The organism is Microbacterium album, from assembly GCF_014643695.1.
Classification (GTDB): Bacteria; Actinomycetota; Actinomycetes; order Actinomycetales; family Microbacteriaceae; genus Microbacterium; species Microbacterium album.
Genome location: NZ_BMJY01000013.1, coordinates 1 through 56,549, shown reverse-complemented (window position 1 = coordinate 56,549; position 56,549 = coordinate 1). Strand labels below are relative to the sequence as shown.

The 56,549-nt window shown below is 71.9% G+C and carries 54 protein-coding genes (1 of these 54 running past the window's edge); 14 read left to right on the top strand and 40 right to left on the bottom strand.

Annotated features, from left to right (window positions below):
• The 11 genes from IEX37_RS12865 to hrcA all read right to left on the bottom strand — a co-directional run.
• Positions 1-51, bottom strand: partial view of an isoprenyl transferase gene (locus IEX37_RS12865; protein ID WP_188756678.1) — the 5' end (the start) only. It extends 750 nt beyond the left edge of the window; only the first 51 of its 801 coding nucleotides appear in the window; it begins with the start codon at positions 49-51; the stop codon falls past the left edge of the window.
• Positions 48-791, bottom strand: a complete 744-nt coding sequence (recO, locus tag IEX37_RS12860) for a DNA repair protein RecO (protein ID WP_188756677.1) — start codon at positions 789-791, stop codon at positions 48-50. The genes IEX37_RS12865 and recO overlap by 4 nt, the downstream gene beginning before the upstream one ends.
• 78 nt (positions 792-869) lie before the next feature.
• Positions 870-2,627 carry a 2-isopropylmalate synthase gene (gene leuA / locus IEX37_RS12855; RefSeq protein ID WP_188756676.1) on the bottom strand — a complete coding sequence of 586 codons (1,758 nt, stop codon included), beginning with the start codon at positions 2,625-2,627 and terminating at the stop codon, positions 870-872.
• 219 nt (positions 2,628-2,846) lie between these two features.
• A complete protein-coding gene (era, locus tag IEX37_RS12850; RefSeq protein WP_188756675.1) occupies positions 2,847-3,743 on the bottom strand; it encodes a GTPase Era in 897 nt (298 codons plus the stop codon).
• A complete protein-coding gene (locus IEX37_RS12845; protein ID WP_188756674.1) occupies positions 3,736-5,121 on the bottom strand; it encodes a hemolysin family protein in 1,386 nt (461 codons plus the stop codon). Before IEX37_RS12845 ends, era begins: the two co-directional genes overlap by 8 nt.
• The gene (gene ybeY / locus IEX37_RS12840; protein ID WP_188756699.1) at positions 5,118-5,588 is read right to left on the bottom strand and encodes an rRNA maturation RNase YbeY; all 471 of its coding nucleotides are present in this window, start codon (positions 5,586-5,588) and stop codon (positions 5,118-5,120) included. The genes IEX37_RS12845 and ybeY overlap by 4 nt, the downstream gene beginning before the upstream one ends.
• The gene (locus tag IEX37_RS12835) at positions 5,582-6,610 is read right to left on the bottom strand and encodes a PhoH family protein (protein WP_229663259.1); all 1,029 of its coding nucleotides are present in this window, start codon (positions 6,608-6,610) and stop codon (positions 5,582-5,584) included. The genes ybeY and IEX37_RS12835 overlap by 7 nt, the downstream gene beginning before the upstream one ends.
• Positions 6,611-6,668: 58 nt before the next feature.
• On the bottom strand, positions 6,669-7,016 hold the full coding sequence (locus IEX37_RS12830; protein ID WP_188756672.1) for an HIT domain-containing protein: 348 nt from the start codon (positions 7,014-7,016) through the stop codon (positions 6,669-6,671).
• Between the two features lie 73 nt (positions 7,017-7,089).
• Positions 7,090-7,821 (bottom strand): 16S rRNA (uracil(1498)-N(3))-methyltransferase, encoded by a 732-nt coding sequence (locus tag IEX37_RS12825; RefSeq protein ID WP_188756671.1) that lies wholly within the window; start codon positions 7,819-7,821, stop codon positions 7,090-7,092.
• Positions 7,822-7,829: 8 nt separating this feature from the next.
• The gene (dnaJ, locus tag IEX37_RS12820; RefSeq protein WP_188756670.1) at positions 7,830-8,945 is read right to left on the bottom strand and encodes a molecular chaperone DnaJ; all 1,116 of its coding nucleotides are present in this window, start codon (positions 8,943-8,945) and stop codon (positions 7,830-7,832) included.
• A gap of 85 nt (positions 8,946-9,030) precedes the next feature.
• Entirely contained in the window at positions 9,031-10,071 is a 1,041-nt protein-coding gene (gene hrcA / locus IEX37_RS12815) for a heat-inducible transcriptional repressor HrcA (protein ID WP_188756669.1), read from the bottom strand.
• 194 nt (positions 10,072-10,265) lie between these two features.
• Here hrcA and IEX37_RS12810 point away from each other — a divergent pair, with 194 nt between their 5' ends.
• Entirely contained in the window at positions 10,266-10,883 is a 618-nt protein-coding gene (locus IEX37_RS12810; RefSeq protein WP_188756668.1) for a GyrI-like domain-containing protein, read from the top strand.
• Here the strand turns inward: IEX37_RS12810 and hemW are convergent.
• From hemW to lepA, 3 genes are read right to left on the bottom strand one after another with little or no spacing between them, the layout of a single operon-like run.
• Positions 10,873-12,090, bottom strand: a complete 1,218-nt coding sequence (gene hemW, locus IEX37_RS12805) for a radical SAM family heme chaperone HemW (protein ID WP_188756698.1) — start codon at positions 12,088-12,090, stop codon at positions 10,873-10,875. The genes IEX37_RS12810 and hemW overlap by 11 nt on opposite strands.
• Positions 12,090-12,743 (bottom strand): DUF1990 domain-containing protein, encoded by a 654-nt coding sequence (locus IEX37_RS12800; RefSeq protein WP_188756667.1) that lies wholly within the window; start codon positions 12,741-12,743, stop codon positions 12,090-12,092. Before IEX37_RS12800 ends, hemW begins: the two co-directional genes overlap by 1 nt.
• Before the next feature lie 41 nt (positions 12,744-12,784).
• Complete coding sequence (lepA, locus tag IEX37_RS12795; RefSeq protein ID WP_188756666.1) at positions 12,785-14,632, bottom strand: translation elongation factor 4; 1,848 nt, start codon at positions 14,630-14,632, stop codon at positions 12,785-12,787.
• A gap of 172 nt (positions 14,633-14,804) precedes the next feature.
• Here lepA and IEX37_RS12790 point away from each other — a divergent pair, with 172 nt between their 5' ends.
• Both IEX37_RS12790 and rpsT read left to right on the top strand, forming a co-directional pair.
• Positions 14,805-15,572 (top strand): alpha/beta fold hydrolase, encoded by a 768-nt coding sequence (locus IEX37_RS12790; protein WP_188756665.1) that lies wholly within the window; start codon positions 14,805-14,807, stop codon positions 15,570-15,572.
• A 140-nt stretch (positions 15,573-15,712) separates the two neighbouring features.
• Complete coding sequence (rpsT, locus tag IEX37_RS12785) at positions 15,713-15,973, top strand: 30S ribosomal protein S20 (protein WP_188756664.1); 261 nt, start codon at positions 15,713-15,715, stop codon at positions 15,971-15,973.
• Between the two features lie 84 nt (positions 15,974-16,057).
• On the opposite strand, the gene holA is transcribed toward rpsT, so the two are convergent.
• From holA to leuS, 5 genes are all read right to left on the bottom strand, one after another.
• A complete protein-coding gene (gene holA / locus IEX37_RS12780; RefSeq protein WP_188756663.1) occupies positions 16,058-17,101 on the bottom strand; it encodes a DNA polymerase III subunit delta in 1,044 nt (347 codons plus the stop codon).
• 51 nt (positions 17,102-17,152) lie between these two features.
• Positions 17,153-19,498 carry a ComEC/Rec2 family competence protein gene (locus IEX37_RS12775; protein WP_229663258.1) on the bottom strand — a complete coding sequence of 782 codons (2,346 nt, stop codon included), beginning with the start codon at positions 19,496-19,498 and terminating at the stop codon, positions 17,153-17,155.
• Between the two features lie 4 nt (positions 19,499-19,502).
• Positions 19,503-20,138, bottom strand: a complete 636-nt coding sequence (locus IEX37_RS12770; protein WP_229663257.1) for a ComEA family DNA-binding protein — start codon at positions 20,136-20,138, stop codon at positions 19,503-19,505.
• 249 nt (positions 20,139-20,387) lie between these two features.
• On the bottom strand, positions 20,388-20,606 hold the full coding sequence (locus IEX37_RS12765; protein ID WP_188756662.1) for a hypothetical protein: 219 nt from the start codon (positions 20,604-20,606) through the stop codon (positions 20,388-20,390).
• A gap of 15 nt (positions 20,607-20,621) precedes the next feature.
• Entirely contained in the window at positions 20,622-23,192 is a 2,571-nt protein-coding gene (leuS, locus tag IEX37_RS12760) for a leucine--tRNA ligase (RefSeq protein WP_188756695.1), read from the bottom strand.
• A gap of 149 nt (positions 23,193-23,341) precedes the next feature.
• On the opposite strand from leuS, the gene IEX37_RS12755 reads away from it, so the two are divergent.
• From IEX37_RS12755 to IEX37_RS12735, 5 genes are all read left to right on the top strand, one after another.
• Entirely contained in the window at positions 23,342-23,980 is a 639-nt protein-coding gene (locus IEX37_RS12755; protein ID WP_188756694.1) for a DedA family protein, read from the top strand.
• Between the two features lie 5 nt (positions 23,981-23,985).
• Positions 23,986-25,020, top strand: a complete 1,035-nt coding sequence (locus IEX37_RS12750) for an App1 family protein phosphatidate phosphatase (RefSeq protein WP_188756661.1) — start codon at positions 23,986-23,988, stop codon at positions 25,018-25,020.
• A 58-nt stretch (positions 25,021-25,078) separates the two neighbouring features.
• Positions 25,079-25,792, top strand: coding sequence for an SOS response-associated peptidase (locus IEX37_RS12745; RefSeq protein ID WP_188756660.1), 714 nt, complete (start codon positions 25,079-25,081; stop codon positions 25,790-25,792).
• Positions 25,793-25,889: 97 nt separating this feature from the next.
• Complete coding sequence (locus tag IEX37_RS12740) at positions 25,890-27,179, top strand: M18 family aminopeptidase (RefSeq protein ID WP_188756659.1); 1,290 nt, start codon at positions 25,890-25,892, stop codon at positions 27,177-27,179.
• A gap of 1 nt (position 27,180) precedes the next feature.
• Positions 27,181-28,065, top strand: a complete 885-nt coding sequence (locus IEX37_RS12735; RefSeq protein ID WP_188756658.1) for a 3-methyladenine DNA glycosylase — start codon at positions 27,181-27,183, stop codon at positions 28,063-28,065.
• Here the strand turns inward: IEX37_RS12735 and IEX37_RS12730 are convergent.
• Entirely contained in the window at positions 28,054-28,467 is a 414-nt protein-coding gene (locus tag IEX37_RS12730; RefSeq protein WP_229663256.1) for a ribosomal maturation YjgA family protein, read from the bottom strand. The genes IEX37_RS12735 and IEX37_RS12730 overlap by 12 nt on opposite strands.
• Before the next feature lie 66 nt (positions 28,468-28,533).
• Here IEX37_RS12730 and IEX37_RS12725 point away from each other — a divergent pair, with 66 nt between their 5' ends.
• Both IEX37_RS12725 and IEX37_RS12720 read left to right on the top strand, forming a co-directional pair.
• Positions 28,534-29,367, top strand: a complete 834-nt coding sequence (locus IEX37_RS12725; RefSeq protein WP_188756657.1) for a hypothetical protein — start codon at positions 28,534-28,536, stop codon at positions 29,365-29,367.
• On the top strand, positions 29,364-30,467 hold the full coding sequence (locus tag IEX37_RS12720) for an aromatic acid exporter family protein (RefSeq protein ID WP_229663255.1): 1,104 nt from the start codon (positions 29,364-29,366) through the stop codon (positions 30,465-30,467). Before IEX37_RS12725 ends, IEX37_RS12720 begins: the two co-directional genes overlap by 4 nt.
• Positions 30,468-30,494: 27 nt before the next feature.
• On the opposite strand, the gene fdhD is transcribed toward IEX37_RS12720, so the two are convergent.
• From fdhD to IEX37_RS12655, 13 genes are read right to left on the bottom strand one after another with little or no spacing between them, the layout of a single operon-like run.
• Positions 30,495-31,349: a formate dehydrogenase accessory sulfurtransferase FdhD gene (gene fdhD / locus IEX37_RS12715; protein WP_188756656.1), complete on the bottom strand. Its 855-nt coding sequence runs from the start codon at positions 31,347-31,349 to the stop codon at positions 30,495-30,497.
• 8 nt (positions 31,350-31,357) lie between these two features.
• On the bottom strand, positions 31,358-33,664 hold the full coding sequence (locus IEX37_RS12710; RefSeq protein WP_188756655.1) for an FdhF/YdeP family oxidoreductase: 2,307 nt from the start codon (positions 33,662-33,664) through the stop codon (positions 31,358-31,360).
• 59 nt (positions 33,665-33,723) lie between these two features.
• The gene (locus IEX37_RS12705; protein ID WP_188756654.1) at positions 33,724-34,998 is read right to left on the bottom strand and encodes a cytochrome c-type biogenesis protein CcmH; all 1,275 of its coding nucleotides are present in this window, start codon (positions 34,996-34,998) and stop codon (positions 33,724-33,726) included.
• Complete coding sequence (locus IEX37_RS12700) at positions 34,995-35,486, bottom strand: TlpA family protein disulfide reductase (protein WP_188756653.1); 492 nt, start codon at positions 35,484-35,486, stop codon at positions 34,995-34,997. Before IEX37_RS12700 ends, IEX37_RS12705 begins: the two co-directional genes overlap by 4 nt.
• Positions 35,483-37,390 (bottom strand): cytochrome c biogenesis protein CcsA, encoded by a 1,908-nt coding sequence (gene ccsA / locus IEX37_RS12695; RefSeq protein ID WP_188756652.1) that lies wholly within the window; start codon positions 37,388-37,390, stop codon positions 35,483-35,485. The genes IEX37_RS12700 and ccsA (IEX37_RS12695) overlap by 4 nt, the downstream gene beginning before the upstream one ends.
• Complete coding sequence (locus IEX37_RS12690) at positions 37,387-37,797, bottom strand: cytochrome c maturation protein CcmE (RefSeq protein WP_188756651.1); 411 nt, start codon at positions 37,795-37,797, stop codon at positions 37,387-37,389. Before IEX37_RS12690 ends, ccsA (IEX37_RS12695) begins: the two co-directional genes overlap by 4 nt.
• A complete protein-coding gene (gene ccsA / locus IEX37_RS12685) occupies positions 37,794-38,564 on the bottom strand; it encodes a cytochrome c biogenesis protein CcsA (RefSeq protein WP_188756650.1) in 771 nt (256 codons plus the stop codon). Before ccsA (IEX37_RS12685) ends, IEX37_RS12690 begins: the two co-directional genes overlap by 4 nt.
• Positions 38,565-38,604: 40 nt before the next feature.
• Complete coding sequence (locus IEX37_RS12680) at positions 38,605-39,012, bottom strand: hypothetical protein (protein WP_188756649.1); 408 nt, start codon at positions 39,010-39,012, stop codon at positions 38,605-38,607.
• A 1-nt stretch (position 39,013) separates the two neighbouring features.
• Positions 39,014-41,560, bottom strand: a complete 2,547-nt coding sequence (gene ctaD / locus IEX37_RS12675; RefSeq protein ID WP_188756648.1) for a cytochrome c oxidase subunit I — start codon at positions 41,558-41,560, stop codon at positions 39,014-39,016.
• Between the two features lie 5 nt (positions 41,561-41,565).
• Positions 41,566-42,627: a cytochrome c oxidase subunit II gene (coxB, locus tag IEX37_RS12670; protein WP_188756647.1), complete on the bottom strand. Its 1,062-nt coding sequence runs from the start codon at positions 42,625-42,627 to the stop codon at positions 41,566-41,568.
• Positions 42,624-43,025: a cupredoxin domain-containing protein gene (locus tag IEX37_RS12665; RefSeq protein ID WP_188756646.1), complete on the bottom strand. Its 402-nt coding sequence runs from the start codon at positions 43,023-43,025 to the stop codon at positions 42,624-42,626. The genes coxB and IEX37_RS12665 overlap by 4 nt, the downstream gene beginning before the upstream one ends.
• Positions 43,022-44,791: a GMC family oxidoreductase gene (locus IEX37_RS12660; RefSeq protein WP_188756645.1), complete on the bottom strand. Its 1,770-nt coding sequence runs from the start codon at positions 44,789-44,791 to the stop codon at positions 43,022-43,024. The genes IEX37_RS12665 and IEX37_RS12660 overlap by 4 nt, the downstream gene beginning before the upstream one ends.
• Entirely contained in the window at positions 44,788-45,678 is an 891-nt protein-coding gene (locus tag IEX37_RS12655; protein ID WP_188756644.1) for a gluconate 2-dehydrogenase subunit 3 family protein, read from the bottom strand. The genes IEX37_RS12660 and IEX37_RS12655 overlap by 4 nt, the downstream gene beginning before the upstream one ends.
• Positions 45,679-45,849: 171 nt before the next feature.
• Here IEX37_RS12655 and IEX37_RS12650 point away from each other — a divergent pair, with 171 nt between their 5' ends.
• Complete coding sequence (locus tag IEX37_RS12650; RefSeq protein WP_188756643.1) at positions 45,850-47,676, top strand: cytochrome c oxidase assembly protein; 1,827 nt, start codon at positions 45,850-45,852, stop codon at positions 47,674-47,676.
• Positions 47,677-47,693: 17 nt separating this feature from the next.
• Here the strand turns inward: IEX37_RS12650 and IEX37_RS12645 are convergent, their stop codons facing one another.
• The 5 genes from IEX37_RS12645 to IEX37_RS12625 all read right to left on the bottom strand — a co-directional run bounded on the left by IEX37_RS12645 (position 47,694) and on the right by IEX37_RS12625 (position 52,183).
• Positions 47,694-49,103 carry an MFS transporter gene (locus IEX37_RS12645; RefSeq protein WP_188756642.1) on the bottom strand — a complete coding sequence of 470 codons (1,410 nt, stop codon included), beginning with the start codon at positions 49,101-49,103 and terminating at the stop codon, positions 47,694-47,696.
• Positions 49,104-49,156: 53 nt separating this feature from the next.
• Positions 49,157-49,405: a hypothetical protein gene (locus tag IEX37_RS12640; RefSeq protein WP_188756641.1), complete on the bottom strand. Its 249-nt coding sequence runs from the start codon at positions 49,403-49,405 to the stop codon at positions 49,157-49,159.
• Positions 49,406-49,495: 90 nt separating this feature from the next.
• Positions 49,496-50,581, bottom strand: a complete 1,086-nt coding sequence (locus IEX37_RS12635; RefSeq protein ID WP_188756640.1) for an FUSC family protein — start codon at positions 50,579-50,581, stop codon at positions 49,496-49,498.
• 16 nt (positions 50,582-50,597) lie between these two features.
• Entirely contained in the window at positions 50,598-50,975 is a 378-nt protein-coding gene (locus tag IEX37_RS12630; RefSeq protein WP_188756639.1) for a sensory rhodopsin transducer, read from the bottom strand.
• Positions 50,972-52,183 carry a D-arabinono-1,4-lactone oxidase gene (locus IEX37_RS12625; RefSeq protein ID WP_188756638.1) on the bottom strand — a complete coding sequence of 404 codons (1,212 nt, stop codon included), beginning with the start codon at positions 52,181-52,183 and terminating at the stop codon, positions 50,972-50,974. Before IEX37_RS12625 ends, IEX37_RS12630 begins: the two co-directional genes overlap by 4 nt.
• A gap of 373 nt (positions 52,184-52,556) precedes the next feature.
• On the opposite strand from IEX37_RS12625, the gene IEX37_RS12620 reads away from it, so the two are divergent.
• Entirely contained in the window at positions 52,557-52,886 is a 330-nt protein-coding gene (locus tag IEX37_RS12620) for a hypothetical protein (RefSeq protein ID WP_188756637.1), read from the top strand.
• Between the two features lie 14 nt (positions 52,887-52,900).
• On the opposite strand, the gene IEX37_RS12615 is transcribed toward IEX37_RS12620, so the two are convergent.
• A complete protein-coding gene (locus tag IEX37_RS12615) occupies positions 52,901-54,232 on the bottom strand; it encodes an NtaA/DmoA family FMN-dependent monooxygenase (protein ID WP_188756636.1) in 1,332 nt (443 codons plus the stop codon).
• A gap of 247 nt (positions 54,233-54,479) precedes the next feature.
• Here IEX37_RS12615 and IEX37_RS12610 point away from each other — a divergent pair, with 247 nt between their 5' ends.
• Positions 54,480-54,650, top strand: coding sequence for a CsbD family protein (locus IEX37_RS12610; RefSeq protein WP_188756635.1), 171 nt, complete (start codon positions 54,480-54,482; stop codon positions 54,648-54,650).
• Positions 54,651-54,715: 65 nt separating this feature from the next.
• Here IEX37_RS12610 and IEX37_RS12605 read toward each other — a convergent pair whose 3' ends face one another.
• The gene (locus IEX37_RS12605) at positions 54,716-54,931 is read right to left on the bottom strand and encodes a hypothetical protein (RefSeq protein ID WP_188756634.1); all 216 of its coding nucleotides are present in this window, start codon (positions 54,929-54,931) and stop codon (positions 54,716-54,718) included.
• Between the two features lie 754 nt (positions 54,932-55,685).
• Between IEX37_RS12605 and IEX37_RS12600 the strand changes: the two genes are divergently transcribed.
• Positions 55,686-56,549, top strand: an 864-nt coding sequence (locus IEX37_RS12600) for a DUF222 domain-containing protein (RefSeq protein WP_188756633.1), incomplete at its 3' end; no start/stop codon positions are given.

Below are 56,549 nucleotides of genomic sequence, written 5' to 3'. Positions count from 1 at the left end.
CAGCGGGCGGTAGGGCACGGCATCGCGATGGGTGTACGGCTTCGGGGTCATCGGGCTCCTCTGGACTGTCGGGAGGACTGGGCCGAGAGCGCGCGGATGCCCCGCTCCATCGTCCACTGCACGTAGGCGGCGACGAAGCCGGATGCCTGCGCGGCGTCGCGGGGCCCGGAGCCGTCGACGATCTCCCAATCGCCGGCGAGCAGCGCGCGCAGCAGCGCGAGGACGGAGGCTCCCGCGGATGCGCTCCCGGCGGGAGCGCACGCCGCGCAGACGACGCCGCCCAGCTGGGCCAGGAGGGCATCGTGCGGCCCCGGCGCGCCGCAGCGCGCGCAGGCGTCGAAAGCCGGCGCCCAGCCCGCGACGGTCAGCGCCCGCAGCAGATACGAATCCATCGTGGCGCGCGCGTCGTGCTCCCCGCGGGAGAGCGAGCGCAACGCGCCGACCAACAGGAAGTACTGGTCGGGCATCGGCTCGTCGTGGGTGAGCCGGTCGGCGGTCTCCACCATCGCGCTCGCAGCCGTGTAGCGGTCGTAGTCCGCGGCGATCGCGGCGCCGTAGGCGCCCAGCGACTCGGCCTGCTGCACGATGTCGAGACTGCGACCCTGATAGAGCTGCACGTCCGCCACCATGAACGGCTCCAGCCGCGCGCCGAACTTCGACGAGGTCCGCCGCACGCCCTTCGCGACCGCCCGCACCTTGCCGTGCCGCCTACTGAGCATCGTGACGATGCGATCGGCCTCGCCCAGCTTGTGGGTGCGCAGCACGACGGCTTCGTCTCGATAGGTGGGCACACTCCAGTATCCGCCCGCGACCGGACGGCGGCGGCCTCGACGCGCTCGTGACGCGCCGAGGCCGCCGCCCGGTCGGGATCAGCGAGCCGCGAGCAGCTCGCCCGCCCGGGCCCGGATGGAGCGGTTCACGCCCGAGACGATCGCCTTGAGCGACGCGGTCGAGATGTCGCCGTCGATGCCGACGCCCCACAGCCGGTCCCCGTCGACCTGCAGCTCGACGTAGGCCGCGGCCTCCGCGTCGCCCGATGCGCTCAACGTGTGCTCGACGTAGTCGTACAGCGTGACGTCGATCCCCTGCTCGCGCAGCACCGAGAGGAACGCCGCGATCGGCCCGTTGCCGCGCCCCGACAGCGTGACCCGCTCGTCGCCGTCGCGCAGCGCGACCTCCAGCGAGACATCACCGTCGAGGCTGCTGCGCGTACTGGTCGCGAGCAGCTCGAAACGGCCCCAGCGGCGCTCGTCGGCGGCCGAGGGCAGGTACTCGTCCTGGAAGATCGCCCAGATCTCGTCGCTGGTGACCTCGCCGCCCTCCGCGTCGGTCTTCGCCTGCACGACGCCGGAGAACTCGATCTGCAGCTTGCGAGGCAGGTCGAGCGCGTGATCCGTCTTCAGCAGGTAGGAGACCCCGCCCTTGCCGGACTGCGAGTTGACGCGGATGACCGCCTCGTACGACCGGCCCAGGTCCTTCGGGTCGATGGGCAGGTACGGCACGGCCCACTCGATCTCGTCGACCGACACGCCCTGCTCCGCGGCCCGCGCGGCCATGGCCTCGAAGCCCTTCTTGATCGCGTCCTGGTGCGAGCCGCTGAACGCCGTGAACACGAGGTCGCCGGCCCACGGGCTGCGCTCGGGCACCGGCAGCTGATTGCAGTACTCGACCGTGCGCTTGACGTGATCGATGTCGCTGAAGTCGATCTGCGGGTCGATCCCCTGCGTGAACAGGTTGATCCCCAGGGCCACGAGGTCGACGTTCCCGGTGCGCTCGCCGTTGCCGAACAGGCACCCCTCGATGCGGTCGGCGCCCGCCAGATAGCCGAGCTCGGCTGCCGCCACGGCCGTGCCGCGGTCATTGTGCGGGTGCAGCGACAGGATCACGTTCTCGCGATGGGCGAGGTGACGGCCCATCCACTCGATCGAGTCCGCGTACACGTTCGGGGTCGCCATCTCGACGGTCGCAGGAAGGTTGATGATCACCTTGCGCTCGGGCGTCGGCTCGAACACCTCGAGCACCTGGTTGCAGACGTCGACCGCGAACTCGAGCTCCGTTCCCGTGTAGCTCTCGGGCGAGTACTCGTAGTACACGTTCGTGCCCGGCACGGTCTCCTCGTACTTCTTGCAGAGGCGGGCGCCCTCCAGCGCGATGTCGATGATGCCCTGCCGGTCGGTGCGGAAGACGACCTCGCGCTGCAGCACGCTGGTCGAGTTGTACAGGTGGACGATGGCCTGCTTGGCGCCGCGGATCGCCTCGTACGTGCGAGCGATCAGGTGCTCGCGCGCCTGCGTGAGCACCTGGATCGTGACGTCGTGCGGGATCAGGTCCTCTTCGATGAGCTGGCGCACGAAGTCGAAGTCGGTCTGGCTCGCCGAGGGGAAACCGACCTCGATCTCCTTGTAGCCCATCTTGACGAGCAGCTCGAACATGACACGCTTGCGCTCGGGGCTCATGGGGTCGATGAGCGCCTGGTTGCCGTCGCGCAGGTCGACCGCGCACCAGCGCGGCGCCTTCTCGATGCGCTTCGAGGGCCAGGTGCGATCGGGCAGGTCGACGCGGATCTGCTCGTGGAACGGCCGGTACTTGTGCACCGGCATGCCGCTGGGCTTCTGGGTGTTCTCCATGGGTGTCGCTTCTTCTCCGCCGAATGGCAGTCGTTTCTGAAGAGGGCCGACGACGAGCTCCGCGACGAGGAGGCCCTAGATCGAGGTCTCGTCGCGGCGGCTAAGAAGAAGGAGCCCACCGAAGCGCATGGAGCCAGGGTAACACGCACATTGCACGGCGCGGAGGCGCCCGGAGGCTCGCCATTGCGCAGGATGCGCAGCCTCGGACCCGGGCTGGGGTCAGAAGCCGAGCCGACCGAGCTGCTTGGGATCCCGCTGCCACTCCTTGGCCACGCGCACGTGCAGCTTCAGGAACACGCGCGTGCCGACGAGGGGCTCGATGCCGGCACGGGCTCGAGAGCCGACGTCGCGCAGCCGGGAGCCCTTGCGGCCGATGATGATCGCCTTCTGGCTGTCGCGTTCGACGACGATGCTCGCGTGCACGTCGGTGAGCTCACCGTCCTCGCGCGGGGCGATCTCGTCGATCGTCACCGCGATCGAGTGGGGCAACTCGTCGCGCACGCCCTCGAGCGCGGCCTCGCGGATGATCTCCGCGACACGGTCCTCGACGGTCTCGTCGGTCACGACGCCCTCGGGATAGAGCGCGGGACCCTCCGGCATGAGCTTCAGCAGCTCATCGCTCAGGACGTCGAGCTGGTCACCCGTGAGCGAGGACAGCGGGATCACGGCGTCCCAGTCCTCCCGCAGCGCGGTGACCTCGAGCAGCCGCTCCATGATCTGCTCCTTGCCCGCGGCGTCCGTCTTGGTCACGATCGCGACCTTGCGCGCGCGTGAATAGCCGTCCAGCGACTCCGCGATGCGGCGGTCACCGGGTCCGACCTTCTCCGTCGCGGGGGCGCAGAACGCGATGACGTCGACGTCGCCGAGCACCTGCTCGACCAGGTCGTTGAGCCGCTGCCCGAGCAGCGTGCGGGGCCGGTGGATGCCCGGTGTGTCCACGACGACGAGCTGCCCGCCGGGCCGGTTCAGGATGCCCCGGATCGCCCGTCGCGTGGTCTGCGGCTTCTCGCTGGTGATCGCGACCTTCTCTCCCACCAGCGCGTTCATGAGCGTCGACTTGCCGACATTGGGTCGCCCGACGAACGTCACGAAACCCGAACGCGCGTTCTCACTCATCCCGCCCCTCCCCTCGCGGCCGTGACCGCTGTCCGTCGTCCCGTGAACGCCGCTCGCCGGTCGGCGCATGCGGCACCTCGCCCGTGCGCACGCGAGCCTCCTCGAAGGCCTCGTCCACGGCCCGCAGGCCGGCCCCGCGCTCGACGAACACCGTGGCGATTCCGCGCCCTCGTCCACGCGAGGTGCCGCCCGTGAGCACGATGCCGGCGACCTCGGCGGTCTCGCCCGGCTGAGGCACGCGTCCCAGCGTCTTGCCCAGCAGACCGCCGATGGAGTCGACGTCGTCGTCCTCGAGCTCCACGCCGAACAGGTCCCCGACCTCGTCGAGCGGCAATCGCGCGCTCACCCGGTAGCGCCCCGGGGCGACCTCGACGATCTCCTTCGCCCGCGGATCGTACTCGTCGGAGATCTCGCCGACGAGCTCCTCGATCAGATCCTCGAGCGTGACCAGGCCTGCGATGCCGCCGTACTCGTCCACCACCAGGCACACGTGCACGGCGTCCCGCTTCATCTGCTGCAGCAGCTTTTCCGCGCGCATCTGCTCGGGCACGAACACGGCGGGGCGCGCGATGGCTCGGATGTCGGCGTCGCGCCAGCCCGGTGTGTCACGGAAGCCGAACTGCACGACATCCTTGAGGTAGAGCACCCCCACCACGTCGTCGACCTCGCCGTCCACGACGGGCATGCGCGAGATGCCGCGGTCCAGGAATCGCTGCAGGGCCTCGCGCAGCGTCGCCTCCGCCTCGATCGTCACCATCTCGGTCCGCGGCACCATGATGGCGCGCACGACCTGATCCGTGAAATCGAAGACGGAGTGGATGAGCTCGCGGTCGTCGTCGGCGATGAGCGAGTGGGACGCGGCCTCGTCGACGATGCTGAGCAACTGCTCCTCCGACTCGAAGCTGCGCCGGCCCGCGCCGGGCGTGACGCGGCTCCCGAAAGCCGCGAGGCCGCCGGCGAAGGGGCCGAGCAGCAGCCGCACCCCGCGCACGAGCGGCGCGGTGAGCGGCAGCAGGCGCGTGGCGTTGCGGCGACCGAACGAGGCAGGGCTCGACGAGATCGCCACGAACGAGACACCCGTCATCAGCAGCGCTGCCGTCAGCACGGCCCACCAGATGCTGTCGAGCAGCAGCGTGAACGCGGCGGTCACGAGCACCGCGGCCGCCATCTCGGCGAACACGCGCGCGAACGTCGCGGCACCGGCGTGGCGATCGGGGTCCACCGCGATGCGCGCGAGTGCGCGGGCATTGCGCCCCTCGCCGGCCATCGCCGTGAGATCGCCGCGCGACGTCACCGCGAGCGCGGCATCGATCGCGGACATCAGGCCCGCCAAGAGCACGAGCAGCAGCGCCGCGACGAACAGCAGGATCTCGATCATGCGGTGGAGCGGCGACGCTCAGAGGCCGCGAACGCGGCGATGAGCTCCCGCTGAAGCGCGAACATCTCCCGCTCCTCGTCCGGCTCGGCGTGGTCGTAGCCGAGCAGATGGAGCAGTCCGTGGGTCGTCAGCAGGATGAGCTCGTCCATCGTGGAGTGACCGGCGACCTCGGCCTGAGCCTCCGCCACCTGGGGGCACAGCACGATGTCGCCCAGCAGTCCCGGCGGTGTCGGCTGGTCCTCGGTGCCCGGGCGCAGCTCGTCCATCGGGAAGCTGAGCACGTCGGTCGGGCCCGGCTCGTCCATCCACTGCAGGTGAAGCTGCTCCATCGCGCCCTCGTCGACGAGCACGATCGCCACGTCCGCGTCCGGCGATACGTGCAGGGCGGCGAGGTTCTCCTGCGTCAATCGCAGCAGCACCGACTCGTCGATCTCCGCGTCCGACTCGTTGTTGATGTCGATCACGATCGTCCTCGCTTCGGCATGCGGTCGCGCGGCCCCGGCGGGGGCGTTCCGGCTCGTCTCTCCGCCCGATTCGCGAACTCCGCGGCCTCGTCGCGCTCCTGACGGGCGGCGAGCCGGCGCTCGTCATACTCGCTGTACGCGTCGACGATGCGGCCGACGAGCGAGTGGCGCACGACGTCGTCGCTCGTGAGACGGGCGAAGTGGATGTCGTCGATGCCGTCGAGGACGCGCGTCACGAGCCGAAGACCCGAAGCTCCCTGCGGCAGGTCGACCTGCGTGATGTCGCCCGTGACGACCATCTTCGTCCCGAAGCCCAGCCGCGTGAGGAACATCTTCATCTGCTCGGGCGTCGTGTTCTGCGCCTCGTCGAGCACGACGAAGGAGTTGTTCAGGGTACGGCCGCGCATGTACGCCAGGGGCGCGACCTCGATCGTGCCGGTGGCCATCAGCTTCGGGACGAGCTCGGGATCCATCATCTCGTTGAGCGCGTCGTACAGCGGTCGCAGGTAGGGGTCGATCTTGTCGGTGAGCGTGCCCGGCAGGAACCCGAGGCGCTCTCCCGCCTCGACCGCGGGACGCGTCAGGATGATGCGCTCGACCTCGCGTCGCTGCAGCGCCTGCACCGCCTTCGCCATCGCGAGATAGGTCTTTCCGGTGCCCGCGGGGCCGATGCCGAACACGACCGTGTTCTGATCGATCGCGTCGATGTACGCCTTCTGTCCCACCGTCTTCGGGCGGATGACCCTGCCGCGCGAGGACAGGATCGCCTCGCCCATGACCTCGCTCGGGCGGGGACCCGACTCGTCCCGCAGCATGCGCGCCGAGCTCGCGACGTCCGCCGGGCCGAGGGCGTGACCCGCCTTGGCCATCTGCAGCAGCTCGTCGACCAGGGTGCGGGCGGCGCGGACGTCCCGGGCCGCGCCGCGCAGCGTGATCTCGTTGCCGCGCACCAGCACGTCGACGTCGGGGTGTGCGCCCTCGACCATGCGGAGCAAGCGGTCCTGCGGTCCGAGGAGCTGCACCATCGCCACGCCGTCGGCCGTCACCGTCTCGGTGACGGCGTCGTCGCGGCCGCGATCCGCGTCACTCACCGACGAGGCTCGTCTCGCCCAGCGGGCCGCACAGGACGTGCGCATGTACGTGGAAGACGGTCTGACCGGCGCCCGCACCGTTGTTGAACAGCAGTCGGAAGTCGCCGTCGGCATGCTCCTCGGCGAGACGCTTCGCCATGGCGACGACCTCCGCCAGCAGGGCGGGGTCCGCCGCGGCGAGTTCCGTCACGTCGACGTAGGGGGTCTTCGGGATCACCAGCAGGTGCACCGGCGCCTGCGGCGCGATGTCACGGATGGCGAAGACGCGCTCGGTCTCGGCCAGAATCTCGCCGGGGACGTCACCCTGCAGGATGCGCGTGAAGATCGAGGGCTCGCTCATGCCCTCAGTCTATCCGCGCGCCGCGGGGAGAGATCGAGGCCGCCACGTGCCGGCGATGCGTTGCGGGATGCCCTCACCAGCGGCCCAGCCGCGCGTTCACCAGGGTGAGCGCGGCCGGGCCGGCGGTCGACGTGCGCAGGACCGTGTCGCCGAGCCGCACCGCCGTGGCGCCCGCGTCCGCGAGGCGGCCGAGCTCTTCCGGCGCGATCCCGCCCTCGGGCCCGACGAGCAGCAGGATCGACCTCTCGCCCGCGAGCTCGAGGGAGGTCAGGGGCGTGGGCGCGTCGGGGTCGAGCACCAGCACGAGCTCCTCCTGCGCGCGAGCAGCCAGCGCGGCCGTGGTGGCGACCGGCGACACCCGGGGCAGCCAGGCGCGATGGGCCTGCTTCGCAGCCTCGCGCACGATCGCGGCCCATCGCGCGCGCCCCTTCTCGGCTTTCGCGCCCTCCCAGCGCGACACGCTGCGCGCCGCCTGCCACGGCACGACCTCGTCGACGCCGAGCTCGGTGGCCGCCTGCACGGCGAGCTCGTCGCGGTCGCCCTTCGCCAGGGCCTGTGCGAGAGCGACACGGCGGCGCGGGGCGGCCACGTCGCGCCGCGCGGTCACGCGCACGCGCACCTCGCGGGGCGCGACGCTCTCGCACTCGCCGTCGAGCCACGTCCCGTGACCGTCCGTGACGCTCACGGCCTCACCCACACGCACCCTCCGCACGGCGGAGGCGTGGTGCGCCTCCCCGCCGGTCAGCGCGATGGTGTCCCCGACCCGCGCCTCGCCGGCCCGTTCTTCGATGAAGTGCAGAGCCATCCGGGCGCCTACCCGTGCCGGAACCGGTCGCGCAGCTTCGAGAACAGGCCCTGCTGGAACTCCGCCAGCCGCGGCCGGGGAGCCTTCGTGCGCCGGGCGAGCTCCTCGACGAGCGCGCGCTGCCTGCCGTCCAGCCGCGTGGGCGTGACGACGTGCACGGCCACGCGGAGGTCGCCGCGCCGCGAGGTGCGCAGGCCGGTGATGCCGCGCTCGCGCACGGTCAGGACCTCGCCGCTCTGCACGCCGGGGCGCAGCTCCAGGTCGACGGGACCGTCGAGCGCCTCGATCGTCGTCGTGGTGCCGAGGATGGCGTCCGTCATCGCGACCTCGAGGGTCGCGACCAGGTCGTCGCCGTCGCGACTGAACACGGGGTGCGGCTCCACCTGCACCTCGATGTAGAGGTCGCCGTTGGGGCCGCCCGCGGGCCCCACCTCGCCGGAGCCGGGCAGCTGCAGCCGCAGACCGCTCTCGACGCCCGCCGGGATGTCGACCGAGACCGTGCGCCGCGAGCGCACACGGCCCTGGCCGTGGCACGTCGGGCACGGGTGCGGAATCGTCGTCCCGTATCCCTGGCACGCCCCGCACGGCTGCTGCGTGACGACGTTGCCGAGCAGGCTGCGCACCTGTCGCTGGAGGAACCCCGCGCCGCCGCAGATATCGCACCGCTCGGGCCCCGTCCCGGGCTGGCAGCACGACCCGTTGCACGTCTCGCACAGCACGGCCGTGTCGACCTCCAGGTCGCGATGCGTGCCGAACACGACGTCTCCGAGCTCGAGGGTCACGCGCACGAGCGCGTCCTGCCCCCGTTCCCGGCGCGAGCGCGGGCGCCCGGCACGCCCTCCGCCGGCGCCTCCCCCGAAGAAGGTCTCGAAGATGTCGCTGAAACCGCCGAAGCCCGCCGCGCCCCCGAAGACGCCCTCGTCGCCCCCGAGGTCGTAGCGCTGGCGCTTCTCCTGGTCGCTCAGCACCTCGTACGCGTGCGTGACGAGCTTGAACTGCTCCGCGGCGTCGGCGCTCGGGTTCACGTCGGGGTGGAGCTGACGCGCCAGCCGACGGTACGCCTTCTTGATCTCCTCCGGCGTCGCCTCACGCGACACCCCGAGCACCTCGTAGTGGTCAGCCACACTCGTCCTTCACTGTTCCGGCCTCTCGGCCGCGTCGCTCCCGGCGGCGCTCCACCGCCGAGACGTGTCTCGTTCGTTCTGGGGCCTAGCGGCGACCCTCGTCCTCGTCCAGCAACCGGCTCAGGTATCGCGCCACGGCCCGCGCGGCGGACAGATTGCTGGGATAGTCCATGCGGGTCGGTCCCATGAGGCCCACCCGCGCGCGTCCGATCGCGGCGTCGTACTCACTCGCGATGATCGACGCCTCGGTGAGGCCGAACGCCTCGTTCTCGCGTCCGATGCTCGCGGCGAGCCCCTGGTCGTCCGCCGCCATCTCCGACATGAGCCGGAGGAGCGTCACCTGCTCCTCGATCGCCTCCAGGAGCGGGTGGATGCTGCCCCGGAAGTCCTGCTCCCGCTTGGCGAGGGTCGCCGCGCCCGCCATGACGAGGCGATCCTGCCGGAACTCGTCCAGCTCCTCGCCCACGACGTCCGCGAGGGCGAGCAGCGCGTGATCGAGCGGTCCGCGCTCGGCCGGCGCGGACGCGCGCAGCGCCTCGACGCGTTCGGAGCCGGCCCGCACCGAGCGCCCCGTCACGAGCTCCGCGAGCTGTGCGCGCAGCACCGGCACGTCACGTTCGTCGATGTGCTCGGGCATGCTCGTGAGGCGCTGCGAGACGCGCCCCGTGTCGGTGACGATGATGACGAGCATGCGGACCGGATCGAGCGCCACGAGCTCGACGTGCGTGACGTTCGCGGCCGCGAACGAGGGGTACTGGACGAGCGCGACCTGACCTGTGAGCTGCGTGAGCAACCGCACGGTGCGCGCCAGCAGATCGTCGAGGTCGGCGGGGTCCGCGAGGAACGTCGAGATGGCGGAGCGCTGCGCCGACGACAGCGGCCGCAGCTCGGCGAGGTGGTCGACGAAGACCCGATAGCCCTTGTCCGTCGGGACACGCCCGGATGACGTGTGAGGAGCGGTGATGAGCTCCTCGTCTTCCAGCATCGCCATGTCGTTGCGGATCGTCGCGGCCGACACCCCGAAGGCGTGACGCTCGACGATGGACTTGCTGCCCACCGGCTCGTGCGTGTCGACGTAGTCCTGCACGATGGCGCGGAGCACCTGCAGACCGCGTTCCGTGACCATCCGCACCTCCCCGGCGCCGTCCCGTCCTGCGGGCGCGCCCCGTCGGTTCTCGGGGCCCCGCTTGGCACTCGGTCGCTCTGAGTGCCAGCTTCCAGTTTACCGCGCAGCGACGCAAGTGCGCCGGTGTGCCGTCGCACCTGCGCGTCGCCGACGTGGACGCCGCACCGGCACCGGCGCTAGCGTGTGATGCGCCCATGACGGACAAGGTCGACTTCACCAAGGCGCTCGATGCGTACCGCGCTCCTCGCGGCGCGTTCCGCGTCGTGGAGGTACCCGAGCTGCGCTATCTCATGGTCGACGGGCGCGGCGACCCGAACACGGCGCCCGCGTTCGTCGGGGCCATCGAGGCGCTCTATCCCGTGGCGTACCGGCTCAAGTTCGCCAGCAAGCGCGAGCTGGGCCGCGACTACGTCGTGCCTCCGCTCGAGGGACTGTGGTGGTCCGAATCCATGGACGCCTTCACGACCGCGCGCGACAAGTCGCGATGGGAGTGGACGCTCATGATCCTCGTGCCGGACTGGATCGATCCCGAGCTCATCGCCCGCGCGATCGCCGCCGCCGGCGAGAAGCGACCCCCCGCTCGGCTCGGCGACGTCCGAGTCGACGCGCTCTCCGAGGGGACCTGCCTCCAATCCCTCCACGTCGGGTCCTTCGACGACGAGGGCGGCGTGCTGGAGCGCCTGCACCGGGAGGCGACGGAGACGCGGGGCATGAGGCTGGCCGGCAAGCACCATGAGATCTACCTGAGCGACTTCCGCCGGGTGACTCCCGAACGACAGCGGACGATCCTGCGGCAGCCCGTCACGCCGTGAGGGCGCGCACGACCGCGTCGGCGAGCAGCCGCCCGCGCAGCGTCAGCACGACCCGGCCGTGAACGGCCGCGGCCCCATCCACCAGGCCGTCGGCGACCAGTCCCGCCACCGCACGGCGCGCGTCGGGTGCCAGCGCGTCGACGGCGAGCCCGTCACGGATCCGGCTCTCGAGCAGGACGCGCTCGAGCATGCGCGCCTCCGCGTCGGGCGTCTCCCGCCCCGCCGCCGGAGAGGTGCCCGCCGCCAGCCGCTGCGCGTACGCCGCCGGGTGCTTGACGTTCCACCAGCGCAGCCCGCCGACGTGGCTGTGGGCGCCCGGCCCGAAGCCCCACCAGTCGTATCCCCGCCAGTACGCGAGGTTGTGGCGCGAGCGATGCTCGGCGCCACGCGACCAGTTGCTCACCTCGTACCAGTCGAACCCGGCGGCCGCCAGCCTGGCGTCGGCCAGCTCGTACATGTCGGCCTGCAGGTCGTCGTCCGGCGCCGGAACCTCCCCCCGGCGGATCTGCCGCGCGAGCTTCGTGCCGTCCTCGATGATGAGTGCGTACGCGGAGACATGGTCGGGCCCGAGCGCGAGCGCGGCGTCCAGCGACGCCTCCCAGTCGCCGAGCGTCTCCCCCGGCGCTCCATAGATCAGGTCGATGCTCACATCGAGCCCGGCGGCGCGGCCGGCCTCGACCGCGAGCCGCACGTTCTCGGGCGAGTGCGTCCGGTCCAGCGCGGCGAGAACGTGCGGGACGGCCGACTGCATCCCGATGGACATGCGCGTGACGCCGGCGGCCGCGAGCTGTCGGGTGGCCTCGGGCGTGACCGTGTCGGGGTTGGCCTCCACCGTGACTTCCACGTCCGCTGCGACGCCGAACGCGTCCGTGACCCCGTCCAGCATCCGGGCGAGGTCGCCGGGTGGCAGCAGCGTGGGCGTGCCGCCCCCGAAGAAGACGGTGCGCGCGGGGCGCAGGCCGCCCGCGTCACGCAGCACGTCGCGCGCGAGCGCCACCTCCTGCAGCAGCGTGTCGGCGTACTGGTCCTGGCGCGCGCCGCGCAACTCCCCCGCGGTGTAGGTGTTGAAGTCGCAGTAGCCGCAGCGGACCCGGCAGAACGGCACGTGCAGATACACGCCGAAATCGACGTCCGGGTCGGCCCGGGCATCGGCGGGGAGTCGCCCGTCGGCCGGCGCGGAATCCCCGAGCGGCAGAGGCCCGGCCATCACGCCCCGGGCGTGGCGAACAGGGGCGAGATCGCGCGCAGATAGCCGTCGAACAGGACCCTCCGGCGCCGACGCACGCAGCCGCGGAAGGCGCGATACAGCAGCGACACGGGGCGGTCGAACGCCTTGACCGTGAACCAGACCTCGTCGTTGTCCCGCCACTCGATCATGAACGACTCCTCGCCGCTCACGACGGATCCGCCGACCGTGCCGAGGGCGAAGCCGACGCGACGTGCCTCCTCGATCACGAAGATCACGCGCAGCTCGGCGTCCGCCCGCATGCCGCTGAGCCTGCCCTGCACGCGCAGCGTGGTGCCCGGGCCCGCATACGGAGTGCCCTCGGCGTCGTAGCGCTGGTCCGCCTCCAGCCGCGACGGGGCGATCGCATTGCCCTCGGCGTCGAAGCTCACGCCCGAGTACATCGGACCCGGAGCGGGGCGGACGTCCGTCACCTTGAGGCCGGCTCCCTTGAGCGCTCCCCACGCGAGCAGCGCGTCACCCGCGGTGCGGAAGCGCTCCTCGCCGCTGCCGATCCGCCACGCCTCCGCGGCCGGGATGCTGCGCTCGGGCGGGTACTGCAGCAGGTCGTTCGCCTGCGTGGCTCCGACCGCCGCGTAGTCGACCGTCTCGTCCCGGAAGGTTCCACGGCGCATACGTGTCAGCCTACTTCCTTCGCCTGAAGGGCCCGTGGGACTTACTTGTCCTTGGTCTCGACGTCGCCCGAGAGCGCGGCGATGAACGCCTCCTGGGGCACCTCCACGCGGCCGACCATCTTCATGCGCTTCTTGCCCTCCTTCTGCTTCTCGAGCAGCTTGCGCTTGCGGCTGATGTCGCCGCCGTAGCACTTGGCGAGGACGTCCTTGCGCATCGCGCGGATGTTCTCGCGCGCGATGATGCGGGCGCCGATGGCGGCCTGGATGGGCACCTCGAACTGCTGGCGCGGAATGAGCTTGCGCAGGCGCTCGGTCATGGTCGTGCCGTACGCGTACGCCTTCTCTCGGTGCACGATCGCGCTGAACGCGTCGACGCGGTCGCCCTGGAGGAGGATGTCGACCTTGACGAGGTCGGCCTCCTGGCGGCCGGCGGGCTCGTAGTCGAAGCTCGCGTACCCCTGCGTGCGGCTCTTGAGCTGGTCGAAGAAGTCGAACACGATCTCGCCGAGCGGCATCGTGTACTTCAGCTCGACGCGCTCCTCCGACAGATACTCCATGCCGAGCATGGTGCCGCGCCGCGTCTGGCACAGGTCCATGACCGTGCCGACGTAGTCCTTCGGGGTGAGGATCGAGGCGCGCACGATCGGCTCGGACACGGCGCCGATCTTGCCTTCGGGGTACTCCGAGGGGTTGGTCACGACCACGGTCTCGCCCGTCTCCGTCGTGACCTCGTAGATCACGCTGGGGGCGGTGGTGATGAGGTCGAGCCCGAACTCGCGCGAGAGTCGCTCCGTGACGATCTCGAGGTGCAGCAGGCCGAGGAAACCGCAGCGGAACCCGAAGCCCAGGGCGACGGAGGTCTCCGGCTCGTAGGCGAGCGCCGCATCCGACAGCTTGAGCTTGTCGAGCGCGTCGCGCAGATCCGGGTAGTCGCTCGCGTCGATCGGGTAGAGCCCCGAGAACACCATGGGCTTGGGATCGACGTAACCGGGAAGGGCCTGCGTCGCAGAGGTGCGGGCGTTCGTGATCGTGTCGCCGACCTTCGACTGGCGCACGTCCTTCACACCCGTGATGAGGTACCCGACCTCGCCGACGCCGAGTCCCTGGGACGGGACGGGCTCGGGGGCCGAGACGCCGATCTCGAGCAGCTCGTGCGTCGCGCGCGTCGACATCATCTGGATCCGCTCGCGCGGCGACAGCCGCCCGTCGACCATCCGCACGTACGTGACCACGCCGCGGTAGGCGTCGTACACGGAGTCGAAGATCATGGCGCGCGCCGGCGCCTCGGCATCGCCCTGGGGTGCGGGGATCTCCCCCACGAGGCGGTCGAGCAGTTCCTCGACGCCCTGCCCGGTCTTGCCGGAGACGCGCAGCACATCCTCCGGACGCCCGCCGATCAGGTCCGCGAGCTCCTTCGCGAATCGCTCGGGATCGGCCGCGGGCAGGTCGATCTTGTTGAGCACGGGGATGATCGTGAGGTCGTTCTCGAGCGCGAGGTACAGGTTCGCGAGGGTCTGCGCCTCGATCCCCTGCGCCGCGTCGACCAGCAGGATCGCGCCCTCGCAGGCCGCGAGCGAGCGCGAGACCTCATAGGTGAAGTCGACGTGCCCGGGGGTGTCGATCATGTTGAGCGCGTAGGTCTCGCCGCCCTGCTCCCACGGCATGCGCACGGCCTGGCTCTTGATCGTGATGCCGCGCTCGCGCTCGATGTCCATGCGGTCGAGGTACTGCGCGCGCATGTCCCGGTCCGCGACCACGCCCGTGATCTGCAGCATGCGGTCGGCCAGGGTGGACTTGCCGTGGTCGATGTGGGCGATGATGCAGAAGTTGCGGATGCGCTCGGGGGGCGTGGCGGCAGGCTCGAGCGGCGAGGAGGCACGTGGTGACATGTCCACTCGATTGTATGGGTCGCCGCTGACCGCCACCCGCCTGCCCTTCTCACCCACCCCCGTCCCACCCACTCCCGGCGTTGACTAGCGCTTGTGCCGTTTACTAGCGCAGGGGACGCTAGTGAACGGCACAACGGCTAGTGAACACCCCGCTGGCGCTACCGTGGACAGCATGTCGGTGCAGGTCGTCCTGGTCCACGGGATCCGCACGTCCGCGACCATGTGGAGGGCGCAGGTCCGGCACCTGGAGGCGCGGGGCGCGGGGGTGCACGCGCTCGATCTGCCGGGCCACGGCACCCGGATCGACGAGACCTTCACGCTCGAGGGAGCCTTCGCGACGATCGACCGCACGGTGCGGGAAGCCGCCCGGCACGGCCCCGTGCTGCTGGTCGGGCACTCGATGGGGGGCCTGATCGCCACCGAGTACGCCGGGAGCGAGCGGCCCCCGCCCATCGCGGCGTTCGTCGGGTGCGGCTGCACGGCGCTCCCCCGCGGATTCGGACTGCGCGCGTACCGGCTCCTGATGGCGGGCTTCAACTCGCTGCCCGGGCGCGGCCGGCTGATCACCGACGCGCTGCTGTGGTCCACCCTGCCCGCCGAGACGCGCGGCGACTTCGCGGCCGGCGGGTACGCGTTCGGCGCACAGGACGACGCGCTGCGCAGCCTCTCCTCGCTCGACGTCATGGCCGCGCTGCGCAGGATCCGGGTGCCCGTCTGGTTCGTCAACGGACGGTGGGACCAGCTCCGGATGCACGAGCGACTGTTCGGCGAGCTGGCGCCGCACGCCGAGCTCATCGTCGTGCCGCGCACGACCCACCTCGTCACGACGATGAGGCCCGAGGTGTTCAACGCCGTCCTGGACCTGGCGATCGCGACCATCGAGACGGACGCCACCACGCGCGCATCGGGCTCCGACGAGGGCGATCCGCTCCCGACCTGATAGAATCGGTCCTTGGCTTGCGTGTGGGGCCACCCACACTCGCCGCACGGCGCCCCTCTCTCGCCACGCGGCACCGTCCATACCGGCACCGAGCCTCACGGCACCGGCCGAACCACTCCTGAACGAAAGTCCTCCGACACGTGGCAAACATCAAGTCGCAGATCAAGCGCAACAAGACCAACGAGAAGGCGCGCGAGCGCAACAAGGCCGTCAAGAGCGAGCTGCGCTCCGTCGTCCGTCGCACCCGCGAGGCGATCGCCGCCGGCGACAAGGCCGCGGCCGAGGCCGCTCTCGTGAAGGCGTCCAAGAAGCTCGACAAGGCCGTGAGCAAGGGCGTCATCCACAAGAACCAGGCGGCGAACCGCAAGTCGAAGATCGCCAAGAAGGTCGCCTCGCTCTAAGGCACCGCGCACGAGCCCGGTCCCCTCAGGGGCCGGGCTCTTTCGTGTCCGCGTGCGGACACACGGCGCGAACGGCGCAGCGGATCACTCCCCGAAGGGGCGCCTGGTCGCGATGACCGCGATCATGCGCTCGAGCGCGAACACCGGATCGCGCGAGGCGCCCTTGACCTCGGCGTCCGCACGCGCGGCGGCCTGGATCGCGAGGCCGAGCGTGGCCTGCGTCCACCCCGTCTGCAGGTCGCGCCGGGCGCGCTCCACCTGCCAGTCCTTCATTCCGAGGCGGGCGGCCACCGTGCGTGCCGGCTCGCGGGAGCCCGCGACGCGCGCCATCGTGCGCAGCTTCATGGCGAACGCCGCGACGATCGGAACGGGATCCGCGCCGGACGCCAGCGCGTGCCGGAGCCCGACGAGAGCCTCGCCGTAGCGACCCGCGATGGCCGTGTCCGCCACCGCGAACGCGTTGGTCTCCACGCGGCCGCCGTAGTACCGGGCCACGACGTCCTCGGTCACGTCGCCCTCGACGTCCGAGATGAGCTGCTGGCACGCTGCGGCCAGTTCGGTCAGGTCGTCCGCGAACGCCGAGGTCAGAGCCTGCAGCGCGCGCGGCGCGATGCGTCGGCCGGCCGCCTTGAACTCGCCCGCCGCGAAGTCGTGCCGGTCCGCATCGCGCTTGACCGCGGGGCAGGGGATCTCCACTCCCCCGCCGACGCCGGAACGGATCGCGTCGAGCAGCTTCTTCCCCCGCACGCTCGCGCCCGTGTGGCGCAGCACCACCGTCGCGCCTTCCTGCGGATGCTCGATGTACGCGAGCGCCTCGGCGAGGAACGCGTCCGAGCAGCGCTCCACGCCCGAGACCCGGACGAGACGGGGCTCACCGAACAGCGACGGAGCCGACACGGCGAGCAGCGTTCCCGCCGTGTAGTCGTCGGCGCGGATGTCGGAGATCTCCAGCGACGGATCCTCGGCCTTGAGGTAGTCGCGGACCCCGGCGATCGCACGCTCGGCACAGATTTCCTCCGGGCCGGACACGAGCACCACCGGCGCGGGTCGCGGCGCACGCCACGACACCTGCGGGATCGATGTCTTGGTCGCCCGCGGCTTCGACTTCGATGCGGGTGCGGCGGCCATGCCTTCAGCCTACCGGCGGCCTGCGACACGCCGCCGGGCACGCGCGCACGCTCAGGGCGGGCGCTCCCTCCAGAGCCGGAGCCCGTCCGGCCCGTCCGCGACCAGCAGGAGGCCCGACAGATCCGTGCGAGCGGTCGTCGCCCCGAGGCGGGCGAGCGTGTCGAGGATCTCTCGCCGCGGATGCCCGTAGTCGTTGTCGGCGCCCACCGTGACGAGCGCCAACGACGCGGCGATCTCGGCATAGAGGGGCTCATGCTGGTCGGCACTCCCGTGATGCGCGACCTTGACGACGGCGTAGGGGCCCGCCACCCTGCCCGTCCCCAGCAGCGACAGCTGCGCCGCCGCCGACAGATCGCCCAGGAGGATGGACCGCGGCAGTCCGCCACCGGCGATCTCGAGGATGACGCTGGCGTCGTTCCCGGACGCGAAGGCCACCCCCTCCGCACGCGGCCAGAGGACGCGCCACCGGGCATCCCCCAGCGTGCCCGTCGTTCCCGCGCTCGCGGACAGGAGCCGCGCCCCTTCCAGCCGCTCGAGCACGCGCTCGTCCGCGGGTCGCCCGGTCGGGCCGTGCAGCACGGCGTCGACGCGGCCCTCGACCGCCGCGACCCCGCCGACATGGTCGAGGTCGAAATGCGTCAGCACCAGGAGGTCGACGCGCGAGATGCCGAGTCGGGTCAGGCACGATCCGAGCGCGTCGGGATCGGGGCCGGTGTCGATGACCCCCACCGCGCCCGCCGAACGCACGACGAGGGCGTCGCCCTGCCCGACGTCGCAGGCCGCGATCGCCCAGTCGGCGGGCATCGCCAGGCGGCCGACGGGACCGTTCGTGAGCGCGGCGCCGCCCCCGGCGACGCCGACGATCACTGCGAGCACCGCGGCGATCGCCCTTCGCGTCACCCGGTCCGCGACGCCCGCCCGGTCGCTGCGCGCGATGAGGAGCGCGGCCGCCCCGCCCACGGCCGCGAGCAGCACCGCGCCTCCGAGACCGGGCGGCCACGCCAGGCTGGCGCCCGGCAGCGCCGCCGTCGTCAGAGCGGTCGCGGCGATCCATGCCGACGGCAGCCAGGCCAGCGCGGCGAGGCCGTCCGCGAGCACAGGCAGCGGAGCGGCCAGGCAGGCGGCCAGGCCGATCACGGTCGCCGCCGGGGCCGCCGGACCCGCCAGGAGATTCGCGACCACGCCATAGGTCGGCACTTCGGGCGCCAGGAGGATGAGCACGGGCCCGCACGCGAGCTGCGCGGACAGGGGCACGCTGATGGCCAGGGCGAGCGGCGCGGGCATCCACCGCGACGCTCCCCGCGCGAGCGGTCGGGCCAGCAGCAGCAGTGCTCCCGTGGCCGCGACGGAGAGCACGAACCCGTAGGATCCCGCGAGCCACGGGTCGGCGATCAGCAGCACCGCCACGGCGAGGGACAGCACGGCGACGCCCGCGGCCACGCGTCCGAGCACGAGCGCGAGCAGCGCGATCGCCGCCATCGTGGCCGCCCGCACGACGCTCCCCTCGGGGGTGACGAGCAGGACGAAGCCCGCCAGCGCGACGAGAGAGACGACGATGCGGACCGCGCGCCCCGCACCGGCCAGGGCCGTCGCGCCGAACGCGATGCCCACCACGATCGCGCAGTTCGCCCCGGAGACGGCCGTGAGGTGGCTGAGGGAGGTGACCTTCATCGCCGTGTCCAGCTCGTCGCTCACGGCACGCGTGTCGCCCACCGACAGCCCCGCGAGCAGCTGCGACCCGGGACCGGGCAGCGACGACGCGCGCTCGACGAACGCGTCGCGGAGCGAGGAGACCGCCCCGAGCACATGCGCGGGGGACGCCGTGACCTCGGCGGCGCGCGCGAACACCACGAGCGCGGCCCGGTCGCCCGGGTCGGCCGCCATCGCCGTGCCCCGCACGGCCGCGGAAGAGCCGAGGTCCAGCCTTGCTCCCGTCACGTCCGCCGCGGGAACGCGCACGCGCACGGGCACACCGATCGCGAGCCGCTCCTCGCCCCGCGCGATCGCGCTCGTCCGCCCGTCGAACCACACCGCGTCACCGCGCAGATCGACCTTCGACACGACGGTCAGCTCGATCTCGAGCGCCCGTCCCCCGCCCCCGGCGAACTCCACCGCGACGTCGCGGGTCGGCTGCGCCATCGCGACGTGGGCGCCCACCGCCCCGGCCGCGGCGCACGTGAGCACCGCGATCCCGCACGCGACGCGACGCGCCGCGGGCAGGCGCCGCCAGAGCAGCAGCCCGGCACCGGCGAGCGTCCAGGCGCCGATCGACAGCCACCCGGCCGACGAGGGATGCCACGTCCCGGCGAACGCCGCGAGCCAGGCGACGACCGCCACGGGCAGCATCCGCAGGTGCGCCCCGCCCTCCTCCCCCTCAAGTGCCGAGCGCTCCGTCACCGGATCACCCCACCCGCACCAGCGGCCGCAGCGACTCGAGCACGCGCTCCCCGATGCCCGACACGGCCAGCAGATCGTCGACGCTCGTGAAGCGGCCGTTCTGCTCGCGCCACTCGAGGATCCGCTGCGCCAGAGCCGGCCCGATCCGCGGCAGGGACTCCAGCTCGGCCGCGCTGGCGCTGTTCAGATCGATCGTCGGGCTGCCGTTCGCCGCGCCCGACGACGCCCCCGCCCCGCCGGTGCTGCCCGGCGCGACGTGTTCCCCCTCGGCGCCGGGCGCCGGCACGTGCAGCTGCTCGCCGTCGCTCACGACCCGCGCGAGGTTGACCGCCCCGCGCTCGGCCTCCTCCGCAAAGCCGCCGGCCGCGGCGATCGCGTCCACCACGCGCGCGCCCGCCGGAAGCACGTACAGTCCCGGTGCGTTGACCTCCCCGTCCACGTGGACGTAGATCCGTCCCGCCGCGACGCTGACCTCGGGCGACGGCAGCGCATCGGGCACGACCTCCACGGGCGCGGTCGCGCCGCGCCACAGGCCGATCCCGATCGTGACGGCCAGCGCCGCGAGGACGAGCACGATGACCGCGCTCACCCCGAAACCGCCGCGCCGTGGCGGCGCGCTGATCCCCTCGATCTCGGACACGGACGCCACGCTAGGTCGCCCACGGCGCCCGCGGTCGCCCGGCGGTGCCCAGCGGGGACAGCCATGTCGCCTCCGGCGCTGGGGACGAGAAGCGACCGCGAAGCGCTACCTCAGCGCTCGGAGAGCGAAACGGACGTCCGCTTCCCGATCAGCGATGGGGTGGCTGTACCGGCGCGAAGCATCCTCCGCTGCTGGTCGATCGAGGACGGCGCGAGCACGCCGACCACCGGCTGCGCTTCCCCGGGAAGGTCACTCCGGGCGTCGCGCGGCGCGATACCGCTTCATCATGTACGAGTACCAGGCGATGGCGACGAAGGCGGTACCGACGAACAGCCACGAGCCCGCTGCGGGAAACATGATCGACAGAGACGTAGCCGCGACGATCAGCAGAGCCAGCGCGATCGTGAGCACCAGGTGCCTCCCGGGCGCGGTGATCACCCCGAACCACGTCGGCGGAGTTTCATTCATCGGCAAGCGCCCGACCTACTTCGTGGAGAAGCTGACGACCTTCGGCGCGCGCACGATCGCGCGCACGATCTGCCGGTCCCCCAGCGCGCGCAGCACGCGTTCGTCGCCGCGCGCCATCGTCTCCAGCGCGTCGGTGTCGATCTTCGCGGGCACCTCGAGCGTCGCGCGCACCTTGCCGTCGATCTGCACGACCGCCGTGACCGACTCCTCGACCAGGAGCGCCGGGTCGGCGTTCCGCCACACGACGTGGCCGATCGAGGGCTCATAGCCGAGGATCTCCCACATCTCCTCGGCCGTGTGCGGCGCGAAGAGGTCGAGGATCATCGCGGTGGCCTCCACGGCCTCGCGCACGGCGGGATCGGCCGGGCCGGCCGCGCCGTCCACGGCCTTGCGGATGGCGTTGACCAGCTCCATCAGGCGCGCCACGACCACGTTGAACTTCGTCTGCTCGACCAGGACGGGCGCGTCGGCGAGCAGACGATGGGTCACGCGGCGGAGCGAGACGTCGCCCTCGGCCCAGACCACGTCCTTGTCGCTCGTGACCTCCTGGGCGAGCCGGAGCGCACGCGCGAGGAACTTCTGCGCCCCCGTGGTCGAGACGTCCTTCCAGTCCTTGTCGTCTTCGACGGGGCCCGCGAACGCCAGCGCGACGCGCAGGGCATCGGCGCCGTGGCGCTCGAGCTCCTCCTTGAAGAGCACGAGGTTGCCCTTCGACTTCGACATCTTCGCGCCGTCGAGGATCACCATGCCCTGGTTGATCAGGCTGGAGAACGGCTCCGTGAACTCGACCAATCCCATGTCGAACAGGACCTTCGTGATGAAGCGCGCATACAGCAGGTGCAGGATGGCGTGCTCGACCCCGCCGATGTACGCATCCACCGGAGCCCACCGATCGGCGTCGCGCGGATCGAACGCCTTGCCGTCGTTGCCGGGCGACAGGAACCGCAGGTAGTACCACGAGCTGTCGACGAACGTGTCCATCGTGTCGGGGTCCCGCAGCGCCGGCTCGCCGGTGCGCGGATCGGTCGTCTCGACCCAGCCCGTCGCCGCACCCAGCGGAGACTTGCCCTTCGGCTTCAGATCCAGCCCTGCGGCATCCGGCAGGCGGACGGGCAGCTCGTCCGCGGGGACCGGCACGATGTCCCCGTCCTGCGTGTGGACCATCGGGATCGGCGTGCCCCAGAAGCGCTGGCGCGAGATGAGCCAGTCGCGCAGCCGGTACTGCTTCGCTCGGCGGCCGGTGCCCGCAGCCTCCAGCTGTTCGATGACGCGCGTGATCGCGTTCCGCTTGGACAGGCCGTCGAGACTGCCGGAGTTGATCATCCGGCCCTCCCCCGTGAGCGCCTCGCCCGTCACGCGCGGGTCGATCTCGCTCAGCTGCGGGTCGATCGGCACGCCGTCCTCGTCGAGCTCGATGACCGGGATCGCACCCGTGATGGGGGCCGTGGTGTCGACCACGACCCGGACCGGAAGGTCGAAGGCGCGCGCGAAGTCGAGGTCGCGCTGATCGTGCGCGGGCACGGCCATCACGGCGCCGTGGCCGTAGTCGGCCAGCACGTAGTCGGCGGCCCAGATCGGCAGACGCTCGCCGTTGATCGGGTTGATCGCGAAGCGTTCGAGGAAGACGCCCGTCTTGGGGCGATCCGCCGACTGGCGCTCGATCTCCGTCTGCTGCTGCGTCTGCAGGAGGTAGTCCTGGAAGCGCGTCCGCGCCTCGGGCGAGGCACCCGCGACCAGCTCGACGGCCAGGTCGCTGTCGGGCGCGACCACCATGAACGTGGCGCCGTGCAGCGTGTCGGGGCGCGTGGAGAACACGGTCACGGGCTCGTCGCGTCCCTCGATGCGGAAGTCGATGTCAGCGCCGACCGACCGGCCGATCCAGTTGCGCTGCATCTGCAGCACCTTCTGCGGCCAGAAGCCCTCGAGCTGGTTCAGGTCGTCGAGCAGGCGATCGGCGTACTCCGTGATCTTGAAGTACCACTGCGTGAGCTTCTTCTTCTCGACCGTGGCACCGCAGCGCTCGCACGCGCTGTCGACGACCTGCTCGTTCGCGAGCACGGTCTGGTCGTTCGGACACCAGTTGACCGGGCTCTCCTTGCGGTACGCGAGCCCCCGCTCGTGCAGCTGCTGGAACAGCCACTGGTTCCAGCGGTAGTAGTCGTCGTCGCTCGTGTGCAGCACGCGGCTCCAGTCGAACGAGACGCCGTACGCCTTCAGGCTCTCACGCTGCTGGGCGATGTTGGCGTACGTCCACTCGCGCGGGTCCGCGCCGCGCTGGATCGCCGCGTTCTCCGCGGGAAGGCCGAACGAGTCCCAGCCGATCGGGTGCAGCACGTTGTAGCCGCGGTGCCGCCAGAACCGCGCGACGATGTCGCTGTAGAGGTAGTTCTCGGCGTGCCCCATGTGCAGGTCGCCCGACGGGTACGGGAACATCGCCAGCACGTACTTGCGGGGCCGCGTGTCCTTGTCACCGCCCGCGAGGAACGTGCCGCGCTCCTCCCAGAGCCGCTGCCACTTGGCGTGCAGGGCATGGACGTCGATGGCGCCGTCACCGGGGGCGGTGGAGACCGAGGAGTCGGGCGACACGTTCTGTGACTCGTTCTGCGACACGGGGTGGTACTGCCAATCGATCGTGGGCACGCCGAAACGGGGCGCGCGTGGGGGGCGAGGTTCCAGGTTAGCGCGGAGCACCGCCGCATATGCTCGTGGGGATGAGCGGGGCGATTGCGGGCGCGGTGAACGAGGCCCTCACCTGGCTACTCGACGCTGTGCAGGCGGTCGATCCCGTGCTGCGGACCGTGCTGGCGGGGATCGCGATCATGCTCGAGACGAGCGTGCTCATCGGGCTGATCGTGCCGGGTGACACCATCGTCATCGTGGCCGCGACCGGCGTCGCGTCCCCGGCCGAGGGCGTCGTGCTGGGTGCCGTCGTCGTGGTGGGCGCGATCGCGGGAGAATCGATCGGCTTCTGGCTGGGCCGCTGGCTGGGGCCCCGCCTCCGGCACTCCTGGGTGGGCCGGAGGATCGGCGAGAAGAACTGGATGCGCTCCGAGCGCTACCTGCGCCGCCGCGGCGGACCGGCGATCTTCCTGTCCCGTTTCCTGCCCGTCCTGCACTCCCTGGTGCCGCTGACCGTCGGTATGAGCGGATACTCCTACCGGCGCTTCCTCGCCTGGACGCTGCCGGCCTGCATCCTGTGGTCCGCGATCTACGTGTCGATCGCGGCCGGCGCGGCGCACTCCTACCGGGAGCTCGCGGGCAGCGCGCACTACGCTGGCTACGTCTTCGTCGGGATCATCGTCCTGTTCATCCTCGTCGTCTACGTCGTGAAGAAGGTCATCGCGCGGCTGGAGCAGCGACACATGAAAGACTGAGGACGATGTCCTCCCCCACGCCCCGCGACAGGATCCACTGGATCGCCCGGCTCGAGCGTCGCATCCATGCGTGGCGCGAGCGGCACGCGCGGCGGCGGGGCCGCCGGCCCACGGTCCTCGTGTTCCCCGGCTACGGCGGCGACGGGTGGGTCCGCGTCCTGGGCCGCGTGCTCATCGTGCCGCCCGGCAAGCGGACCGCGACCGGAGAACTCGCGAGCGTGCGCGGCTGGCGCAGCTTCATCGGCATCCCGATCGGCTACGCGACCGTCACGATCGAGCTGGGCGGCCGCACGCACGAGGTCGTCGCCGATCGCGGCGGCGTGATCGACGCCCGCATCGAGGCGGAGCTCGAACCGGGGTGGCAGACCGTGAGCATGTCGGTCGAGGGCAGCGAGCCCGCCCAGGCGCGCGTGCAGATCGTGTCGCCCGAGGTGGACTTCGGCGTGGTGTGCGACGTCGACGACACCGTGATGGTCACCGCACTGCCGCGCCCCCTCCTGGCCGCCTGGAACTCCTTCGTGCTCGACGAGCACGCACGCCAGCCCGTGCCGGGCATGGCGGTGCTGCTGGACCGGCTCACCCGCAGCCGGCCGGGCACCCCGATGATCTACCTGTCGACCGGCGCGTGGAACGTCGCGCCGACCCTGACCCGCTTCCTGAGCCGCCACCTCTTCCCCGCCGGATCGCTCCTGCTGACCGACTGGGGTCCGACGCACGACCGCTGGTTCCGCAGCGGCACGGAGCACAAGCTCACGAACCTGCGGCGGCTCGCCGAGGAGTTCCCCGGCGTGGAGTGGCTGCTCATCGGCGACGACGGACAGCACGACGACGACATCTACACGCGCTTCACGAGCGAGTACCCGAACTCGGTGGCCGGGGTCGCCATCCGGCGCCTCTCCCCCGCCGAGGCCGTCCTGGCGGGTGGCCGGACGGCCGTGAACGACCACTCGGCGGCCGGCGTGCCGTGGGTCAGCGCCGACGACGGTGCCGGGATCGCCGAGCGCCTCGAACAGGTGGGTCTGCTCGAAGCCGAGGCCTGACCCGCCCTCGCTCGACCACGAGAGCGCGAGGAGTGTCCGCGGGCATACGCTGGCTGGCATGTGCGGGCGATTCGTCGTGGCGAGGGTGGGCAGCGAGCTCGTGGGCGAGCTGAGGGTCGATCTCGTATCGGACGCGCTGCCGCCGCCGTCGTACAACGTCGCGCCCACCGACCGTGCGGCGATCGTGCTCGACTCCGCCAAGACGGAGCCGCCCACTCGCCGCGTGGAGGCGGCGCGCTGGGGCCTCGTGCCGTCGTGGGCGAAGGACACGACCATCGGGGCCCGCGCTTTCAACGCCCGGTCGGAGGAGCTCGAGGACAAGCGGATGTTCCAGAACGCCCTCGCGAAGCGCCGCGCGATCGTGCCGGTCACGGGGTACTACGAGTGGCAGCTCGTCGGCGGTGAGAAGGTGCCGAACTTCATCCATCCCGCGGGCGGCGAACCGCTGCTGTTCGCGGGACTGTACGAGTGGTGGAAGGACCCCGCCAAAGAGGAGGACGATCCGGATCGCTGGCTCCTCAGCTTCACGATCCTCACCCGGGAGGCCCTGGGACCGCTCGGCTCCATCCACCGGCGGATGCCCGTGTTCGTGGACTCGGACCACGCGGACGCATGGCTCGATCCGACGATCGACCACCCGCGCGACGTGCTCGACGCGGCCGTCGACGCGGCCCCGCGCGTCGCATCGACCCTCGCCTTCCATCCCGTGGGCAAGGAGGTCGGGAACGTCCGCAACGACACTCCCGATCTCATCCGTCCCATCGGCGACTGACGCGCGGCATCCCGGGCCGCCGTAGCACCGGCGCCGTATGCCGGCACGGTCTCCCCACGCCGGCCGTGATCCCGGTTCCCGGCGCGATAATGGGCAGATGACTCCCGATCGCATCCCGGGCGACGCCCACGTCCACATCGAGGACCTCGCCGACTTCGTCATCGCCTCGCCGTCGTCGTACCACGCCGCGGCGGAGGCGGCGCACCGCGCCGTCGAGGCCGGATACAGGCGGCTTGCCGAGACGGACGCCTGGGCGCTCGAGCCGGGCGGACGCTACGTCGTCACGCGCGACGGATCCGTCCTCGCCTTCGCCCTCCCGGACTCGGTCGAGGCCACCACGCCGTTCACGATCCTCGGCGCCCACACCGACTCCCCCGGCTTCAAGCTCAAGCCGAACCCGGACACGCAGGGCGCGGGCGGCTGGTGGCAGCTCGGGCTCGAGGTGTACGGCGGCCCGCTGCTGAACTCCTGGCTCGATCGCGAGCTCGAGCTGGCGGGGCGGCTCGTGACGCTCGACGGCCACGAGCATCTGGTGCGCACGGGGTCGCTCCTGCGCATCCCGCAGCTCGCGGTGCACCTCGATCGCTCGGTGAACGAGGGCCTGACGCTCGACAAGCAGCGGCACACGCAGCCGGTGTGGGGCGTGGGCGCCCCGGAGGGCGCGGACATCCTGCGGCGCCTCGCGGCGCGTGCCGGCATCGACCCGGAAGCGATCGGCGGGTACGACGTCGTCGTGGCGGACACGCAGGAGCCGCGCACCTTCGGCGCGACGCAGGAGCTGTTCGCGTCGGGGCGGCTCGACAACCTGCTCTCCACGCACGCCGCGCTCACGGCGCTACTGCAGGCAGAGCCTGCCGGATCGATCGCGGTGTTCGCGGCGTTCGATCACGAGGAGGTCGGCAGCGAGTCCCGCTCCGGCGCCGCCGGCCCCTTCCTCGAGGAGACCCTGCTGCGCATCTCCTCCGCGCTCGAGGCGACCGCGGAGGAGCGCGCGCGGGCGTTCGCCGGCTCCCTGCACGTCTCGAGCGACGTCGGCCACGCCGTCCACCCGAACTATCCGGAGCGCCACGACCCCGCGAACCACCCGGTCGCGGGCGGCGGCCCCATCCTCAAGATCAACGCGAAGCAGCGCTACGCCACCGATGCCCACGGCGCGGCGAGCTGGGCGGCGGCGTGCCGCGCGGCGGGCGTGCCGATGCAGGAGTTCGTCTCCAACAACGCGATCCCCTGCGGTTCGACGATCGGGCCCATCGCCGCGACGCGCCTCGGCATCCGCACGGTCGACGTGGGCGTGCCGATCCTCTCGATGCACTCGGCGCGCGAACTCACCGCGGTCGTCGACCCCTGGTACCTCACGCGCGCGATGAGCGCGGTGCTCGCGCGCTGACATGCCCGCCGGCGTCGCCGCTCCCCTCGTGCGCCTCACGGGCGACGAGTGGCGCGCCCGCGAGGCGGCCCACGTACGCAGAGCGGACAGCCTGACGGCCGACCACCGTCGGCGCGCGTCGCACGGTGAGAAGCACCCCGTCTGGGACTTCCTGTTCACGTACTACTCGTACAAGCCCGCCGTCCTGCGGCGCTGGCACCCCGGCGCGCGCGTCGAACTGGAGGACGCCGCCGGCGAGGCGCGCGCGGGATGGCGCTGGTACGTCCCCGGGAGCACGCCGGGCTCGCTCCTGATCGACCACGAGGCCTTCGAGCGGCAGATGGCCTCACTGGCGCGCCTGGTCGAGCTGATGCTGCGCCGCACGGCCGCCCGTCCCGCCCAGTTCGACTGCTTCGGCCTGCACGAGTGGGCGATGGTGTATCGGCAGCGGGAGCATCGCCACCCCGTCCCGCTTCGTCTCGGCGCGCGCGGCACCGACGCGGTCGTCGAGACGCACGACCTGCGCTGCACGCACTTCGACGCGTTCCGCTTCTTCACGCCCGACGCCGTGCCGCGAAACCGGCACAGCCCCACCCGCGACCTGCAGCCGTCGCTCGAGCAGCCGGGCTGCCTGCACGCCGGCATGGACGTCTACAAGTGGGCCATCAAGCTCGGCCCGCTCGTTCCGGGCGACCTGCTGCTGGACGCGTTCGAGCTGGCGCGCGACATCCGCCGGCTCGACATGGAGGCGGCGCCGTACGATCTCACGGACTGGGGGTTCGCCCCCGTGCGGATCGAGACCGCCGAGGGCAAAGCGGAGTACGTGCGCCGGCAGCGAGCGTTCTCCGAGCGCGCCAACGCGCTCCGGGCCGCCATCCTCGCGGCGTGGAAGCCGTCAGGCGGGTGAGGGCCTGCGGCGCACCAGCACATCGATCCCGGATGCCGCCGCGATGCCGAGCGCATACATCACCAGGTCCTCGGCCGCGAAGACGGTCCCGAAGACGAGCGTGAGGGGGCGGAACGCCGCGCCCCACGCCTCCGGGAGACCCGTCAGCTGGAACAGCTCGACCGCGGTGCACCAGGCCAGCGCGACCGCCGCGACGCCCCAGGACGGCGCCCGCGGCGCGACGCACACACCGAGGGCGAAGATGAGCGCTGCGTAGAGCGCGTCCCCCGCGGCGTCGGAGACGAATCCGTCCGGCGCGAGAGCGTGAACCGACAGGCCTGCGATCATCACCAGCACAGCCGCAGCGGCGGCCGAGAGTCGCCGGTGTGCCGGATGACCGAGGGACAGCCGTGCGCGCTCCACTCGCGCGACTCTACGCGAGACCACTCCAGGTGGCCGTCTCCCCCGCGGGTCGGTCAGGATGGGTGGGTGTCTTCTTCCGCCGCCTTCGGGCTCCTCCTCGACGTCGACGGACCGCTGGCCAGCACCGTGACCCGGTCCCTGCGCCTGCCGTCCATCGCCGACGATCTCGTCGCCATCGCGAACGCGGGCTGTCCCGTCGTGTTCAACACGGGCCGATCCGATGTCTTCCTCGCCGAGCAGGTGGTTCCCGTGCTCGCGCGGGCCGGGCTGGCGCCGGATGCCCCGGTCTGGGGCGTCGGCGAGAAGGGCGCGACGTGGTTCGCCGTTCGGGGCGGCACCATGGGGCAGGTGCACACCGACCCCTCGCTGGCGGCTCCCGAGCCGCTCGTCGCGGCGTGCCGGACGATCGCTGAGCAGCACGCCGATCTGATGTTCTGGGACGCCACCAAGCGCACGATGATCTCGCTGGAGCAGAACGTCGATGTGGCCGGCGAGGCCTATCTCGCGCGGCAGCCGGAGGTCACCGCGCAGCTCGATCGCGCGATCGCCGAGGTCGGCGCGGATGCCGGCTTCTCCACCGTCCCGACGATCATCTCGATCGACCTCGAGCACCGCACGGCGGGGAAGGCGCTCGGGGCGCGGCGCGCGATCTCCCTCGTGTCGGAGCGGATGGGCGTGCCGCGGCGCTGGTTCACGGCCGGCGATTCCGACGGCGACTACGACATGGCGACCTGGCTTCACGACCACGGCTACGACACGACGCACCTCGACGTGCGCCCCGGCGGCGATGAGCGCGCGACCGGGTACCCGGTGCTGCGGGAGGCGCCCACGCACGGGCACGCCGAGGACGACATCACCGCACGTTGGCTCACGACGTGGCGGGCGCAACTGGCGGGATGAGCATGAAGGGCGAGCGTCACTCCCGCGCCTCCCGCTGGCGTCCCGCCCTGCGCGGCGCGGCGCGCGGGGTCATGGACGGCTCGCGCCTCGCGCTCGCGGCGCGCACCGCGATCGCCGCGGCGGCCGCGTGGTACCTCGCGCCTTACGTCCCCTTCGCCGAGACCGAGTATTCGTTCTACGCGCCGCTCGGTGTCCTGGTCAGCATGTACCCCACGATCGCCGGCACCGCACGATCCGGCGCGCAGACGTTGATCGGCCTGGCTCTGGGCATCGCTCTGGGCGTCGGCGGCATCGGGATCGTCTGGGCGGGAGCGCCCGGAATCGTCGCGGTGGCGCTCGTGGTCGCCGTGGGCGTGGCGTTCGGCGGCGCGGACGTGCTCGGCGACGGCAAGGAGTGGGTCGCGATGGCGGGCATCATCGTCCTCCTCGTCGGCGGCCCGACCCCCGCGGACTTCTCCGTCTCCTACCTCGTGACGATGGCGTTCGGGGTCGTCGTGGGCTTGATCGTGAACGTCGTGATCTTCCCGCCGCTGTACCTGCGGCACGCGGACGAGCGGCTGTCCGCGCTGCGCGACTCGACCGCGCAGCACCTCCACGACATGGCCGAGGCGGTGGCGGACGACCATCTGGCGCCCGAGCAGCTGGAACTGGCGGTCGGGGACCTCAGCGCGACGGTGGAGCAGGTCAGCGCCGCGGTGCGGGACGCCGACGAGAGCAGCGCCGCCAACCCGCGCGCCCGCCGTCGTGCCGCCGAGCGCGAGCGCAACCGGCGCCGGCTGCGCGCGCTCGAGCGCACCGTGTTCTCGACGCGCGACCTCGCGGACGTCCTCGCGCAGGGGCCCGAGCAGACGCGCGGGAACACCAGCCCTGCGGCTCCGATCCTGCTGTCGGAGGCCATCCATCGGGTCGCAGAGCTCGTCGGGCAGCCGCTGGATGCGCGGGAGCCGCACATCCGGCTCGACGCCGCCGTGACGGCGCTGGAACGATACACGGCAGCGATGGACGACGAGACGACGTCCGCGCCCTCCCGCATCGCGGAGGACCTCACGGCCGCCGTGTGCCTGCGCCGCATCATCGCCGCGTCGCGCCCGTTCATCTGAGGGCGCGGCGCCGGCAGATGGGCCGGCTCAGCCCGCGGCCGCGGCGGCCGGCACGACGACGCGCTCGGCGCCCGCGTAGACGTTCATCGTCTCGCCCCGCAGGAAGCCGACGAGCGTCAGTCCCTGCTCCGCCGCGAGCTCGACGGCGAGCGAGGACGGCGCCGAGACGGCGGCGAGCACGGGGATGCCGGCCATGATGGCCTTCTGCGCCAGCTCGAAGCTGGCGCGCCCCGACACCATCAGGACGTGCCGCCGCAGCGGGAGACGGTCGTTCAGCACGGCCCAGCCGACGACCTTGTCGACGGCGTTGTGGCGACCGACGTCCTCGCGCAGCACGACGAGCTCGCCCGTCTCGGCATCGAACAGGCCCGCCGCGTGCAGCCCGCCGGTCTTGTCGAAGACGTCCTGGCGCTCGCGCAGCGCGTCCGGCAGCGCGGCGAGCGTCTCGGCCGTGACCCGGACGTCGTCGGCTGCCACGTCATGCGCCGAAACGGTGGCGACGGCCTCGATGCTCGCCTTCCCGCACATCCCGCACGAGCTCGTCGTGTAGAAGTTGCGCGCGAGATCCGTGCTCGGCGGCGCGACACCCGGCGCGAGCGCGATGTCGAGCACGTTGTACGTGTTGTCGACGCCGCCCGTGCCCGGGCCCCCGCAGTGGATCGCCGACCGGAAGTCCGAACCGGTCCGGACCACGCCCTCCGACACCAGGAAGCCGGCCGCGAGCTCGACGTCGTGGCCTGGGGTGCGCATCGTGACCGCGAGCGGTTCCCCCGCAAGCCGTAGCTCGAGGGGCTCCTCGACCGCGAGCGTGTCCGGCCGGCGCGTGGCCGTCCCGCTCAGGGCGATGCGGGTGACCGGCCGGCGCGTCGTGATGCGGCCCATGGTGGCTCCTAGCGGCGCTTCTCGAGGCGCACGACGACGGCCTTCGACGTCGGCGTGCCGCTCACGTCGGCGGTCGAGTCGAGCGGAACGAGCACGTTCGTCTCGGGGTAGTACGCCGCGGCGTTGCGCCGCGGCGTGTCGTACGACACCAGCCGGAACTCCTCCGCGCGGCGCTCCTCCAGCCCGTTCGGGCCGTTCCACTCGGAGACGAGATCGACGATGTCGCCCTCGGCGAAGCCCAGCTCGCGGATGTCGTCCGCGTTGATAAGCACCACGCGGCGGCCGTCGTGGATGCCGCGGTACCGGTCGTCCTTGCCGTAGATCGTCGTGTTGTACTGGTCGTGCGAGCGCAGCGTCTGCAGCAGCACGCGGCCCTCCGGGATGACGGGGTACTCGAGCGGGTTGCCCGTGAACATGGCCTTGCCCGTCGCGGTCGCGAAGCGCCGCTCGTCGCGCGGGCCGTTCGGCAGGAAGAACGTGCGGCCCTTCTCGATCCGCTGCTCGTAGTCCTCGAACCCGGGGATCACGTGCGAGATGTGCGCGCGGATGGCCGCGTAGTCGCTCTCGAGCGCACGCCAGTCGGCCTGCGGCGCATCGGCGCGGTCGGCGAACACCAGCTCACACAGCCGGGCGAGGATCGCCACCTCGCTGAGGAGGTCGTCGGCGGGCGGGGCGAGCCTGCCGCGCGAGCCGTGAACGGCGCCCATCGAGTCCTCGACGGTCACGCGCTGGTCCTTGCCGCCCCGGCGGTCGCGGTCGGTGCGCCCGAGCGTCGGCAGGATGATCGCACGCCGTCCGTGCACCACGTGCGAGCGGTTGAGCTTTGTCGACACCTGCACGGTCAGGCCGACCTTCGACATGCCGTCCTCGACCACGCGGGTGTCGGGGGTGGCGCTGACGAAGTTGCCGCCCATCGCCATGAACACGCGGACGCGTCCGTCGCGCATGGCACGGATCGCCTCGACGGTGTCGTAGCCGTGCTCGCGCGGGGCCGTGAACGCGAACTCACGGTCGAGCGCCGCCAGGAACTCCTCCGACGGCTTCTCGTAGATGCCCACCGTGCGGTCGCCCTGCACGTTGGAGTGGCCGCGGACGGGGCACACGCCGGCCCCGGGGCGGCCGATGTTGCCCTGCAGCAGCAGCACGTTGACCACGTCGCGCAGGGTCGGCACCGAGTGCTTGTGCTGCGTGAGGCCCATGGCCCAGCAGACGATCGTCGACTTCGACCGGCGCACGTGCTCGCCGATCTCGCGCAGCCGCTCCGGAGTCATCCCGGTCGCGACGCTGAGGTCCTCCCAGCTCACCTGCGCCAGCTGCGCGCGGTACTCGTCGATGCCGGAGGTGTGTGCGCCGATGAAGTCGTGGTCGAGCACGCCGCCGTCGCGCTCCTCCGCCTCGAGCAGGTGCTTGCCGATCGCCTGGAACAGCGCCTGGTCTCCGCCCAGCCGGATCTGGACGAACTCGTCGGCGAGCTTCGTGCCCCCCAGCAGCACGCCGCGCGGCGTCTGGGGGTTCCGGAAGTGGAAGAGACCGGCCTCCGGGAGCGGGTTGACCGCGATGATCGTGGCGCCCTTGTCCTTGGCCTTCTCGAGAGCGCTCAGCATGCGCGGGTGGTTGGTGCCGGGATTCTGTCCGGCGACGATGAGCAGGTCGGCCTCGTGGATGTCCTCGATCGAGACCGTGCCCTTGCCGATGCCGATCGTCTCGACCAGGGCCGAGCCGCTGGACTCGTGGCACATGTTGGAGCAGTCGGGCAGATTGTTCGTGCCGATGCCGCGGACGAGCAGCTGGTAGAGGAACGCCGCCTCGTTCGACGTGCGGCCGGACGTGTAGAAGACGGCCTCGTCGGGGTCGTCCAGCTCACGCAGCGCCGTGGCGATCTCGCGCAGCGCGTCGTCCCATGAGATGGGCCGGTAGTGCGTGCCGCCCTCCTCGAGCAGCATCGGGTGCGTCAGTCGCCCCTGCTGCCCCAGCCACCAGTCGTCCCGTGTGCGGAGCTCGGCGACGCTGTGGCGCGCGAAGAACGCGGGGTCGACCTTGCGGACGGTCGCCTCCTCGGCGACGGCCTTCGCGCCGTTCTCGCAGAACTCCGCCAGGTGCCGGCGGTCCTCCTCGGGCCAGGCGCACCCGGGACAGTCGAATCCGTCCTTCTGGTTGACGCGCAGCAGGCTGCGGGCGCTGCGGACGACGCCCATCTGCTCGTACGAGATCTTCAGGGCGTGCAGCACCGCCGGTACGCCCACGGCGTACCGTTCGCGCTCCTTGATGCGCAGCTTCGACTCGTCGATGTCCTCTGTAGGGGGCTTCGTCGCCATGCCGCCATGTTAGTCCCGGACGCACCCCCTCGGCGCCGCGCACGCCGCCCGAGGCCCGCTCAGCGGGTCACGCGAACGAGCTCGCGCGGACCGTGGGCCTCGTGGCCGCGGACGCTGCAGCCCATCGTCAGCGTCTCTCCCTCCTCCGTCCGGATCGTCAGCTCGTGGGACTCGCCCGGGTGCAGCAGGGGCGTCTCCCAGTGCCCCGCGACCCCTTCGACGACGAGCCTGTGGGCGGAGGCGCCCGCATTGGTGACGACGACCGTGACCTCGCCGGCACGCACGGAATCCGCGTCCACCTCCACGGCCCACTCGATCAGCCCCACCCGCAGCTCGCTCCGGTCCGGCGCCGAGCGCTGCCCCGCCCCGCCGGCTCCGGCGGCCGTCCTCGGCGCCGACAGCAGAGCCCTCGCTTCCGACGCCGCGGGGTCCTCGGGGTGCAGCTCGACGAACCGCTCCAGCAGCCGAGCCGCGCGTTCGTCGCCGTCGCGCCACAGCATCGTGCCCCGCAACAGCAGAGCCGGTCCATGGTGCGGGTCTCCCGCCAGCACCTCGTCGAGCGTCCGCCCCGCCGCTGCGAGCTGTCCGTCGCGCAGGAGCACGTCCGCGAGCAGGAAGCCCGTCTGCGCATCCCCGGGCCGAAGCCGCCACGCGGCCTCGAGCTCCGCCGCCGCCTCCGTGAGACTTCCCTGGTGGGCCTGCGCCATGCCCAGCGCGATGCGCAGGCCCGCGTCGCCCGGTGAGCGATCGACCGCCTCCCGCAGCACCTCCGGCGAGGTCGCCGCCGCGGTGTCCGGAGCTGCGGGGCGCGCCTCCCTCAGCGCGCCCGCCGCGGCGGCCCCCGCCGCACACAGCAGCACCGCGGCCACGGCGATCGCGACCGCCCGACCGCGCCGGCCACCCCGCGCGCCCGCGGCGAGCAGCGCAACGGCGATCCCGCCGATCGCGACCGGGGCCGCCCAGGCGATCCAGCCGGCGCCGCGGGGCGGCGGCGCGAGGAGGACCTCGTCGCCGTACCGCTCCGCGAACCATCCCCGCACTGCGTCGGCGTCCCGCCCCGCCTCGACCTGGCGCTCGACCTCCTCGCGCATCGCCACGGCCACCGGCGACGTCGAGTCCGCCACGGACTCGCCAAGGCAGGTCGGACAGCGGAGGGTCTCCGACACCGCCCGCGCGGCGGCCTCGGGCGTGGCCGTGCCCGGCGAGACGGCCACCCAGGCCAGGCACGCCAGTGCGATCGCGGCGGCCGCGATCAGCGCCGTCCGCGTCGCCCAGCCGTCCCGGCCGCCGCTGCGGCGACGGCCACCGCGCGCGCCCGCCCCGACCCCGCTCATCCGCGCACCGCCGCGGTCACGACGCCCTCGATCCACGCGTCGTCGATCGCGCCGAACCGTCTCTCCAGGATCGTTCCGTCGCGGTCGACGAGGAACGCCTGCGGCACGGCCCTCACGCCCCACTCGATCGAGACCGAGCCGTCGAGGTCGACGACGCTGGGAAAGGACGCCTCCTGCTGCGCGAGGAACTCCTCGGCCGCGGCCGGGACGTCCCGGAAGTTGATGCCGAGCACGCGGAGCCCTTCCGGTTCCAGCGCGTCGAGTGCGCGCTCGAGCACGGGGAACTCCTCACGACACGGCGCGCACCAGGACGCCCACACCGTGACGATCACGACCTCCCCGCGGAGATCGGAGAGTCGGTGCGCCTGTCCGGTCAGGTCGTGCCCCTCCAGCACGGGCGCGGCTTCCGTCTGGGGCGCCGTCGCGGCGGAGCAGCCCGCGAGCGCCAGGACGACCGCCAGGGCGAGCGCCTGCAGCCGCCGCCTCATCGCGTCACCGCCGCGTCCCGGGCCGCCGCGTGGCGGTTCTCCCTCTCACGCCGCTGCGGGACCACGGCGATCGCCATCCCCGCGATCAGCAGGACCACCGATACCCACAGCCAGGTCACGAACGGCATGACGGCGAGGCGCACGGTCGCTCCCCCCTGCGCGGGGTCGACCGCCAGGAGCGTCACGTAGACGTCGCGCAGGGGCTCGGAGCGCACCGCCGGACCCGCGAGCACCACGCCGTGCTCGCCGTACCAGCGCAGCTCGGGGACCATTTCACCGAGCAGACGGTCGCCGTCGGCCACCACCACGCGCGCCGATTCGATCACGCGGCGCTCCTCCCCCGTCCGCTGGACGTCGACGAGCACCGCCGACACGTCGCCGGCCGACACGCTCTCCCCGACGGCGACGGTGCGCTCGGCGACGACGGCCCCGGCACCGGAGGTCACGGCGATCGCGGCGACCGCTACGCCGAGGTGCGCGACCGCCGCACCCTGCGCCGCCCGGCTGCGGAGCTCGCCCGAGCGGAATCGGACCGCGGTCGTCACCAGCAGGAACGCACCGATCCCCCAGCAGAACGCCGCTCCGACGTCGCGCGACAGCAACGCGGCCCCCGCCGTCGCGAGCGCGGCCGCCACGGCGGGCGCCCGCAGCCGCCCGATCAGCGCCGCCGGCGCGTCACGACGCCAGCGCATCCAGGGAGCGACCGCCATGACGACCAGGAGCACCAGCGCGAACGGCGCGAGGATCCGCTCGTACCACGGCGGCCCCAGCGTCACGCGCGCGCCGGAGAGCGCCGCCAGCAACGCGGGCAGCACGGATCCGACCAGCACGATCGCCGTGATGGCGACCAGTCCCATGCGCTGCACGCGCAACGCGCCCTGCCGGCTGAGGAGATGCACGGGAGCAGCGCGCGGCGGCAGCCGGTGCGGCAGGGGGGCGACGATCACCGGGACGAGGGCGGCCGCGCACAGCACGGCGAGCAAGAGCGGACCGATCGCCGAGACGCTGAAGGCATGGATGCTCGCGACCACCCCCGAGCGCGTGAGATACGTCGCGAGCAGCACGAACACGTAGGCCGCGATCCCGAGCCCCACCGCCGCGCGCTGCCAGCCGGCGCCGCGCGCGCGGGGCCCGACCGCGTGCAGGAGCGCGGTGGCCAGCAGCCAGGGCATGAGCGATGCGTTCTCGACGGGGTCCCATGCCCAGTACCCGCCCCACCCGAGCACCGCGTAGGACCACCACGCACCGAGGCCGATGCCGGCGGTCAGTGCCATCCAGGCGACCGCCGTCCAGGCGCGCATCGCGCGCGCCCACCGCACGTCCCACGAGCGCGCCAGCATGGCCGCCAGCGACAGCGCATACGGCACAGCCAGCGCGGTGAACCCCGCGTACAGCAGCGGCGGGTGCAGTCCCATGGCGGGGTGATCCTGCAGCAGGGGGCTCGGCCGCTGTCCCAGCTCCGCGGTGGCCGCGGCGAACGGAGCCGCGACGAGCGCGACCACCCCGAAAGCCGCGGTGACGGCGCTCAAAGTCGCGGAAGCGACGGCGTGGGCCGGCCGGCCGATCCGCGGGCGCGCGAGCGCGAAGACCGTCGCGACCGCCGCTGTGAAGAACAACCAGAGCAGCAGCGACCCTTCGAGACCCGCCCACAGGGACGTGACGCGGTAGTACGTGGGCATGCCCGGCTCGATCGCCCGCTGGGAGTACGCGAACACGCCCGGCTCAGCCAACAGGGCGACCAGCATCACGGCACACGCAGCCGCCGAGGCGGCGACGGCGGCGCCCGAGGCGATCGCCGCCGGGCGACGCAGCCCCTGCCGGCGCGTCGATCCGCTCCACAGCGCCGCGGCGGTGACCGCGGCGCCGATCAGGACGGCCAGGAGCGCGGTTCCGAGAGCGGTCACGGCCCGGTCACCTCCGCGGGGCCGTACTCGTTGGAGTGACGCAGGAGCACCTCGGTCGCCGCCACGGCGCCGTCGGGCCCCAGACGTCCTTCCACGACGGCGCCCTCGCCCTCCTGGACGAGCGCCGGCAGCAGCCCGTCGTACCGCACCCGCAACTGGGTTGCGCCGTCGGTGAGGACGAACTGCGAAGCCCCCTCGCTCCGCACAAGGGACCCGTCGACGACGAGCCCGGCCACGCGGACCGGTTCGGGGGCGTCGCCTGCACGCACGACCTCCGTGGGCGTGCGGTAGTACACGAGCCCGTCGGCCGTGGCCCAGGCCACCAGGCCGCCCAGCGCGAGCACGCCCCCGACCAGAACCGCCGCGCCCCATCGGCGCTGCGCCGACCAGCTCAGCGCCGGGCTCATGGCCGCGCGTCCCGGCGCGTCACGATCCGGCCGGCGGGACCGGATGCCCCGAGCACGGGATTCCGCTCCGCGGGCTTCTCGACCGGCGGCGACGCCAGCGCCTGTGCACGCCAGCGCACGAGCAGCAGCGTGATGATCGTCACGGCGAGGACGGCCGCGAGGATCGCTGCGCCCATGAGCGGGTGGATGGGCGGAGACGTGCTGGGCGCCAGGAGGGTCGCGGGCTGATGCAGGGTGCGCCACCACAGCACGGAGAGGTGCACGACGGGCACGACGGCGAACCCGACCACACCGATGCCGGCCGCGACGAGCCGGGAGACGCGGCCGACCTCGATCGCGCGCGCCGCCAGGTACACGACGTACACGAGCGCCATCGCGACCGTGCTCGTCGTGCGGCCGTCCCACACCCACCAGGTCCCCCACGTGGCGGCGCCCCACGCGCTGCCGCTCGCGAGCGTCAGCGCGGTGAGCGCGACGCCGGCCTCGGCGGCCGCGCGTCCGACACGCGCCGCGCCGGCGCCTCGGCGCCACAGATAGAGTGCGCTCGCGCCCAGGACGATCGCGAAGCAGAGGTAGGCCGACCACGCAGCGGGCACATGCACGTACATCAAGCGCTGCCACTCGCCCTGGACGCGATCGGCCGGGGCGATCAGGAGGCCTAGCGCGAGCGCCGCGATCAGTGCCACGCCTCCGGATCCGAGCAGCGTCCGGACGGCCCGCCGCGCCGACAGGTCGCGGCGGGCGGCCGACAGGGTCTTCATCTCCATACGTCGCCTCCTCGGACGCGGATCGAGCTGCGGGGCGAGGTCACGAGCAGATCCCCAGCAGGAGCGGGTGGATGCCGATCAGCACGATGCCGAACCCGAAGAGCGCCGCCGAGGCGACGCCGGTCCAGCCCAGGAAGGCGATCGTGTTCCGCTCCTCGTCGTCGCGCCGAGCGAGCACCACTCCGAGCGCTCCCGCGGCCAGGCACACGATGAGCAGCACGGCGTTGAGGACGAGCAGCAGGACCTGCAGCGCCGCGTCCGGAACCGGCGCCGCCGCGCTCGCGACCGCCGCACACGTGAAGTCCTCGATCACATAGGACAGCCCGAGGGAACCGAGCCAGGCGACGGGGGGCACCGTGAACGAGGCGATGCCTCCCACCGCTCGAGCAAGGGGCGTCCGCTCCCCGCCGATGACGGGGACCCGGCCGCGGAGCGGGTCGCTGCTCATGTCAGATCACCAGTACCGGGAACAGGTCGCTCGTGCCCCACACAAGGAGCCAGCAGATCAACGCGGAGACCCACAGCATCGCCGCGTGGTGCAGTTGCCTCGCGGGCCGGGTGTCACGGCGGTGGCGGAGCCGCGCGACGATCGCGACGCCGCTCATCCCGAACGCGGCCGTGACGGTGAGCGCGGCGGCGCCGAGCATCGTCCAGACCGACGAATCGTAGGCGTGGGCCTGCGGATCGAGGTCGCCGAAGAGCCACACGCCGGCCAGGAGCACCAGAGCGACCGCCCCCGCCACGGCGGCGATGCCGCCCGCGGCGAGGTGAGCGCGCCGCACCGCCGCGCGCTCGTCGTCCGGCGCCCCGTCCCGCTCGCGGCGTCCGCCCCACCCGGCCGCGACCGCGGCGACGGCGAGCAGGACGGTCACGGCGCCGAAGGTCAGCGGCCGATCGACCGTGCCGTCGATCGGCCAGACCGACGCGTTCACCTGGAGATACAGAGCCGAGAAGGCCAGCGTCGACATGCCGATCACGAACACGGCTCCCGCGGCCCCCGCACCCCACCATCCGATCGACGCGGCACCGCGACCCTCGAACGGGAAGTCCGGCCCCAGCTGACGCACGTGCTCGGCCCGGTACTCGCCTTCGTTGCGCCACGCCCATCCGACCAGGCCCACCGCCACGATCGCGAGACCGACGAAGGCGAGCGGGTACCACTCGGTCAGCAGGGACACGGCGATCACCGCGAGCCCCACGGGCGAGACCAACGGCCAGATCGTGGCGTTGGGCAGCAGGATCGCGCCGTCCGGCTCGGCGGTCAGCACGGTCGTCATGGGGGTGGCCCGGAAGTCCGCGGGGCGCGCGTCGAAGGCGTCCCGCACCTCCGCCGCCAGCTTCTCGTCGGGCGCCACCTCGCGGTCCCACGCGGGATGCCGCGTCGACACCACGGGCGGGCGTCGCCAGTTCCAGTCGGGCGGCGGCGAGGACGTGAGCCACTCCAGGCTGTCTCCTCCCCACGGGTCGCGCGGCGCCGGCTCGGCGCGGCGCCAGCCGAGCACGAAGGTCGTCACGAGCACCGCGATGCCGGTGGCGAGCACCGCGGCGCCCACGCTCGAGGTGAGGTTCACCGCACCGATGCCGAGCTCCTCGGGATAGGTGTACACGCGGCGAGGCATCCCCCAGAGCCCGGCCAGATGCATCGGGAAGAACGTGGTGTGGAAGCCGACGAAGATCAGCCAGAACGCGACGACCGCCGGGGTCCGGGGATAGGTGCGGCCGGTCACCTTGCCCCACCAGTGGTGCAGCGCTGCGAGCACGGGGAACACCATGCCGCCGATGATCACGTAGTGGAAGTGCGCCACGACGAAGTAGGTGTCGTGGACCTGGGTGTCGAGGGCGACCGACGCGACCATGACCCCCGTGATCCCGCCCGCGACGAACGTGACGATGAAGCCGAGCGCGTACAGCATGGGCACGGTCATGCGCGGCTTGCCGAGCCAGAGCGTGGCGATCCACGCGAAGATCTGGATGCCGCTCGCCAGCGTGATCGACATGCTCGCCGCCGTGAAGAAGCCGAGCGTGAGGGAGGGCAACCCCGTCGTGTACATGTGGTGGACCCACAGTCCGAGGCTCATCACAGCGGTCGCGGACACGGCGATGACGACGAGCGGATACCCGACGAGCGGATGGCGGGCGTGCACCGGGATGACGTGGCTGATGATTGCGGCCCCCGGAAGGAACATGACGTAGACCTCGGGATGACCGAAGATCCAGAACAGGTGCTGCCATAACAGCGGACTGCCGCCCGCCGCCGTATCGAAGAACGCGGTCCCGACGACGCGGTCCAGCTCGAGCAGCACGGACGCGACGATCAGCGGGATGAACGCGACGAGGATCAGGAAGGCCACCGCGAGCATCGTCCATGCGAAGATCGGCATGCGGTTGAGGGCCATGCCCGGTGCGCGGCAGCGCAGGACCCCCACGGCGATCTCGATCGCCGCGCCCACCGCGGCGATCTCCGCGAGCGTGAGGCCGAACAGCCAGAAGTCCATCGACCGGTCGGCGTACTCGGGCCCGCTCAGGGGCACGTACGCGAACCAGCCGGAGTCGGGCACGAGCGCGAACAGATAGCTCGAGTAGAGGATGATCGCCCCGAGCAGGTAGCACCAGTAGTTGAAGGCGTTGTACCGCGGGAACGGCAGGTCGCGCGCTCCGATCATGAGCGGCAGCATGTAGGTCGCAAGGCCCTCGAGGAAGGGCACCGCGAAGAGGAACATCATCGTGGTGCCGTGCATCGTGAACAGCTCGTTGTAGGCCTGCGCGGACAGCAGGTCGTTCTCGGGGGCCGCGAGCTGCGCCCGCATGAACAGCGCCTGGATCCCGCCCACAAGGAACATCACGAGGGCCGTCACCATGTACCGCATGCCGACCTGCTTGTGCTGCACGAGGGTGAAGAACCCCCACACGCCGCGCGGGTTACCCCAGGTGCGCTCGAACCGCTCCTCGCGGGCGGGTCCCGAGGCTTCCGCACTGCCCGTGGCGTCGCTGGTCATGCGCGTCACTCCAGGCTCTGGAGATAGGCGAGCAGAGCGTCGAGATCGGCCGGGTCGTCGAATTCCGTGCCGGGCATGAGGTTGCCCGGCTTGATGGCCTGCGGATCGAGCAGCCACGCGGACAGGTTCGCCCGGTCGTTCGGGAGCGTCCCCGCGGCCAGCGTCTGCCGGCTCGCCAGGTGGGTGAGGTCCGGACCGACCTCGCCGAGGGCCGCGCTGCCCGCGACCGCGTGGCAGTACACGCAGGACGAGGAGAGGAAGACCTCGCGTCCGCGCGCGATGAGCTCGTCGCCCGGAGACTCCTCCCCCTCGACGATCGACGGGGGCGTCCGCAGCTGGGCCTCGACCCACCCCTCGAATTCGTCGGGCTCGTGCGCGACCACGACGATGCGCATGAGCGCGTGCTGCTCGCCGCAGTACTCCGCGCACTGCCCCCAGTACACGCCGGGCTCCGACGCCTCCAGCCAGATGGAGTTGGAGGCGCCCGGCAGCATGTCGATCTTCCCGCCGAGCTCGGGCACCCAGAAGCTGTGGATCACGTCCTGAGACGACACGTCGAGCCGCACCCGCTCCCCCGCGGGGATGTGGATCTCGTTCGCGGTGACGACGCCGCGTTCGGGGTAGTTGACCTCCCACCAGTACTGGTGCCCCACGACCTCGATCATCGGGCTGTCGGCGACGTCGGCGTCGGCGATCTGCCGCTGGACCAGCGTGGACATCGCCAGCACGACCGCGATGATGACGGCGGGGACGAGCGCGCCGGCGACGGCGACGATCCGCACCGGCCGACCGTGTACGCCCGCCTCGCGATGCGGGGCGTCGGGGGCCGTCGGGTCCCCCTCGTCCCCGCGGCGCCGCGCGAGCGCGACGACCATCGCGACCACGACGATCACCCAGACCGCGGCGCCGATGCCGAGCATCCACGACCACAGGCCGTGGATCGCCTCGGCGTGGCTTCCCGCGGGATCGAGGATGGACTGCTGCTCGCCTCCCGCCGCGCAGGCCGTCACGAACGCCGCCGCGCTCACGGCCCCCGCCGCCGCGAACCCGCGGGCGCGGGAGCTCACCGCTCCTCCACAAGGATCGTCCCCATCATCGGGGTGTCCCCCTCCGTCCCGCGGTACACGTACGTGCCGGGCACCTCGAAGCGATAGGCGAACACGTCACCGGGCAGCAGCGGACCCGAATCCCACGGGTCGGCGCCCCCGGGGATCGCCGACTCGCCGGCGCGGTCGTCGGCCGAGACCACGGTCTGCACCCGCGCGCCCGTGTTCCGCCAGCGCACTTCGGTGCCGGGCGCCACCGCGAGCACGGCGGGTTCGAACGCGCCGCCCGTCATCCCGTTGTCGACGACCTGCACGAGAGCGGTGGGAGGTTGATCGGGCCCTGCGCACCCCCCGAGCGCCGCGACGCCGGCGAGCATGACCGCCGCCGCGACCGGGCTGCGGTGCGCCCCGCCCCTCATGCGAGCAGCTCCCTCGGCGCCCGGAAGTAGCGGTCGCGGATCGCCTCGGCGGTGCGGTAAGCGAGGGCCCCGACCGTTCCGGTCGGGTTGGCGCCCGGGTTCTGCGGGAACAGCGCCGCGCCCGTGACGAAGACATTGGGCGTGTCCCACACCTGGCCGTAGCTGTTGGTCACACTGTTGCCCGGGTCGGTGCCCATGATCGCGCCGCCCGTGGCGTGCGTGCTCTGATACTCGTCGTATCGGTAGGGCGCCAGTTCGGGCGTGGTGGCGACGCGGTCGGGCTCCATCGCCCGCAGGATCTCCTCCGCCCTGGCCGTGAGGAACCGGTACATGTTGCGCTCGTTCTCGCGCCAGTCGAAGGTGATCCGCAGCAGCGGGCGCCCCCAGTGGTCGGTGAACCGAGGGTCGAGGTCGCAGAAGTTCCCGGCGTACGCGGGACTCTCGGCCTCCATCGAGATGCCCCCGATCCCGTCCCAGCTCGACGCGAGGGTAGCCTTCCATTCCGCGCCCCACCCGCGCGGCACGAACCCCTCGAGCGCGGTTTGGACGTCGCTCACGGGCTCGCGCTGGCCCGCGCTCGGCGACATCCGCCCGCCGCCGAGGAAATCGAGGTCGGTGTGGTCGAAGTTGTCGCCGTTGAAGTCATGGATCTGCGGGATCGTGCAGCCGTTCCCCATGTAGAAGTTGAATCGGCGCCCCTCCCACAGACCGCGGACCGGCGTCTGGTTCAGCTGATAGGTGTAGTTGCGCCCGACCATTCCGCGGTCGTTGCCGATGCCGTCGGGGTGGGCATCGCTTCGCGCGAGCAGCAGGTTGCGGATGTTCTCCAGCGTGTACGCGCTCGAGATCACGACCTCGGCGGGCTGGAAGTGCTCCTCGCCCTTGGCGTTCACATATCGCACGCCCGTTGCGAGGCCGTCCGCGTCCGTCCCGATCTCGAGGACCACCGACCCGGTGCGGACCTCGTAGCGGCCCGTCTCCAGAGCCGGGGGCAGCCACGTCGTGATGGGTGACGACTTGGCGCCGACCTCGCAGCCGTAGCGCGTGCAGAACCCGCAGTACAGGCAGCCCGCGCGAACGTTGCCGTACGGGTCGGTCCATCCGCGCGACAGGATGCCGGACGGCGTCGGGAACGGGTGGAGCCCGAGCTCCGTCGCGGCGCGGTCGAACAGCTCGCCGAACGCGCTGGGCGCCAGCGGCGGGTTCGGGTACGGCCGCTGCCGCGGCCCCTCGAAGGGGTTCCCTCCGGGGAGGATCTGGCCCCCGAGGTTGCCTGCCTGCCCGGAGACGCCGATGTCCCACTCGAACGCGTCGTAGTGGCGCTCCAGCTCGTCGTAGTCGACGGGCCAGTCCTGAACCGTCATCTCGTCGGGAATGCGATCGGCGCCGTACCGCTCCTCGTGGTGCGATCGGTAGCGGAAGTCGGTCGGCAGGAACCGCCAGGTCAGCGCCGTCCAGTGCACCATCGCGCCGCCCAGACCGTGCCCCGGGTGGAACGAGCCGTACTGCCGCATGGGAAGCGCCGGCGCCCTCGCGTCCGGCCGCCACGTCCACGACACGCGCGAGAGATCCTGCATCATCGCGTAGCGGTTGTTGAACTTGAGGCTGTCGTGGTTGTGCTGGAAGTCCGGATACGTCCACTGGGCCGGCCCCTGCTCGATGGAGACCATCTCCAGGTCGGTGTCCGGCAGGACCAGCGCCGCGATCACCGCGGCGGTCATTCCGCCGCCGATGGTGACGATGTCCACCGCCTCGTGGCGGATCATCCCTCGACCACCCCCTGCCGCGGCTGCTCGAGCGCCTCGCGCGCAGGGCCGTGGAGGTGGTCGGGGTTCATGGGCGGCAGGCTCTCCAACGGCGTCGGCACGCGCCGCGTCGGCGTCACCATCTCCGCCGGAGACCACGCGCGCCGCGGCCCGGGATAGCCGATCAGCGCCCAGCCGGCCATGCCCCGATTCCCGCCGTAGTGCGGGTCTGCGAACATCCCCTCGATCGTGTCCGTGCGGATCCTGTCGAAGAACGCGCCCGGATCCACGTCGCCGAAGGCGCGCTCCGCGGCCTGGGCGAGCCGGCTCTCCTCGAGCCCGCCCTCGGGGCCTCCGCCCGTCGCGCTGTCCGATTCCTGACCGCTCTCGTCGGCCTCCTGTGCCTGGCCGATGTCGTCGAGCACCGTGAGGATCTCGTCCTGCGTCGCTGGATCGAGGTCCGCGAAGGACGCCCCGCGCTCCTCCTGGCTGAGTCGGTCCAGGGCTGCGAGCGATTCCCGATAGAGGTCCTGGGGTGCGGTGTCGGCGCCCTGGAAGCCGTACCGGTAGAGCTGATCCTCCGCAACCGGGATCGTCCCGGGCGGCGCCTGCTCGCCGGCCTCGACACCCTCCGCGAAGGGACCCTTCGCGTAGGTCGGCTCGGCGAACGCCTCGTGGTCGGCGAGCTTGCCGTCGATGTAGTACAGCGCTCCCGCCTCGCGGGCGCCCGGATCGTTCTCATCCCCCGGCACCAGCCGCCCGATGACCGCGTCGACCGTGCGCGCTTCCTCCGGGGTGAAGAACCGGAGTGCATCGTGGTGGGTCTGGGCGTGTCGATGCGACAGGGTGTGGTCATGGTCGACGCTGCACCCCGCGAGCACCGTCGCGCCGCCGACCGCGATCGTCATCCCAAGGAACGTCCGCCGCGGAAACGTCGTGCGCACTGCGGCGCTCGGTTGCGACATGGCGGACCTCCGTGGTTTCGTGAACGTCAGTCGCTTGCGCACGACGCTAGAGAGGCCTGCCAGGATGCTCAACCCCTCCCCGCGTATTCGACAGGGGCTGTCTTCGGCGCGGGCGTGGCGCTAGTATCCGTCGTCGTCGCGACCGCGTCGTCGCTCCCCCTGGCGACCGCGTGGGCCGAGGTCGACGTCGCGCAGCTGCGCACCGTTGTCCGGCTGCTGAAGACCCTCGTGGCCACGGGGACGATCGGGATGCTCCTCACGTCCGCCGTGCTCGCGCCGCCCGACGCCATCCCAGGCCTGCGGCAGGCCCGGCTGCGGCGCGCGGCGCTGATCCTGGGGATCGGCTGGTGCGTGCTCTCGCTCGCCGAACTCCTCGCCCTCGCCGCCGCGGTGTCGCCGAGCGCCCTCGTGCCCGCGGCCGTGATGCTGGCGACGGAGACGGCCGCGGGGGCGGCGCTCGCCGTGCAGGCGGCGGCTGCCCTCGTGGCGGCGGCCGCGGGCACGATGCCGGGGAGGGCCGGTCCCGCTCTGGGATTGGCCGCGGCGACCGCCGCGCTCGCAGCCGTCGCGGGCGGGGGCCACTTCGCGTCGCACGGTCACTCGGATCTCGGCCCAGTGGCCGTCTTCGCACATGTCGCCGCGGCGACCGCCTGGGCCGGAGGGCTCCTCGGGATCCTGACGACGGTTCCGGGAGCGACCAGGCCCGGCGGGATCCTCGCTCGGTTCGGGCGTCTCGCCACCGGCTGCGCGATCACCGTGGGGGCCAGCGGGCTCGTGCTCGCGCTGATGGCGGTCGATCCCACACGCCTTTTCGGCTCGGGATACGGCGTACTCCTCGTGCTGAAGACGTTCGCGTTCGCGGTGCTGGTCGCCGTCGCGCGCGCGGCACGGCGGGCGATCGCCGCCCGCGGGAGCGACGCCGACGCGCCGTCCCGCTGGACCGGACGATCGGGGGCGTGGGTCACGGCGCTGGTCGAGACCGCGGTGATGGCCGCGACATTCGCGCTCGCGGTCGCCCTGTCGCAGACGGCGCCCGCGCCGCCCGAGGCCGTGCCCCTCACCGCAGATCCCCTGTCGGACCCGCCCACCGCGCTGACGATGCTCGGCACGCTCGCGCCCAGCGGCGTGGGCCTCGCCGTCGCCGCCGCGCTCGCCGTGCCGTACATCCGCGGCGTGCGGGCCCTGCGCCGCCGCGGCGACGCCTGGCCGGCGGGTCGCGTCGTCAGCTTCCTCGGCGGCGTCGCGCTGCTGCTGGCGGTGACCTGCACCGGCGTCGGCGCCTACGCGAACGTGCTGTTCAGCATGCACATGCTCCAGCACATGACGCTCAACATGATCGTGCCCGTGCTCCTTGTGCTCGGCGCGCCCATCACGCTCGCTCTCCGCGCGCTCCCGATGGACGGCCGGCAGCGGCTGCTGCGCATGCTTCGCGCTCGTCCTTCGCGCGTCTTGGCACATCCCGCGGTCGTCGCCGCCGTCTTCGTGGGCAGCCTGTACCTGCTGTACTTCACACCGCTGTTCCCGGCGCTCATGTCCCACCCGTGGGGGCACGCCGTCATGCTGCTGCACTTCCTCGCGTCAGGCTTCCTCTTCTTCTGGATGGTCCTCGGCGTGGATCCCGATCCGCACCGCCCCGCCGGTCCCGCGCGGATCCCGCTGATCGTCGTCGGTGTCCTCGGGCACACGCTGTTCGCCGTCGTCCTCGTGTTCGGGACGAACGTGATCGGCGCCGACTGGTTCGACGCGATCCGGCCGGAGTGGCAGGTCTCCCGGCTCGACGACCAGCGTCTCGGCGGTGCGATCGCGTGGGCGCTCGGCGAGTTCGCCATGGTGGGCGTCCTGGTCTTCGTCATCGCCCGGTGGTTCCAGGCGGCCGAACGCGCGGACCGCGCCCGTGCTCGGGTCCGGCGCGGAGCGTCGGCGGAGGAGCACCGGGGCTGAGGCGTCCACAGACCGGTTCAGCGGGCGGGCGGGCGATTCGTAGTGCCCCGGCTCGTGCGCGCAGTGTTCCGGATCCCGATCCACGACACCGTGGAACCCGCCGCGAACAGCACCGCTGTAGCGATCGCCGTGCGGTGGAAGCCCTCGAGGTCAAGGTCGCCGCCCGCGATGAGGGCGAGCACGGCGATCGCGAGCAGCCCCGCGACGCGGGCCACCGCGTTGTTCACGGCCGACGCGACGCCGGATCGCTCGGGGTCCACGGCGCCGAGCACGGCGCTCGTGAGGGGGCTGACGGTCAGCGTCAGGCCGACACCCATGAGGAGGACGCCGGGCAGGACCTGCAGCCAGTAGTCGAACGCTGCCGAGACGGTCAGCAGGAGCGTGGCGCCGACCGCCATGATCGCGGGGCCGAGCGCCATGAACAGCCGGGGACCGCGTCGTCCCGCCCAGGCGCCGACGCGCGCGCTGCCCAGCATCATGACCACCGTCATCGGCAACGTCGCGAGCCCTGCCAGGGTCGCACCGAGGCCGGCACCCTGCTGCAGGTAGACGACGACCGCGAAGCCGTTCAGCGCGAGCGCCGCGTACACGAACAGCGTCGCCAGATTCCCGGCGCGGAAGTTGCCCGCGCGGAAGAGGACGAGCGGCATCAGCGACGCGCGGGGGCGGCGCTGTCCCCAGACGAAGACCGCGAACAGCACCGCCCCCGCGCATCCGACTGCTGCGACCAACGGGTCCGCCCATCCGCGCTCCGGGCCCTCGATCAGAGCGAAGACGATCCCTCCCAGGCCGAGCGCACAGCACGCGGAGGCGACGAGATCCACTCGCGCGTCGGCACGCCGGACGTCCCGCGCACGCAGTCCCGCGAGCAGCAGGAACGCCGCCGCGATCGGGAGGACGTTGATCGCGAAGGCCCAGCGCCACGAGGCGAGATCGATGAAGAGACCGCCGAGCAGGGGCGCGACCAGCATCGCCGCGCTGGTGGCGGCGGTCCACGCGCCGATGGCCCGGCCCCGCCCCTGCTCGTCGAAGTGGGAGGTGATCAGGGCCAGCGAGCTGGGGACGAGGAGCGCGCCCGCCACGCCCTGCACCGCGCGCGCGGCGATGAGCAGCTCGAGCGTCGGCGCCGCGGCGACGGCCAGCGAGGTGACGAGAAAGCCCGCCAAGCCCAGGCGCAGCGTACGCAGCCTCCCGAACTGGTCGCTCATCGAGCCCGCCACGAGGATCAGGGCGCCGAGCGTGACCAGATACGCGTTGACGACCCACTGCTGGCCCGCCAGCCCGCCGCCCAGCTCGTCGCGGATCGCGGGCAGGGCGACGTTGACGATGCTCGAGTCGAGGAAGGCGACGAACGACGCCAGGATCGCGATCCCGAGCACGCGCCCGTCCTGCCGCGCTTCGCCGCGTGAGCCGCCGCTCGTGGTCATCCGATCCTCCCCCGCTCGCGGGCGATGCTATCCGCCCGCGAGCGGGAGGGGCGTCACTGAGGAGGACCGGTCTCCTCGAAGGGGTCGTCGGCGATGTCCTCGATCGGCAGCTTCTCGGGACCGACCGCGGCCGTCTGATCCGCGGCGGGGCGGTCGACTGGCGTCTCTCCATCCCAGGTCGCACCCTGCGCCGTCGGGAATCCACCGGGGTCGGCCACGCCGTGCTCGGTCGCGATGCGGTTCGCCTCCTCGGCGTCGCGCAGCGTCTTGTCGTCGGGGCGGTCCGTGTCCGCTTCGCTCATGGTGTGGCTCCTCCTGATCGTGTGGGCATCTCCCACTCTGGTGCGCGCGCCCCGGGGCGTGGAGGGGGTTGCTCGCGTGATTCCCGCCCGCTAAGCCGGCGGGACCGATGTCGCGGCCTCGACGGCGTCCCGGTGGGACATGCCCGTCATCCGCAGGAGGTCGACGACCGCGGTGCGGGCGACGCTGAGCAGCACGCGCTCGCGCGCCGCGAGCTGACCGCCGAGGTCGACGGTCAACGAACGGGCCAGCTCACGCAGCTCGTGTCTGAGCGCGTCGGTCTCGGGGATCGGCTCGGGCCCGACCGCCCAGCCCGTGACAGCGCGCACGGCCTCGGCGAGTTGCGCCACATGCGCCGCTGCGGATCGTCCCTCGCGATGCTCGCGCAGAAGGGCACGGGTCGCCCTCGCCAGCGCGGCGATCGACGCCGCGAGGTCCTGCCACTCGGCGCGCATGCGTGCCGCCCGGGCCGTTCCCCGGCGGAGCTCCCGGGCCCGCCGTCCCAGCCGGACGCTCTCCCGCGCCGCGCGGATCGCGTCGTCCAGCGATTCGGCGGCCGTCGTCGCCGCCGTCACGTCGCGCACCGCCGCGTCGACGTCCACGCGCTCGCCGCGCAGGGCGGCAGCGAGCCGGTCGACCACCGCGGCTTCGCGATCGGTGACGGCGCGGACGCCCACGCGCAGCGCCCGCTCGGGACGGAGGGTCGCGGGCACCGCGATCGCGAGCGCGACCATGCCGCCGAGCACGGCGTCGCCGAGCCGCAGGAACGGCGCCGCCTGCGTCACGGGAGTCAGGACCATGGTCACGACCGCCGCGACGGCCGCCTGGTTGCTGAGCAGCGGGCTCGCTCGCACGGACACCGCCGTGCCCATCCCCAGTGCGACCGCGATGGCGAGAGCGACCGGTGTGGGCAGCGGCAGCAGCGAGACGAGTTCTCCGACGAGCACCCCGACGAGCACCCCGCCGCTGATCTCGATCGTCCGCAGCATGCGGCGCCCGCCGCCCAGCCCCACGCTCAGCACCGCGGCAATCGGAGCGAAGAACGCGTTCTCGGGTCCGAACAGCGCACCGGCCAGCGCGAAGGCGACGGCCGCCGCAAGCGCGGCCAGGAGCACGGATGCCCCGTGCCGTCGCAAGCGTCCCGCCGCTTCCCGGATGCCCTCCTTCAGCCGGCGCACTCGTCGAACGTCCCGGTCAGGTCGATCCGGCGAAGCCGAGGGTCGTGCTCGTGGCGAGCTCGGCCTTGCGGGTGTCGAGCCTCGTGAGCTGAGCCACGATGGGCGCGTCGCTCTGGACGACCAGCCCATAGGGCACCCCCAGGGGGATCGCATGCGGATCGATCAGGTCGTTAATGCGGCGATGGCACACGCGGCGCGCCCCGACCGTGATCGGAAAAGGTCCCGAAGGATCCCGATCTTCGAAGTACACCCACAGCTCGACGTGCGTGTCCGCGTCCCCCGTGTTGAGCAGACACAGCTCGTCGCGGCTGGTGAACTCGGGCTCGGCGCCCGTCGACTGCGGTGGGACGTTTCCTGCCGAGAAGACCCAGGTCGTCGTGCCGAGCGCGGTCATGTCGTCCCCTCTCCCAAGAGCTCGCGCAGGTGCGCGTTCAGATACACCCCGTCCGGATCCAGCTCCCGCCGGATCTGCTGGAACCGATCCCACTCCGGGTACATGCCGCGCAACTGCTCCGCAGTCTGCGAGTGCTTCTTGCCCCAGTGGGGACGCCCCCCGAAGTCCAGGAACAGCGGCTCCAGGTCGTCGAAGTAGTCGTGGTAGTCGAGCACGTTGTTCTGGAGCAGCGCGATCGTCATGGTGGGTCCGCCGTTGCAGTTGCTGAGGAGCCCGTCGTCCTCCGCGATGACGCGGACGAGCACCCGCCAGCCGACGTGCTGGCGGTGGCGCTCCTTGACGCGCTCTCTGACGGCGCGGAACACCTCCATGCCCCGCTCGAGCGGGAACATGTATTCCATCTCCTCGAAGCGCAGGTCACGGTCGTTCGTGATCACGTGGTGACTGGGGCCGATGTCCTCGCGCTTGTACTCGTCGACGGGGGCGTCGATCTGCTGGTCCTCGTCGGGCCGGTCCATGAGACGCACCTGCGTCTCGTCGCGGCGCGGGTACCAGTAGAAGTCGAAGTGGCGGCTGCTCGACACCAGTTCGTCGAAGTGGTCGAGCGTCCAGTCGACGTGCGTCATGAAGTTGCGTCGATGCAGACGGTAGTACGGCAGCACGCGCAGGGTCAGCGCGCTGAACATGCCGAGCGCGCCGAGCGAGACGCGCGCGGCGCGGGTGAGGTCGTCGTGTCCGTCGGTCCCGGCGTCGACGCCGAACGCCCGCACCTCTCCCGTCCCCGTGACGAGCCAGCCGCCGATCACGTTGGACGAGACGTTGCCGAGCTCAAGGCCGGTGCCGTGGGTTCCGGTGCCGATCGCGCCGGCGATCGTCTGGTAGTCGACATCGCCCAGGTTCTCCATCCCCAGGCCCACGTCGGCGAGCAGCTCACCCGAGTTCTCGAGCGTGGTGCCCGGCAGGAGCGTGGCGGTGAGCGCGTCCTCGTCGTGTGCTGTCAGGCCGTGGAGATGCTCGAAATCGACCAGCACGCCGTCCGTCTCCACCAGCGGCGTCGAAGAGTGCCCGGACCCGACTGGCCGTACGGTCCGGCCCTCCTCGCGCGCCGCGCGCACGATCTCTTGGATCTCTTCCTCGCTACGGGGACGTTCGCGCCGCGCGTACTCGAACTCGAGGCTGCCCGACCAGTTGCGGAATCGTTCGGTCATGATCCTCCCGTTCTCCCCGGTGGCGCCCGCCCGCCGAGGTGGTGCCGTCGGTCGTCACCCTACGGAAGAGGCGCCTCCCGGGACAGGGACTTGCGCGCATCGCCCCGAGGGGTCACTCGCGCCCGAACCTGCTCCGGGCGGACCGAGCGCCCGCGTGGCCCGCTCCGCCGCCCGACGCGGCGTCGGCCGGATACGACATGCGTGCACTCCGATGCCCCATCCGCACGCAAACCCCTGGATCGACGACGCGGCCGCGGCGCATGCGCAGGGTCGGGCCGGCTCCAGCACGGGCGACCACGGCACGCCTCCGGTCGGTGCCGGGACGCCCCGGGCGACGCCGCCGGGACCGTCGGCGGCCGAGAGCACAGCGCGAGTGCTCCGCGAAGCTGAACGGGAGGGCCGCGACGCGTGGCTGAGCGCCGCGTGGAGCGGCGTCCACACCCACATGCTGGAATCAGGCCGCGCGCTGGTGCTCGTGGTGAGGGACCCAGAGCCGGCGAACGCTGAGGCGTGGCTCGTGTTCGTGCCGGCCGCGCCGTCGTGGACCGACGCGGATCCCCGACGGGCGCGGCACGGCGGGGGCACGACCGGCGCCCCGCGGATGGAGTCCTTCCCGACGCGCGAGGAAGCGGAGGAGGCCGCCCGGGCGTGGTGGATGCGGGACGACCGGTGGCGGGCGGTGCTGGTGATCGACGACGAGTAGGTGCAGGGTGCCCCTCAGGCGAGGACAGCCGGCCGGGCGTCCGCCTCGCGGGGAGTGAACAGCGTCAGGCCGGCCCGCTCTCGGAAGGTGTCGCCGTGGTGCTCGGCCGGGAAGTAGCCGCGCTCCTGGAGCTCTGGCACGAGCAGCTCGAGCATGTTCCCCATGCCCTCGGTCACGTTGGGCGGATCGAAGTTGAAGCCGTCGCACGCACGCGCGTCGAACCAGTCGATCATGCGCTCGGCGATCGACGCGGGCGTGCCGACGAGCGACTGGTGGCCGGTCGAGCGCGACATCCTGATCATCAGCTGTCGCAACGTGAGCTCTTGCGCCATGTCGCGGAACAGGCGCCATCGCTCCATGCGGCGGGGGTTGTCGACCAGGCGCTCCTGCGGGATTCTCTCGTTGAGCTCGATGTCGCTCAGGTCGACGTCCAGCAGCCCCGAGACGAGCGCACGCCCGGTCGTCTCGGTGACGCACGCGTCCAGCTCGGCGGCGAGCTCCTCGGCCTCCGCCTGCGTGCGTCCCACGATCGGGATGATGCCGGGAAGGATCTTCACCTTCTCCGGGTCGCGACCCTTCTCCGCCACCCGCTGCTTGTAGTCGGCGTACCAGGCCACCGCGCCGGCCTTCTCGGGCTGAACGGCGTAGATGAGGTCGCCGTAGGTGGATCCGAGCTCGATGCCGGCCGGGGACTGCCCGGCTTGGACGAGCACCGGCCGGTCCTGGGGCGAGCGAGGGATGTTCGTCGGGCCCTTGACGCGGAAGTGCACGCCGACGTGATCGATGTCGTGCACTCGCTCGTTGTCGACCCAGTTGCCGTTCTCCTTGTCGTTCACGATCGCGTCGCGATCCCAGCTCTCCCAGAGCTTGATCACGACGTCCACGAACTCCATCGCTCGGTCGTATCGAGCGGCGGGGTCGGGCATCTCGTCGCGACCGAAGTTCTGGTTTCCGCTCACGGACGTGACGATGTTCCATCCGGCGCGGCCACCAGAGAGCTGGTCGAGGTTGCCGAACTGGCGCGCGACCGTGAACGGCTCGGACCAGGTCGTCGACGCGGTGCCGATCATCCCGATCCTCTCGGTGAAGCCGATAAGCGCGCCGATCGTCGAGACCGGCTCGTTGACCGAGACGCCGCGATAGCCGTGACGGCGCAGTCCCGACGCGTCGTTGCTGTCGGCGAAGAAGATCGCGTCGAGACCGGCACGCTCGGCAGCCTGCGCCATGTCGCGCGCGTGTGCCAGGGAGCCGATGTCGGCGGTGCGGCTGCGCGGGTGCCGCCAGGCGTCGTTGGCGTATCCGAACGCCGCCATGAACATCGTGAGGGTCATCCTGCGCTCGGTCATGCGCCACCTCCTGGTCGCCGAACGGCCCCGTTGCCGCCTCGGTCAGTATCACGGCGCGACCCGGCGGCGACTATCGCGTCTTCCGGGAGCCGAAAGCCCGTGTGACGACGACGCCGCGATTCGTTGCGCCGTGGGGTAGGGCTAGCGCAAGATCCCGTCGCGCGCGACCCCCTCGATGTCCCGCCGAGCCCCGCCTAATGTGGACGGCAATTCCGGGAAGCGCCCGGATCTGACGGAGGGAACCATCATGGGACTTGACGACAAGATCAAGAACGCCGCCCAGGACGTCGCCGGCAAGGCGAAGGAGGCCACCGGCAAGGGCACCGACAACGAGCGCCTGGAGGCCGAGGGCCAGACCGATCAGACGAAGGCGAACCTCAAGAACGCCGGCGAGAACGTCAAGGACGCGTTCAAGTAAGACTCCTCCAGCCTGACACCCCGAAACGCCCTCCGCCGGGAGGGCGTTTCGCTGCGTTCAGGTGCTCAGCGCGGTTGCTCCCGCGAGGGATCGACGCTCTGCTCCTCCGGCATCCCCCCGGCCTCCAGCGCGGCGTCCTCGACCGCCGACCGGTCCCCCGCGTCGCCGTCCCCGGCTTCCGGGAACCCGGCGAAGTCGGTCTCGCCGTGGGCCTCGGCCAACCGATCCGCGTCCTTCTCGTCCTGCTCCCCCTGTGAGCGCCCGGCGATGTCCTCGGTCATATCCGCTCCTCCCGTCGTGGTCTCTCCCACGATCCACCCCGCGGCGCGCCACTGGAAGGGATTGCTCGTCCGGCGAGATCCCGCTACCGGGACGTCTTGTTCTGTTCTTCTGCTCTTCTCTTTCCTCCCACGCTCTTCTTTTTTCCTCCCGCTCGTCGGGCCCCGAGGGGCCGCTCCGCGAGGGAGGCGCTTGCGCTTCGCTTCAGCGCGCCGGCGCTTCGCGCCTGGTTGGCGGGCGCACTCGCGCCCGCACGCTCGCGCTGGCGCGCTCGCACCGGATTGAGGTGGGGCGGGTCGGGCTCGGCTTCGACTCGCTGCGCTCGCTCAGCCCGTTTCGACTTCGCTTCGCTCCGCTCAACGACCGGTTCGGGGTCTCGGTTGCGCGCTCAACAAGGAACGGGGTGGGGTGGTGCTCAGGTTCCGGTCGTTGAGCGGAGCGGCGGAGCCGCGGAGTCGAAACGGGTTGAGCGGAGCCGCGTAGCGGCGGAGTCGAAACCGAGGTCGGCACGCACGGCCGCGCACTCCTCGTCCCCAACACGCGCCCGGGGCGAGTTGTCCACGGGTGTGGTTTTCGGGTGTGGATCGGCGGTTTACCGGCGCCTCGAATGTCGGTGGCCCCGTCTACCGTTGGGGGTATGGAACAGCGGTGCGCGACCAGTGACGAGGGGCGGGATGTTCTCGCTTCGGTCGATGCGTTGCCTGCCCTGATTGAGCAGACCGGGGCCCCCTCGCGGACGCCGATCTGGTCGCCGCGGTGGGCACGGTGGAGGCGTTGGGGCGGATGGTCGACGCCGCCCGAGTCCGTGTGGCCGGCGAGGTGGATGCGCGGTCTGCCCGCGACTGCGAGGACCGCCTCTCGGCGAAGTTCGGGTGTCGCAACGGGGTGGAGCTGCTGGAGCGCACGACCCGGGTGTCGGCGAAGGCGATCAACGCCCGTATCCGGTTGGACAAGCGCACCCGGCCTCGGGTGTCGTTGACCGGGGAGGAACTCCCGGCGCGGTTCCCCCACGTCGGTCACGCACTACGAGACGGAGCCCTCGGTGTGGACGCGGCGCACGAGATCACCAGTGCCCTCGCACGGGTGGAGGATCGTGCCGACCCGGTCGAGTTCGACGCGGCCGAAGCCACGACGGTGGCGTACGCGACCGGTGTGCTGGAAGAGCAGGCGGGCATGATTCCGCCGACGTTCGCGGAAGTCGAGGTGCACGCCCGCACCTGGGCGACCTACCTCGACCAAGACGGCCCCGAACCCGACGCGGAACGCGCTGCCCGGAACCGGGGCCTGACCCTGGGAGTAATTCGGGACGGGGTCGTCCCGCTACGGGGGTCCCTCCTCCCCGAGGTCGCCGCCGGGCGGCAGCGGCTGCTGGATGCGCACCTGAACCCCGCCGTCCGGTTCACCCCCACCTTCGACCCGGAAGACCGGGACGAGAACACCGCGTGGTCCTCGGACGAGGTTGTCGATGACCCGCGGAGGAACGCGCAGAAGCGTCACGACGTGCTGGCGGTGATCATCCAAGCCGCCGCCAAAGCCATCGAGACGCCCACGCTCGGCGGTGCCGCCCCCACGCTGGTGGTCACCGTCGCTGAGGACGACCTCCACAACCCCACCGCAGCC

Excerpts from the sequence above, each read along its gene's own strand:
- IEX37_RS12740 (WP_188756659.1), top strand. The coding sequence starts at position 25,890 with ATGACTCCCGATCGCATCCCGGGCGACGCCCACGTCCACATCGAGGAC.
- IEX37_RS12705 (WP_188756654.1), bottom strand. The coding sequence starts at position 34,998 with ATGAGCGGGGTCGGGGCGGGCGCGCGCGGTGGCCGTCGCCGCAGCGGC.
- era (WP_188756675.1), bottom strand. The coding sequence starts at position 3,743 with ATGAGTGAGAACGCGCGTTCGGGTTTCGTGACGTTCGTCGGGCGACCC.
- IEX37_RS12790 (WP_188756665.1), top strand. The coding sequence starts at position 14,805 with ATGTCGGTGCAGGTCGTCCTGGTCCACGGGATCCGCACGTCCGCGACC.
- holA (WP_188756663.1), bottom strand. The coding sequence starts at position 17,101 with ATGGCCGCCGCACCCGCATCGAAGTCGAAGCCGCGGGCGACCAAGACA.
- IEX37_RS12800 (WP_188756667.1), bottom strand. The coding sequence starts at position 12,743 with ATGCGCCGTGGAACCTTCCGGGACGAGACGGTCGACTACGCGGCGGTC.
- IEX37_RS12645 (WP_188756642.1), bottom strand. The coding sequence starts at position 49,103 with ATGACCACGAGCGGCGGCTCACGCGGCGAAGCGCGGCAGGACGGGCGC.
- ctaD (WP_188756648.1), bottom strand. The coding sequence starts at position 41,560 with ATGACCAGCGACGCCACGGGCAGTGCGGAAGCCTCGGGACCCGCCCGC.
- IEX37_RS12710 (WP_188756655.1), bottom strand. The coding sequence starts at position 33,664 with ATGGCGACGAAGCCCCCTACAGAGGACATCGACGAGTCGAAGCTGCGC.
- lepA (WP_188756666.1), bottom strand. The coding sequence starts at position 14,632 with ATGTCACCACGTGCCTCCTCGCCGCTCGAGCCTGCCGCCACGCCCCCC.
- IEX37_RS12690 (WP_188756651.1), bottom strand. The coding sequence starts at position 37,797 with ATGAGCCCGGCGCTGAGCTGGTCGGCGCAGCGCCGATGGGGCGCGGCG.
- IEX37_RS12765 (WP_188756662.1), bottom strand. The coding sequence starts at position 20,606 with ATGAATGAAACTCCGCCGACGTGGTTCGGGGTGATCACCGCGCCCGGG.
- fdhD (WP_188756656.1), bottom strand. The coding sequence starts at position 31,349 with ATGGGCCGCATCACGACGCGCCGGCCGGTCACCCGCATCGCCCTGAGC.
- IEX37_RS12735 (WP_188756658.1), top strand. The coding sequence starts at position 27,181 with ATGCCCGCCGGCGTCGCCGCTCCCCTCGTGCGCCTCACGGGCGACGAG.
- IEX37_RS12680 (WP_188756649.1), bottom strand. The coding sequence starts at position 39,012 with ATGAGCAGCGACCCGCTCCGCGGCCGGGTCCCCGTCATCGGCGGGGAG.
- IEX37_RS12665 (WP_188756646.1), bottom strand. The coding sequence starts at position 43,025 with ATGAGGGGCGGGGCGCACCGCAGCCCGGTCGCGGCGGCGGTCATGCTC.
- hrcA (WP_188756669.1), bottom strand. The coding sequence starts at position 10,071 with ATGGTCACGGAACGCGGTCTGCAGGTGCTCCGCGCCATCGTGCAGGAC.
- IEX37_RS12625 (WP_188756638.1), bottom strand. The coding sequence starts at position 52,183 with ATGACCGAACGATTCCGCAACTGGTCGGGCAGCCTCGAGTTCGAGTAC.
- IEX37_RS12700 (WP_188756653.1), bottom strand. The coding sequence starts at position 35,486 with ATGAGGCGGCGGCTGCAGGCGCTCGCCCTGGCGGTCGTCCTGGCGCTC.
- IEX37_RS12845 (WP_188756674.1), bottom strand. The coding sequence starts at position 5,121 with ATGATCGAGATCCTGCTGTTCGTCGCGGCGCTGCTGCTCGTGCTCTTG.
- IEX37_RS12830 (WP_188756672.1), bottom strand. The coding sequence starts at position 7,016 with ATGAGCGAGCCCTCGATCTTCACGCGCATCCTGCAGGGTGACGTCCCC.
- IEX37_RS12640 (WP_188756641.1), bottom strand. The coding sequence starts at position 49,405 with ATGAGCGAAGCGGACACGGACCGCCCCGACGACAAGACGCTGCGCGAC.
- ccsA (WP_188756650.1), bottom strand. The coding sequence starts at position 38,564 with ATGGAGATGAAGACCCTGTCGGCCGCCCGCCGCGACCTGTCGGCGCGG.
- IEX37_RS12660 (WP_188756645.1), bottom strand. The coding sequence starts at position 44,791 with ATGATCCGCCACGAGGCGGTGGACATCGTCACCATCGGCGGCGGAATG.
- IEX37_RS12825 (WP_188756671.1), bottom strand. The coding sequence starts at position 7,821 with ATGGCTCTGCACTTCATCGAAGAACGGGCCGGCGAGGCGCGGGTCGGG.
- IEX37_RS12835 (WP_229663259.1), bottom strand. The coding sequence starts at position 6,610 with ATGGTGCAGCTCCTCGGACCGCAGGACCGCTTGCTCCGCATGGTCGAG.
- hemW (WP_188756698.1), bottom strand. The coding sequence starts at position 12,090 with ATGGCCGGGCCTCTGCCGCTCGGGGATTCCGCGCCGGCCGACGGGCGA.
- IEX37_RS12605 (WP_188756634.1), bottom strand. The coding sequence starts at position 54,931 with ATGACCGAGGACATCGCCGGGCGCTCACAGGGGGAGCAGGACGAGAAG.
- IEX37_RS12630 (WP_188756639.1), bottom strand. The coding sequence starts at position 50,975 with ATGACCGCGCTCGGCACGACGACCTGGGTCTTCTCGGCAGGAAACGTC.
- IEX37_RS12750 (WP_188756661.1), top strand. The coding sequence starts at position 23,986 with ATGTCCTCCCCCACGCCCCGCGACAGGATCCACTGGATCGCCCGGCTC.
- IEX37_RS12610 (WP_188756635.1), top strand. The coding sequence starts at position 54,480 with ATGGGACTTGACGACAAGATCAAGAACGCCGCCCAGGACGTCGCCGGC.
- IEX37_RS12745 (WP_188756660.1), top strand. The coding sequence starts at position 25,079 with ATGTGCGGGCGATTCGTCGTGGCGAGGGTGGGCAGCGAGCTCGTGGGC.
- IEX37_RS12720 (WP_229663255.1), top strand. The coding sequence starts at position 29,364 with ATGAGCATGAAGGGCGAGCGTCACTCCCGCGCCTCCCGCTGGCGTCCC.
- IEX37_RS12810 (WP_188756668.1), top strand. The coding sequence starts at position 10,266 with ATGACGGACAAGGTCGACTTCACCAAGGCGCTCGATGCGTACCGCGCT.
- leuA (WP_188756676.1), bottom strand. The coding sequence starts at position 2,627 with ATGGAGAACACCCAGAAGCCCAGCGGCATGCCGGTGCACAAGTACCGG.
- IEX37_RS12655 (WP_188756644.1), bottom strand. The coding sequence starts at position 45,678 with ATGACGATCGCGGTCGGCGGCGCGACGGTGCTCGCGGGGTGCAGCGTC.
- IEX37_RS12615 (WP_188756636.1), bottom strand. The coding sequence starts at position 54,232 with ATGACCGAGCGCAGGATGACCCTCACGATGTTCATGGCGGCGTTCGGA.